The sequence below is a fragment of the Galbitalea sp. SE-J8 genome (assembly GCF_030345695.1).
Taxonomy (GTDB): domain Bacteria; phylum Actinomycetota; class Actinomycetes; order Actinomycetales; family Microbacteriaceae; genus JAUASV01.
Genome location: NZ_JAUASV010000006.1, coordinates 56,960 through 113,033 on the forward strand (window position 1 = coordinate 56,960; position 56,074 = coordinate 113,033).

The following is a 56,074-nucleotide window of genomic DNA, read 5'->3' on the forward strand; positions in this document are numbered from 1 at the left end:
TTACGGAGCACGGCACGGCGCCGGAGAGCCTGCAGGTCACCGCCGCGGTCACGTTCGAGCCCGGCAAGGGCATCACCGGCAGCCACCTGCTCGTGAGCGCGAAGGTCCCCGGGCTCGACGACGCCGCGTTCCAGGCGCTCGCGGAGGACGCGAAGAAGAACTGCCCGGTGTCGCAGGCGCTCGCCGGCATCCCGATCACCCTGGAGGCGTCGCTCGCCTGAGCGGCGGCGACCGTGCACGTTCTCGTCGCCGGCGCGTCCGGGTTCGTCGGCACGGCGCTCCTCGATGCGCTGACCGCCGCGGGTCACACGCTTACGACGCTCACCCGAGCGGCGCCCTCACGTCCGCAGCAGCACCGCTGGGACCCCGCGACGGGCGCGCTCGATCCGCGGCTGATCGACGCGGCCGACGCGGTCGTCAACCTCGCGGGCGCCCCGATCGCACGGATGCCGTGGACGCCGCGCTACCGGCGCGAGATCCTGCACTCCCGCGTGCACGCGACGACGACCCTGACCCGCGCCATGGCGCGCGCCGCGGCACCGCCGACCGTGCTCGTCAACGCGTCGGCGGTCGGGTTCTACGGCGACCGGCCCGGCGAGCGGCTCACCGAGGACAGCCCGCGCGGCGAGGGTTTCCTCGCCGACGTGGTCGACCGCTGGGAGCGCGCCGCGCACGGCGCGCCCGACGGCGTGCGGGTGGTGACGGCGCGCACGGGCGTCGTCGTCGGGCGCGGCGGCGCGTTCGGCCCGCTCGAGCTGCTCACCCGGTTCGGCCTCGCGGGCCGGCTCGGCCCCGGCACCCAGCACTGGCCGTGGATCGCGCTCGCCGACGAGGCTCGCGCGCTCGTGCACCTGGTCGCCTCCGACCTGGCCGGGCCGGTGAACCTCGAGGGCCCGACGCCCGCGACGGCGTCCGACGCGACCGACGCGCTCGCGCGCGCGATGCACCGGTGGCATCCGTGGGTCGTGCCGTCCGCGCTGCTGCGCGCCGCGCTCGGCGGGGCCGCGCACGAGCTGCTGCTGAGCGACCAGCGGGCGGTGCCCGAGCGGCTGCTCGCCGACGGGTTCGTGTTCGAGCACTCGACGATCGAGAGCGCGATCAGCGCGACGTGGGGTCCGTCCGCGACAGTCTGAGCGCCTCGCGGGTCGCCCAGCGGGCGCGCCGGCGATCGCCGCTCGCGTCGTACGCGAGACCGAGCCGGTACCACGCGCGCCAGGAGTCCGGATGCTGTTCCGCGTCGTCGCGGAAAGCGCCGAACGCCGCATCCGCCGCCTCGCGCTCGGGGCGGCCGCTCGCGCGCGCGGGCAGCGCCGCGGGCAGTCCGCCCTCGGCGTCGAGCCGGCGCGCGAGGCGCTCGGTGCGGATGCCGAAGCGCAGCTCGGCGACGAGCGCCCAGAGGCCGAGGAGCGGCAGCACGAGCAGCGCGACCCCGATGCCGACCGCGACCGGCGTGCCGACGCGGAGGAACACGGTGCCGTAGTAGATCGCGAACACCAGGTAGAGCAGCAGGAGCAGCGCCATGACGAGCGCCGCCCCGCGCGACCGGTTCACGTCCGGAGGTCGATGAGCTTGTCGAGCCCGACGACGATGCCCCGCACGGTCGGCGCGGCGCGCACGGCGACGAGGATGCCCGCCTCGTACGCGTCCGACGAGAGGGTCTCGTGCGAGATCGTCAGGGTCTCGCCGGTGCCGCCGAACAGCACGTCCTGCTTGGCGACGACCCCGGCCATCCGCAGGCTGTGGATCGGGATGCTCCACACCTGCTCGCCGCGGGCGCGCTGGTCGATGTGCGGTGCCGCGACCGGCCCGATGCCGCTGCGCGCCTCGCCGATGAGCTCCGCGGTGCGCACCGCCGTGCCCGACGGCGAGTCGACCTTGCCGGCGTGGTGCGCCTCGACGATCTCGATCGAGTCGAAGTACCGCGACGCGAGGGCGGCGAAGCTCGTGGCGAGCACGCTGCCGATCGAGAAGTTGGGGATGACGAGCACCGCGGATGCCGGCTCCTCGCCGAGCAGCGGAGCGAGCGCCGCCACCCGGTCGCGGCTCCATCCCGAGGTGCCGACGACGATCGGGATGCGCTCGGCGATCGCGCGCTCGACGACGCCCTGCGAGACGTGCGACACCGTGACGTCGACGACGACATCCGCCCCCGCGATCGCGTCGAGGCTGTCGCCGGAGCCGATGAGCGCGTGCGTCTCGAGGTCCTCCGCGGCCTCGATGATGCGGGTGACGAGCCGCCCCATCCGACCGTTCGCGCCGACGACGGCTACCCGTGCTGCCATGGGCTCCATCGTAGGGTGCCGGGCCTAGGCTGGTCCCCATGGTGGAGTTCCGTGCCCGGCCGGCCGACAGCGCCGAGGTGCTGGAGCTGCTCACCGAGTACTTCCACAGCCGCGAGATCACGTTCGCGCGCGGCAGCTACCGGGTCGTCTTCCCGGATCCGACGATGTTCGTGCCTCCGGCGGGCGTCTTCCTCGTCGTCGACGACACGGATGCCGGCACTCGCAGGCCGAGCGTGGGATGCGGCGGCGTGCGCCGCATCGCCGACGCGCCCGACGGCGCCGTGCGATTCGAGATCAAGCACCTCTTCATGCGCGAGTCGACCCGCGGGCGCGGGCTCGGCCGCGCCCTGCTCGCCGAGCTCGAACGTCGCGCGATCGGCTTCGGCGCCCGCGAGATCGTGCTCGACACGAACGCGACGCTCGTCGCCGCCGGGTCGCTCTACCGCTCGAGCGGCTACGCGGACATCGAGCCGTACAACGACAACCCGAACGCGACGCACTGGTTCGCGAAGCGGTTGGAGCGGGCTACGCGCGCCGCTGAGGCTCCGCCTCGAGGTAGGCCTTGAGTGCGTCGACGATGTGCTGCGAGCCGTCGGCGGTCTCCTGGCCGTAGGCTCCGGTGTGCAGGAGCGTGACCGTGCAGCCGTCCCCGTCTGGCTCGACCTCCCACGTCCTGCCTGTGATCTGAAGCGCGTCCCCGCGGACGTAGTCGACCGGCGAGCCGACTTCCCACGTCGTGCGGATCTCTGAGTCGAAGTACCAGCGCTTCGTCCTCGCCGGCGAGGTGATGGCGGCCCAGGTCAGCTCGGGCGAAGCGGCGATGCGCACGCGGAACACGCGGTTCTCGGTCATGGCTCGGTTCCTTCCAGTTCTCGTTTCAATGCGGTCAGCCCGGACGCGGCGCGCGCACCGAAGTCGTCGATCCACCGCTCGGCGAGCTGCACTATCGGCACTGCGTTGAGGTAGCAGCGCCGTTGTCGCCCCGTCTTGCGGGTGACGACGAGCCCAGCGGCCTCGAGGATCCGGATGTGCTTGAGCACGACGTGGCGGCCGAGGGGCGCGACGCGGTCGGTGAGCGCTGCGATCGGCTGCCCGTCCTCGTCGCGGAGGGCGTCAAGCAGCCGTCGCCGCGTGGGGTCGGCGATTGCCGCGATGACGGCGTCGGTGCTCACGGCGACAGAATAGGTGACTGATGAGTCACCTGTCAATCGCCACGGCCACGCCGCGACTCCGTCACGCGCTCCTCGACCACCGAGCCCGTCAGTAGGGCTGCTCGACCGGCAGCCCGGTGCGCAGCTCGGGCGGCAGGTGGCCGAGGTCGTTGAAGGTGAGCAGGGCGGACGGCTTCGCGCTGCGCACCCGGATGATCGTGAGCGCGGCGTTCGCGACGTTGAGCCCCAGCCAGCGCCAGGCCGGCGCGCCGAGCACCTCGCGCACGAACCAGCCGATCACGAAGTTGTGCGTGATGAGCAGCTCGTGGCGGTCCCCCGCGGCCGGCGCGAAGAACTCGGCCACGGCATCCGCCATCTGCGCCTCCCCCGCCTCGATCTCAGCGGGCGTGATGCCGCCGAAGAACGGGTCGAACGCGTGCGGCATGCCGGACGTCGGGCCGGAGGGATAGCAGTCGAACAGCAGCGCGGACGGCTGGGAGGTGAGCGCCGGCATCCGCTCGGTCATGATGCGCGCGGTCTCCGCGGCGCGCTGCAGCGGCGAGTGCCACGCCGCGTCGAACGGCACCCCGCCGAGCCGGTGCGCGAGCGCCTGCACCTGCCGCACGCCGCGCGGCGAGAGCGGCCCGTCGGGCAGGCCGTACTCGGCGTCCTGCTGCTCGCCGTGCCGCACCAGGTAGAGATATCGGGACATCGTCGTTCCTCCGTACTCGGGCTCCGCACCGGTGGGGTCCCGGGCGGGAAGCCTCAGACCGCCGGCACCGCCAGAACACCCGCATCGACGCTACCGACGGCGGCGAGGGCGAGCGGACGCGACACGAGGTCGGCGGCGAGTTCACGGACGCCGTCCGGCGTCACCCGGGCGAGCCGTCGCAGCGACTCGTCGAGGTCGAGGAACTCGCCGACGGTGATCTCGGCCCGGCCGAGCCGCGTCATCCGGGTGTCCGAGTCCTCGAGGGCGAGGGCGGATGCCCCGCCCAGCTGGCCGAGAGCGCGCGCGACCTCCTCATCCGTCACCCCGTCGCTCGCGAGCGCGCGGAACTGCTCGAGCATGAGGTCGACGACCTGCGGCGCCTTCGCGGGCGAGCAGCCCGCGTACATCCCGACGAGCCCGGCGTCGCTGTACGACGGCGTGAACGAGTACACCGAGTACGCGAGACCGCGCTTCTCGCGCACCTCCTGGAACAGCCGGCTCGACATGCCGCCGCCGAGGATCGAGCTCAGCACGGCGAGCGTCGGACGGTCGTCGTCGAGGGCGGTGAGCCCCGTGGTGCCGAGGATGAGGTTGACCTGCTCGAGCGGGCGCTCCACGATCACCGGCGCGGATGCCGCGGCGAGCACCGGCGGAAGCGCTATCCGGCGCGCCACCGGAGCGGCGTCGAGCGAGAGGTCCCAGCCCGCGAGCACGAGCGCGGCCTGGATGCGCGCGACCAGCTCGTCGTGGTCGACGGCGCCCGCGACGGTCACGACGAGGTCCTGCGGACGGTAGTTCGCCCGGTAGTGCCCGAGCACGGCATCCCGGCTCACGGCGGCGATCGCCTCCGGGCTCCCGCCGATCGGGCGGCCGAGCGGGTGGTCGCCGAGCACGGCCTCGAAGAACCGCTCGCTCGCCACATCCGCCGGGTCGTCGTCGGCCATCGCGAGCTCCTCGAGGATGACCCCCCGCTCCGTCTCGAACTCCAGCGGGTCGAGCAGCGACGAGACCACCATGTCGGTGAGCACGTCGACGGCCATCGGCAGATCCTGATCGCGCACCTTCGCGTAGTAGCAGGTGTACTCCTTCGCGGTCATCGCGTTGTGCTCGCCGCCGACCGCGTCGAAGCTCACCGCGATGTCGAGCGCGGAGCGTGCGGGGGTGCCCTTGAACAGCAGGTGCTCGAGGAAGTGCGTGGACCCGTAGGTCTCCGGCTGCTCGTCGCGCGAGCCGACCGCGACCCAGATGCCCGCGGTCGCGCTCGCCGCCCCGGGCACGCGTTCGGTGAGCACGCGCACGCCGCTGGGCAGCACGCTGCGGCGCACGAGAGTGCCCCCGGATGCGGTGATCCGCAGATCGGCCTGGTCGAGGGGCAGGGGCACGGCACCGTTCATCGCACCCGAGCCTAGGCGGTCCGGCCCCTGGCGACCGCGCGGGGGCGCGTCGCGATGCTTTCCGAGTGGCCCTCCTTTTGGGGAGATGAGGACAGACAACTCTGTCTGTCCGCAGTGCTAACGTCATGGGCGACACGAGATTCTGGGTGGCACCCGTAAGCCACCCGGAGCCGCGAAACCCGATGAGCGGCATCGCGCCCGGACCCGGCCCCCAATAGGGTCCGGGCGCGGTCGTGTCCTCGGACCAGCTATCCCAGGAGCAGCCGATGACCCTCGCCGACCCGATCAGCACCGACCCGATCAGCACCGACCCGATCAGCACCGACCCGATCAGTGCCGACCGAAGCATCGCCGCGCAGCGCTCGCCGTGGGCGAAGGTGCGCATCCTCGAGACCGCGAACGTGCTGTTCTACGAGGACGGCATCCGCACCGTCGGCGTCGACCGGCTGATCAGCGCGTCGTCGGTCACGAAGGCGACCTTCTACAAGCACTACGGCTCGAAGGACCGCCTCATCCTCGACTACATCGACGGCCGGCACCGGGCGATGGTCAGCCTCGTGTCGTCGACCGTCGAGCTCGCGTCCGGCCCCGAGGACGCGCTGCGCTCCCTGCTCGCCGTGCTCACGACCGACATCGGCGCCCCGCGCTTCCGCGGCTGCGCGTTCCTCAACGCCGCGGCCGAGTTCCCCGATCCGGCGCACGAGGTGCGCCGCCGCGTGCAGTCCCACCGCGACTGGCTGACGGATGTGCTGGTCGGCCTCGTCGGCGACCTCGGCCACCGGATGCCGGGCGACGCGGCCGACGAGCTCATCCTCGCGATGGACGGCGCGCAGTCCGGTGGCTACGCGGGCGACCCGACCGCGGCATCCGCGGCGCTCTCGCGCGTGTTCGAGCACGTCGTCGCGGCCGCGAAGGCCTGACGGCCGACCGGGGCTCCCGGCGGAGCGGTCAGACCGCGCTGATCCGGTCCAGCTCGGCCACCTGCGCGCGCGTCAGCTGCACGGTCGGCGCCTGCAGGAGCGCGGCGACCTGCGAGGGCTGGCTCGCCGACGCGACCGGCGCCACGACGTAGGGCTTGCTCAGCAGCCAGGCGAGGGCGACGGATGCCACCGGCACCTCGTGCGCGGCCGCGATGTGGTCGAGGGACGCGAGCACGCGCATCCCGCGCTTGGTCAGGTAGCGGGCGACCTCCGTGCCGCGGGTGCCCTCGTCGAGGTCGGCCCGGGAGCGGTACTTGCCGGTGAGGAACCCGCTCGCGAGGGCGAAGCGCGGCATCACGCCGAGCTCCTGCGAGCGCGCCACCCGAGCCAGGTCGCCCTCGTACTCGGCGCGGTGCATGAGGTTGTAGCGGTTCTGCAGCGCGATCATCGGCGCGACGCCGAGCTGGCCGCACGCGATCCGCGCCTCGATGAGCCGGTCGCCGGTGTGGTCCGAGCCGCCGAAGTAACGCACCTTGCCGGCGCCGATGAGCGCGTCCACGGCGAGCAGCGTCTCGTCGAACGGCACCTCGGAGTCGTCGACGTGCAGGTAGAGCAGATCGATGCGGTCCGTGCGGAGCCGCTCGAGCGACGCGTTCACGGCGCGCGTGATGGCGCGCGCGCCGAGGCCCGGGTGGTCGACGCTCTTGCCGATCTTCGTGGCGACCACGAGGTCGTCCCGGTTGCCGCGGGAGCGCATCCAGCTGCCGATCATGAACTCACTGCGCCCCGAGGCGTAGGAGTCCGCGGTGTCGATGAAGTTGCCGCCGCCCGCCGCGTAGACGTCGAGGATCGCCTCCGTCGTCGGCCCGTCGGTGGTCCAGCCGAACACGTTGCCGCTCATCGCGAGCGGGAAGACCGTGAGGTCGCTCGAGCCCACGCGCCGCAGGCGGGTCCGCGTGGTCGCGGCTACCGCCGGTCCGTCGGGCACGGGCGTCCTCATCTCGCGGTGCGGATCGGCTCGGATCACCGATCGTTCCCGGAAATATAGCGCTCGACCCGAACGGATCGGTACGGCTCGCGCATCGTTATCGAACCGTGCGGATGAGCGGCCGGTGGGAGCCGCATCCGCTCTTCGGCCGCGCTCTGGCGGCGCGGGTGATCGCGTGCGAGGGTGGCAGGGATCCCGAACGGAGAAGGAGTCCCCCATGGCGAACGACCCGTACTTGAACCTGCCCGAGGTGCCGAGCTTCACGCTCACCAGCCCGGACGTCGTCGACGGCGCCGCGCTGCCGTCGTGGGCCCGGGGCGGCGACGCCGGCGGCGAGGACCGCTCCCCCGCCCTGGCCTGGTCGGGGGCGCCCGCCGAGACGCGCGGCTACGCCCTCACGGTCTACGACCCCGACGCGCCGACCGGCAGCGGGTTCTGGCACTGGGCCGTCTTCGGCATCCCGGGCGACACGAGCGCGCTGCCCGCCGGAGCCGGCGACCCGGATGCGGGGCTGCTGCCCGCGGGCACGGTCACGCTGCCGAACGAGATGCGCACGGAGCGCTACATCGGCGCCGCGCCGCCCGCGGGCCACGGCGTGCACCGGTATTTCTTCACGCTCAGCGCGCTCGACACCGCGGAGCTCTCGGTGCCGCCGGGTGCGACGCCCGCGGTGCTCGGGTTCCTGATGCGGGAGAGCATCGTCGCGCGGGCACACCTCGTCGCGACCTCGGTCACCCCCTAGCGGCACCCGGGCACGGCGCACCCGGCGCCACGGATGACGACGGCCCGCCCCGCGCGATGCGGGACGGGCCGTCGGATGGTGCGGCGAGGGCTCAGCCCTCGGCGGGGGCCTCCGGGCCCTCCGAGGCGGCAGCGGAGCTGTCGGTGTCGGCGGCCACGGCCTCCTCGATCACCGGCGCGAGCGAGAGCTTGCCGCGGTCGTCGACCTTGGTGATCTCGACCTGGATCTTCTGGCCGACGCCGAGCACGTCCTCGACGTTCTCGACGCGCTTGCCGCCGGCGAGCTTGCGCACCTCGCTGATGTGCAGAAGGCCGTCCTTGCCGGGGGTGAGCGACACGAACGCGCCGAAGGTCGCGAGCTTCACGACGGTGCCGAGGAACCGCTCGCCGACCTCGGGGTTCGAGGGGTTCGCGATCGCGTTGACCTGCGCACGCGCGGCCTCGGCCGACGGGCCGTCGACGGCGCCGATGTAGACGGTGCCGTCCTCCTCGATGGAGATGTCGGCGCCGGTCTCGTCCTGGATGCCGTTGATCGTCTTGCCCTTCGGGCCGATCAGCTCGCCGATCTTGTCGACGGGGATCTGCACGCTGATGACGCGCGGCGCGGTCGGCGCCATCTCGTCCGGGCCGTCGATCGCCTGGTTGATGACCGCGAGGATGGCCGTGCGGGCCTCCTTCGCCTGCTTGAGCGCGCCGTCGAGCACGCTCGAGGGGAGGCCCGCGAGCTTCGTGTCGAGCTGGATCGCGGTCACGTACTCGGAGGTGCCGGCGACCTTGAAGTCCATGTCGCCGAGCGCGTCCTCCGCACCGAGGATGTCGGTGAGGGCGGCGTAGCGGGTCTGGCCGTCGATCTCGTCGGAGACGAGGCCCATGGCGATGCCCGCGACGGGGGCGCGCAGCGGCACGCCCGCGTTGAGCAGCGACAGCGTCGAGGCGCAGACGGAGCCCATCGAGGTCGAGCCGTTGGAGCCGAGCGCCTCGGACACCTGGCGGATCGCGTACGGGAACTCCTCGCGCGTCGGCAGCACGGGCGCGAGCGCGCGCTCCGCGAGGAAGCCGTGCCCGATCTCGCGACGCTTCGGCGACCCGACCCGGCCGGTCTCACCGGTCGAGTAGGGCGGGAAGTTGTAGTGGTGCACGTAGCGCTTCTTGGTGATCGGGCTCAGCGAGTCGATCTGCTGCTCCATCTTGAGCATGTTGAGCGTCGTGACGCCGAGGATCTGCGTCTCGCCGCGCTGGAAGATGGCCGAGCCGTGCACGCGCGGGATGACCTCCACCTCGGCGTCGAGGGCACGGATGTCGGTCAGGCCACGGCCGTCGATGCGGATGCCGTCGGTGAGGATGCGACCGCGCACGATGAGCTTGGTGACCGACTTGTAGGCCGCGCTGACCTCGCCGTTCGCCTCGGCCGGGAGCGAGCCTTCGGCGACCTTCTCGGCGACCGCGGCCTTCACGCGCGCCTTGAGGGCGTCATCCGCGTTCTGGCGCTCGATCTTGTCGGCGATCGTGTAGACGCCCTTGAGCTCGTCGTAGGCGAGGCCCGCGACGACGTCGTAGGTCTGCTTCGCGTACGGCGGGAACAGCGGGTAGTCCGCGATCGGCTTGGCGGCCTGGGTCGCGAGCGACTCCTGCGCCTCGACGAGCGCCTTGAGGAACGGCTTGGCCGCCTCGAGGCCCTGCGCGACGATGCCCTCGTCAGGCTTCGTGGCGCCCGCCTTGATCAGGTCGTAGCTCGCCTCGGTGGCCTCGGCCTCGACCATCATGATCGCGATGTCCTCGGTGCCGTCGGCGAGCGTGACCTTGCGGCCCGCGACCGTGAGGTCGAAGACGGCCTCGGAGAGCTGGCTGAACCTCGGGAACGCGACCCACTGGTCGGGCTCCGTGCCGAAGCCGGGGATGAGCGCGAGGCGCACGCCGGCGACGGGGCCGTAGAACGGCAGTCCCGAGATCTGCGTCGACGCGGATGCCGCGTTGATCGCGAGCGCGTCGTAGAACTCGTCGGGTGCGATCGAGAGCACCGTGATGACGATCTGCACCTCGTTGCGCAGGCCCTCGACGAACGTCGGGCGCAGCGGCCGGTCGATGAGACGGCAGACCAGGATCGCCTCGGTCGACGGGCGACCCTCGCGACGGAAGAACGAGCCGGGGATCTTGCCGGCCGCGTACGACCGCTCCTCGACGTCGACGGTGAGCGGGAAGAAGTCGAAGCCCTCCCGTGGGCTCTTGCCGGCGCTCGTCGCGCTGAGGATCATCGTCTCCTCATCGAGGTAGGCCGCGACGGCCCCCTGCGCCTGCTGCGCGAGCCGGCCGGTCTCGAACCGGACGGTGCGCGTGCCGAACCGACCGTTGTCGATGGTCGCCTCGGCGAACTTGATTTCTGGACCCTCCACAGGGTTCTCCTCTTTGTTTTCGGTCGGTTCCCGTGTGGAACCGACGCTCGAGGAGCAGGAGACAAGCAGTCAGACGCATGGGTACGCGCACGGCACCGTGTCGGTGGCGTCGCGCCTGGTCAACAGTAGAAGTCCTCCGACCGCGCTGCGCTCCCGTCGGGAACGGCGCTTCGGAAAGCCACCACCGTGGACCAGCATCGTGCCGACCTGCTCCGGGTGTTGCCGGCCCAGTCTACCGGAGAACCCTTCTTCGCTGGTTGAGGGGCGCGCGGCGGCGGCGGCAGCGTCTCGAGACCTCGTTCGCCCGGGACGGTTTCGAGACGCGTCCTCGCTGCGCTCGGGCGCTCCTCAACCAGCGGAATACGGCACGAGGGACGGTTTCGAGACGCGTCCTCGCTGCGCTCGGGCGCTCCTCAACCAGCGGAACGCGGCTCGAGGATGCTGCGCACCACCGTGCAGGCGTGCTCCGGATCGGAGCCCGCGTGGATGCCCGTCGCCGCCCGCCGGAGCAGCGCGCCGAGCGCGTCGCGATCGCGCCGGGTGAGTCCCGGGAACAGCTCCGCCTCGGCGGTCGCCACCTGCGCGTCGAGAGCGGCGAGGCAGTCGCGGCCCGCGGCCGTGAGGGTGAGACGGCGCACGCGACGATCGGCGGCATCCGTTCGGCGTTCGACGACGCCCGCGTCGACGAGGTCGTCGAGCACGTAGGTGAGCACGGTGCGGTCGATGCCGAGATGCCCGGCGAGACCGGCCTGGGTCGGCGGCTCGGAGGCGGCGCGGAGCGTCTCGAGGATCTGGTAGCCGCGCCCGGCGTGCGGCACCGAGTCGAGGGCGCCCGAGACGCGCTGCTGCCAGGCGCGGAAGACGACACCGATCGACCAGCCCAGCGTGGGCTCGACCGCTGCGGCGGCGGGCGCATCCGTCATGGGATCAGGTTAGCGGAATGCGTTGTCGAGCAGATAGGTTGTCGCACAGACGATCTGCCGCCGGAGGAGCTCAGCCATGGATTACGGTCACGCCGTCGCGTTCGGCGTCTTCATCACCCCGACGAACGCCGCGCCCCGCGCACCCGTCGCGCTCGCGCGGCTCGCCGAGCAGGTCGGGCTCGACCTCGTCACGTTCCAGGACCACCCGTATCAGCCGGCGTTCCACGACACCTGGACGCTCATGAGCTACATCGCGGCGCAGACCGAGCGCATCCGCATCGCCCCGAACGTGCTCAACCTGCCGCTGCGCCAGCCCGCCGTGCTCGCCCGCTCCGCTGCGAGCCTCGACCTGCTCTCCGGCGGACGGCTCGACCTCGGGCTCGGCGCGGGCGCGTTCTGGGACGCCATCGAGGCGATGGGCGCCGAGCGCCTCACGCCCGGGCAGGCCGTCACGGCGCTCGAGGAGGGCATCGACATCATCCGCGGCATCTGGGACACGGATGCGCGCGGCGGCGTGCGCGTCGACGGTCGCTACCACCGCGCCACCGGCGCCAAGCGCGGGCCGCGGCCGGCGCATCCGATTCCGATCTGGCTCGGGGCGTACAAGCCGCGGATGCTCGCGCTGACCGGGCGCCGCGCCGACGGCTGGCTGCCGTCGTACGCCTACCTGCAGCCCGGCCGGCTCGCCGACGGCAACGCGGCGATCGACGAGGCGGCGGCATCCGTCGGGCGCGACCCGCGCGAGATCCGCCGGCTGCTCAACGTCGCCCCCGCGTCCGGCACCGCGGGCTGGGTGGAGCAGCTCGCGACCCTCGCGCTCGAGGACGGCGAGAGCGTGTTCATCGTCGCGACCGACGACCCCGACGTCATGCGGCTCGTCGGCGACGAGGTCGCCCCCGCGGTGCGCGAGCTCGTGGCCGCCGAGCGGGCGCGCACCGGCACCGGCACCGCGCCCGTGCGCAGCGCCGCCGCGCTCGCCGCGCGGCGCGCCGGCATCGCCTACGACGACGTGCCCGCGGGACTCGCGGCCGTCGAGCCCGGCGACTTCCGCTTCGGCGCGGTGCGCTCGAACTACCTCCGCGGCGGCGACCCCGGCATCGTGCTCGAACCGGCCGACGCCGCGCAGGTGCGGGAGGCGCTCGCGTTCGCGCGCCGGCATCCGTCGCTCCCCCTCGGCGTGCGCAGCGGCGGCCACGGCGTGAGCGGCCGGAGCACGAACGACGGCGGCATCGTCGTCGACCTGCGCCGCCTCGACGCGATCGACGTGCTCGACGAGCGCGCGCGGCGCGTGCGCGTCGGCGCCGGGGCGCGCTGGACGGATGTCGCGGCGGCCCTCGGAGCGCACGGCTGGGCGCTCTCGAGCGGCGACTACGGCGGCGTCGGCGTCGGCGGGCTCGCGACCGCGGGCGGCATCGGCTGGCTCGCCCGCGAGCACGGCCTCACGATCGACCACGTCGTCGCCGCGGAGCTCGTGCTCGCCGACGGCACCGTCACGCGCGTCGACGCGGACTCCGATCCCGAGCTGTTCTGGGGCATCCGCGGCGCGGGCGCGGCGCTCGGCATCGTCACGTCGTTCGAGTTCGTCGTCGATGCGGTCGGGGACATCGCGTTCGCGCAGTTCGCGTTCGACGCCTCGGATGCGGCGGGCTTCCTCGAGCGGTTCGGCACGGCCGTCGAGGCGGCACCCCGCATCCTCACGCCGAACCTCTTCATCGGCGGACGCCGTCCCGGTCAGCCGCGCGTGGCCCAGGTGCTCTCGCTCGTCGACTCGGACGACCCGGACGAGATCGTCGCTGCCCTGCAGCCGCTCGCCGACATCGCCCCGCTGCTGCAGCAGGACGTGCGCCTGCAACGCTACGCCGACGTCATGGGCAACGCATCGACCGAACCGCACCGCGGGCGCGGCGAGCCCGTGTCGCGCTCGCTCCTCGTCGACCGCCTCTCGCCGGGTTTCGCCGCCGACGCGGCCGTGCTGCTCGACTCGGGCGCGACGCACTGGTTCCAGGTGCGCGCGGTGGGCGGCGCGGTCGCGGATGTCGCGGCCGACGCGACGCCGTACGCCGACCGGAGCGCGAACTTCTCGGTGATCGCGATGGGTTCCGATGACGCCGAGCTCGACGCGGCGTGGGCGCCGCTCGCCCGACACGCGACCGGTGCCTACATCTCGTTCGAGTCGAAGCTCGACGCCGAGCGGCTCACGCTCGCGTTCCCGACCGCCACGGCGCGCCGCCTGCGCGTGCTCAAGGCCCGCGTCGACCCCGACAACGTGTTCCGGGACAACATCGACCTCGCGCTGCTCCGGCCCTGACCCTCAGCCCGCTGAGACGACGCATCTCGTCGTCACGAGCGCCCCGTCACGACGATCCGCGTCGACTCGCGGGCGTTTCGCGCGCGGCGCGCCCGCAACGCAGCCGGGGTCGTGACGATGAGCGCCGCCACGACGCCGATCGCAGCTCCCGCGCTGTTCGCGATCACGTCCCGCGGGTCGGGCACGCGCGTGGGCAGGAACAGCTGCGTGAACTCGATCGTGAAGGTCGCCGCGATGCCCGCGAGCACGGCCATGATCCAGGCCCGGCGGCCGACGAGCAGCAGGAAGAACACCCCGACCGGCACGAACATCGCGACGTTAGCGAGGAACTCGACGCGCGAATAGGTGAGCCAGTCGAGTGACGGATGCCGGGCGAGCTCGGCGATGATCCGGTTCAGCACCGCGCTCTGCTGCGCGTCGAGCGGCTGCGGCCCGAGCGTGACCCATGCCACGACGCCGAGATAGACGACCGTCAGCGCGGTGAGCACGGGATGCCGACGGAACATGCGTCCAGCGTGCCAGCGTTAGCTGGGAGGCCACGCCAGGCACGCGGGAGGCACGCGGGAGCACGCGGGAGGCACAGCCGCGTCATGCCCGGCGGATCATCCGCGGCGTCGCCCAGAGCGCGAGCGCGAGCACGAGCACGGCGAACACGAGCAGCACCGGCACGAGCGGGAACCAGACGAGGGCGACGCCGATGAGCAGGGTCGGCACGGCCAGGCCGACGTAGCTGATGAGGAAGATCGCCGCGAGCACCTCGCCCCGCCGGCCCGCGGGCGCGAGCGCGCCGCCGACGCCGAGCGACGAACGGAACAGCACCCCGACGCCCGCCCCGGCCACGATCCCTCCGATGAGGAACAGCGGCAGGAACGCGATGACCACGCTCGCCGTGAACAGCACGATGCCGACGACGAGCATCACGAGCGCGAGGATCAGCTGACGCCGGAGCGGCATCCGCACCGTCGCGACCTGGGCGAGGGCCGCGGCCGCGAAGAACAGGAACGGCACGCCGCCGGCGATCCAGCGCGCGGTGAGGCCCATGCTCACCGCGAGCACGGTCGGGGTGAGCGACATGAACAACCCGAAGATCGAGAAGCCGCCGAACGCCCCGGCGCCCGCCGCCCAGAAGGTCGCACGACCCGCCGCGGGCACGGCGACGCGCTGCGGGCGGTACGCGCGGCGCTCCTCGCCGCGCTCGACGGTCTCGGGCACGCCCGCGACGAACAGCACCCCGAGCACGAGCAGAACGGCGAAGACGACGAACGGCGTGACGAGCGGTGCGGGGGCGAACGTGGCGATGAGCCCGGCGATGAGCGGCCCGAGGCTCAGACCGCCGATGTTGGCCAGGCTCGAGACGACCCCGGCGCGGCTCGGGCCGGCACCGGGGCGGGCGACCGCGTGCAGCTCGCTCAGGTGCGCCGTGGCCGTCGCGGTCAGGATGCCGATGCCGACGCCCGAGACGAATCGCGCGACGATGAGACCGGGCACCTGCGGCCAGATCAGGAAGATCGCCGCCGCGAGCAGTTCGACCGCGAGCGCGACGAGGATGACGCGACGACGGCCCAGCCAGTCGCTCACGTGACCGGCCAGGTACAGGCTGATCGCCACCCCGACCGCGTAGGCGGCGAACACGATCGTCACCACGTAGGTGGGGAAGCCGTCGCGCGCCTGGTAGAGCGCGTACAGCGGTGTCGGGATCGTCGAGAACGCCATGGCGGTCGTGAAGGCGAGCGCGATCACGACGAATCCGCGCGCGTGACTCAGTCGCCCGACGGGTGAGGAGCTCGCCGTTGCTGGGGTGGATGCGGTCGCGGCCATGCTCCGATGGTGGCGCGCCCTTCGCATCGTGTCCAACGAACGTCGTCGATCGAATCCATCGGTATCCTCGATGGATGGAGACGCGACTGCTCGAGTACTTCCTCGCCGTCGCCGAGGAGCTCAGCTTCACGCGGGCGGCTGCCCGCAGCCACGTCGTGCAGTCGACGATCTCGGCCGGCGTGCGCGCCCTCGAGGCGGAGCTCGGCGTCGAGCTGTTCGAGCGCGCGGGTCGGCGCGTCGCCCTCACCCCGGCCGGGGAGGCTCTCGTGCCCCCGGCCCGCGAGCTCATCGATACGGTCGACGGGCTGCACCGCGCCGTGACGGGCGACGTGCGCGGACAGCTGCGCGTGGGCATCTTCGCGAACCTCGACCTGCTCGACATGCCGGCCGCGCTCGCCGAGTTCCGCACCCGGCATCCGCACGTCGACCTGCAACTGGGTGCGTCGCCGACCGGCTCCACGGGGCTCGCCGAGGACGTGCGCCGCGGTCGCGTCGACATCGCGTTCATGGGCCTGCCGGCGACGGATCTCGCGGGGCTCGAGACCACGCCGCTGTTCCACGCGACGGTGACCGCGATCCTGCCCCGCGGGCATCCGCTCGCAGCGCGGTCGAGCGTGCGGCTGGCGGACGTCGCCGACGAGCCGTTCGTCGACACGGCGAGCGGGTTCGCCAATCGCGTCGTCGTCGAACGCGCGCTCGCCGCGCAGCGGCTCGCCCGACGGGTCGCCACCGAGGTCGCATCCGTCAGCGACATCGTGCCGTTCGTCGCAGCCGGCTTCGGCGTCGCGCTCGCCCCGCTCGCGATCGTGACGCTCGACGAGCGCGTCGTCGCGGTGCCCGTGACGCCGAGGCTCGACTGGCCGCTGAGTCTCGTCACCCGCCCGCGTCCCAGCGCGGCGGCCGTCGCGCTGCGCGACCTCATCTCCAGCCGCTTCGCCGATCGGGCCGCGGCGCGGCCTCCTGCACTACGGTCAAGGCATGGATGACGACGCGCGGCCCGCTGCCGAGGATGACGTGAAGCGCAAGTTCCGCGAGGCGCTCGAGCGCAAGAAGCGGTCGCAGACGGAGCGCGCGGCGCACCTCGACGGCGACTCGTCCGTGCACCACACGGCGGCACGCGCCGGCGGCAAGCGCGAGTTCCGCCGCAAGAGCAGCTGAGCCCCGCCCGCCGGGCGAGCCGGAACGCCTACTCTCCGGACAGGCCGCCGAGCAGGTGCCCGAAGGAGCGGCCCTCGCCGAGGTAGCTGTCCGGGTCGAACGGATCCGACTCCACCGCGCGCGGCAGGCGCGCGATCGCCTCCGCGAACTCGCGCGCGCCGCGCTCGACGCGGGCGCCGAGCGGTGCGACCCCGTCGGCCGTCGCGCCCCAGTCCGACGACGCCGCGAACACGCCGGTCGAGACCGGTGCCGCGTGCAGGTAGGCGAACAGCGGGCGGATGGCGTAGTCGATCGCGAGCGAGTGCCGGGCCGTGCCCGCGTTCGCCCCGATCAGCACGGGCTTGCCGGTGAGCGCGTCGGGGTCGAGCACGTCGATGAACGACTTGAACAGGCCCGAGTAGCTCGTCGAGAAGATCGGCGTCACGGCGATGATGCCGTCGGCGGAGTACACGCTGTTGAGCGCGCTCTCGAGCGCCGGCGGGGCGAACCCGGTGAGCAGGTTGTTCGTGATGTCGTGCGCGAGGTCGCGCAGCTCGATCACGTCGGCGCTCACCTCGATGCCGAGCTCGGCCAGCCGGGCGCCGGTCGCCGCCGTGAGGCGGTCGGCGAGCATCCGCGTCGACGACGGGTTCGAGAGACCCGCCGAGATCACGGCGACGCGGCGAGCGGAGGATGCGGTGGTCATCGCGATCACTCCCCCGCCGTCGCGTCGGCCCCGACGGATGCCGGCGCGTCCTGGTAGGGCGAGCCGATCGTGAGGTTGTTGCCGCCGACCGCGCCCGGGCGGAACTCGCGCGCGGGACCGTCGCCGTACACCGCGGTGACGCGAGCCGCGTGCGTGGGCCCGGCAGGGACATCCGCGGGCCGGTTCGTGGCGAACTCGCGACGCAGCGCGGGCACGACCTCGCCGCCGAGCAGGTCGAGCTGCTCCAGCACGGTCTTCACGGGCAGGCCGGCGTGGTCGACGAGGAACAGCTGGCGCTGGTAGTCGCCGTAATGGTCGCGCATCGCCGCGTAGCGATCGATGACCTGCTGCGGCGAGCCCACGGTGAGAGGCGTCATCTCGGTGAAGTCCTCCATCGACGGGCCGTGGCCGTAGACCGGGGCGTTGTCGAAGTACGGGCGGAACTCGTTCACCGCATCCTGCGAGTTGGCGCGCATGAACGCCTGACCGCCGAGGCCGACGATGGCCTGCTCGGGAGTGCCGTGACCGTAGTGCGCGTAGCGCTGGCGGTACAGCCCGATCAGGCGCATGTAGTGCTCCTTCGGCCAGAAGATGTTGTTCGCGAAGAAGCCGTCGCCGTAGTACGCGGCCTGCTCGGCGATCTCGGGGCTGCGGATGCTGCCGTGCCAGACGAACGGGGCCACTCCGTCGAGGGGTCGCGGCGTCGCCGTGAAGCCGTGCAGCGGGGTGCGGTACTGGCCCTCCCAGTCGACGACGTCCTCGCTCCACAGCTTGCGCAGCAGCGCGTAGTTCTCGATCGTGAGCGGGAGCCCCTCGCGGATGTCCTTGCCGAACCACGGGTAGACGGGGCCGGTGTTGCCGCGGCCCATGACGAGGTCGACGCGCCCGCCCGTGAGGTGCTGCAGCATGCCAAAGTCCTCGGCGATCTTCACCGGGTCGTTCGTGGTGATGAGCGTCGTCGCCGTGGACAGGATGATGCGCTCGGTCTGGGCGCCGATGTACGCGAGCGTCGTGGTCGGGCTCGACGAGAAGAACGGCGGGTTGTGGTGCTCGCCGAGCGCGAAGACGTCGAGCCCGACCTCCTCGGCGTGCCTCGCTACGCGCACGATGTCGCGGATGCGCTCCGACTCGCTCGGCGTGTGGCGCGTCGTCGGGTCCTCGGTGATGTCGCTCACCGAGAAGATGCCGAACTGCACGCCGCTCTCCGTGGCCGGTGCCGTCGTCTCGCTCATGGGGTCCTCTTCCCTCTCGCTCGCAAGTCTATGCAAATGCATACAACACTGGCCAGGGGGAGATATTCCCGGGCCCGGATCAGCCGAGCGCGAGGGTGCGGCGCGCGGCATCCTCGAGCGCCACGCCGTAGTGCGGACCGTGACCGGCCGCGTGCACGGCGAGCGGATGCAGCTGGTGCACCGGCACCCGCTCGCGCCACCGGGCGCGCAGCGGTCGCACCGCCTCGTACCCGGCGATCACCGTCTCGAGATACGGACAGCCGAACAGCGCGAGCATCGCGAGGTCCGTCTCACCGTGACCGCCGTGCGCCGCCGGGTCGATGAGCACGACGCCGTCGGGAGCCCAGAGGACGTTGCCGTTCCACAGGTCGCCGTGGATACGCGCGGGCGGGGCGTCGTCGTCGAACGCCCCGCTCGCGACGAGCGCGCACGCCTCGCGCACGAGCCCGGCGTCGCGCAGGCTTCCCGCGCGCACGGCGATGTCGAGGAACGGCTCGACCCGGCCGCTCGCGTAGAACTCTCCCCACCGCGCGGCCGTCGTGCGCGGCATCTCCCGGCTGCCGATGAAGATCGGGCCGTCGCCCGGCGCCCAGCCGAACCCCGGCGCACCGGCCCCGTGGGTGCGGGCGAGCGCCGCGCCGAAGGCGCGGGCCGCGGCCGGGGTCGCGCGGCCCTCGGTCACGCGCTCGAGCTCGATCGCGTCCGGGGCCGCGCTCTCGACCCGGGCGATGCGGCATCCGCCGCACTCCTCCGCCTCGGCGAGCCACGCGAGCCCGGCCGCCTCGGCCTCGAAGAACCCCGCGGGCGCGCTCGCTGAGCGTTTGACGAACCCCATGCGCACCAGTCTCTAGCGTCATGGTGTGCGCATCGACCTCATCCGCGGCGACATCACGGCCTTCACGGCCGACGCCATCGTCAACGCCGCGAACCACACGCTGCTCGGCGGCGGGGGCGTGGACGGCGCGATCCACCGTGCGGGCGGTCCCGAGATCCTGGCCGAGTGCCGGCACCTGCGCGAGACGACCCTGCCCGACGGCCTGCCCACCGGCGACGCCGTCGCGACCATCGCCGGCCGGCTCCCGGCGCGCTGGGTGATCCACACGGTCGGCCCGGTCTGGGCGAAGGCCACCGACCACTCCGGCCTGCTCGCGAGCTGCTACCGGCGCTGCCTCGCGGTCGCCGACGAGCTCAGCGCGCGCACGATCGCGTTCCCCGCGGTGAGCGCCGGCGTGTACGGCTGGCCGATGGACGACGCGGCGCGAATCGCCGTCTCGACCGTCGCGGCCGCGAACACGGATGTCGAGCTCGCGACGTTCGTGCTGTTCAGCGCGGACGCGCTCGCGGCGTTCGAGGCCGCACCGGGGCGGGCTACGGAACGGCCCTGACCGCGCCGTCCCCCCGGCCGACGGGGCGCGGCGGGCGTTCAGCGGGTGAGGCCGAGCAGCAGCACGACGCGCCACCCGCGACGGGTGCGCGTGAGCTTCACGGGCAGGCGGGAGTCCTCGCCGGAGCGCTCGAGCCGGGCGACCGCCTCGAGCACGACGGACTCGAGTCCGCGCGGCACGTAGCCGACCACGCCGGACATGCTGCGATCGGAGAAGATCCGCACGGCGACGGGGGCATCGGTGCGCTCCTCCTCGATCGTCCGCTTGCCGACGAACGCGCGCGGCTCGCCGAGCGTCGCGATGCGCGCGATCTCCTCCTGCGCGGGGTCGCTGCCCGCGAGCGTCATCGTCACGCGCCGGTTGGCGGGGACGAGGTCGTACCGGTAGTCGCGCAGGCTGCCCGCGCCGGCATCCGTTCTCGGGTAGTCGGTCTCGGACACGCTCGCGACTCTACGGGCGCGTGCGCCAGCGGACGGAGGACCTGCCCGCGGACGGAGGACCCGGGCAGCGCGGGCCGGGGGGGCGGCGGCGTTCGGAGCGCACGGCTGGGAGTGCTCCGCTCGGTCTACCCGCGAAGGAGTGGGGGTTGATACCCTCGTCGCACATCGCCGCGGGGACGGCGATGGCACCACCGCACCACGCGAATGCACGGGGGTTCCTCATGACCGTCACCTTCGACCAGTTCCTGCAGATGTTCCCGGACGACGGGTTCACGGCGCGACGCGGCGCACACCGGGCGTTCAGCACGCCCGAGTCGATCGCGCACGAGAGCACTGCCGCGCGGGAGTTCTTCGACTGGTGGTCGGACGCCGGTCAGCCCGCGCTCAAGGGCGCGAGCACGCCCCCGACGCTGTCGCACCCGACGACGCTGCCGCACCCGCAGCCGCAGCCACTCGCGCACCCGACGGCACCGCGGGTCCCGACCGCAACGTCCCAGCCGACTTCGCTACCGCAGGCGACGGATGCGGCAGACGTCGTCGAGCACGACGGTGCCCGGAACGCGACCGCGCCGCACTCCCGCGAGCTCGTCGGCGCCGGTGCCCCGATCCCGTCCGGCGTCCGGGACGCGAGCGCGGGGTCCGCGGAGCCGAAGCTCACCGGTTGGGGCCGGCTCAAGCACGAGCTCACGCGCAAGCGCTGAGCCCCGCGAACCAGCCCGCACTCCAGCCCCTGCACGCGCACTGGAGCGCCGGGCGCGCGCCCGCACCAACGCCACGACGCCCGCCGCCTCCGAGGCGACGGGCGTCGTGCCAAGATCGGCGGCCGAGTTATCGGCGCAGTCCGAGGCGCTCGATGAGCGAGCGGTAGCGGTTGATGTCGATGTCCTGGAGGTAGCCCAGGAGACGACGACGCTGACCCACCAGGAGGAGCAGCCCACGACGCGAGTGGTGGTCGTGCTTGTGCTCCTTGAGGTGCTCGGTGAGGTCCTTGATGCGAGCGGTCAGGAGTGCGACCTGCACCTCGGGGCTCCCCGTGTCACCGGGAGCGGTGGCGTACTCGTCGATGATGGCCTTCTTGGCGTCTGGTGCCAGCGGCATGCAGAACCCCTTTCCCTCGTTGCGCGGTGCCCGGCGCCTGCTGCGCGAGCTCTCTTTATCCGCGGCCGTTCGAACGGCAACCGCAACAGCCTACCAGAGCGGATGCGCGGGGCGCGGCTACGCGCGCTTCGGCGCGCGCGGGAGGGTGAGGAGGGTCGTCACCGCGACGGCGACGAGCAGGATCGAGCCGATGTGCAGCAGCACGAGCGTCGAGGTCGCGGGCAGCACGAAGAACGCGACACCGGCCGCGATCGACACGATGCCGCTCAGGAAGCCGAACCAGCGCGGCTGCACGACCCCGCGCAGGCCGAGCATGAAGTCGGTGACGCCATCGAGGATCCAGGCGGTGCCGATCACGAACGCGAGGATGAGGATCGACTCGTACGGCCGGGACAGCGTGACGACGCCCGCGATGACGATGAACAGCCCGAGCACCGCGCTCAGCCAGCGCATCGCCGCTCCGGCGCCGACCGACACGATCGCGAGCAGGATGCGGAACAGCCCGATCGCGACGAGCGACGCGCCGAAGATGACGGCGATCGTCGCGACGGCCGCGACCGGGAAGACGAAGCCCACGATGCCGAGCACGAGCCCGACGATCGCGAGCGCGATGATCTGACCGCGGTGCACGCGGCGCAGCCACGCGAGGTCGACCACGACGGGCCGATCGGTCGACGGGGTTCCGGGTTCGGGGGTGCTCACGCGCTCAGTCTGGCATCCGGGTCGCGCGACGCGCGAGAGCGCGCTGCGCGAGGGCTGTCCGGGAGAGCCGGCGCACGATCCCGGCGACGAGCAGACCCTGGCCGACGGCGTAGAGCACCATGATGATCGCGTCGACCTGCCAGACCGACCCGGCGAACCCGGGCAGGAAGAGCTTGAGCGCGAGCAGGGTGTCGCTCGCCAGGAACACGGCGCCGCCCGCCGCGATGACCCGGCCGGCCCCGGATGCGACGATCGCGAGCGTGCCGAGCGCGAGCCCGTAGACGACGATGGGCGCGGCGAGCGCGCCGACATACGGCAGCAGCACGATGAGGAGTGCCGCGTACCAGGCCGGGTAGACGAGCGCCCAGGCCCGCGGCCGCGACACCCCGGCCCAGCGCCCGATGACGACCGTGTAGCCGACGAGGGCGAGCAGGAACGCTGCGAGCCCGACGACGAATCCGTCTCCGGGCATGCCGACCAGGACATCCCCCGCCCAGGACAGCGCGAGGGCGAGCGCGAGCGCCAGACGCGCGCGGGCACCCGGGTGCGAGCCGCGCAGCAGCCGGCCGGCAGCGAGCGCGAGCGCCGGCATGAGGAGCGCCTTGGTGCCGAGCGAGGCGTTCGCGATCGGGATCCGCGACACGAGGACGACCACGTGCAGCACCGCGAGGGCGATGAACGGCGCGAACGCACGGACATGAGTTCGTGTCGACATGGCCACACCCTACCGGGGCGACGTGGGAGACCCCTCCACAGTCGCGCTCCGACGTCACCCTCGTACGGTTCAATGGGTCGCACATCACGAGAGCCGTGACGCACGCGAGCCCGAGGAGGCGGCCATGGGCATCGTGCTCGACGTCATCCTGCTCGTCGCGCTCGTCGGCTACGTCGTCTCCGGAGCGCGCAAGGGATTCGCGCACGGCATCGGCTCCATCGCCGGCGTCATCGCGGGCGGCGTCGCCGGCTACTTCCTCGTGCCGTTCCTCGGCTCCCTGATCCCGGACGCGTTCTGGCGACTGCTCGGCACGATCGCCGTGTTCGTCGGGCTCGTGGCCGTCGGGCACGCGATCGGGGCCGCCGCCGGCGACGCGATCGGACGACGGATGCGCGACACCCCGCTCCGAGTCGTCGACCGCGTGCTCGGCGCCCTCGCGGGCGGCGTCGTCGCCGCGCTCGTGATGTCGTTCCTCGCCGCGAGCGTCGCCCCGCTCGGGGTGCCGGTGCTCTCGACCGCGGTCGGCCAGTCCACGGTGCTGCGCGCGATCACGACCTACACGCCGGAACCGGTCTCGGCGTTCCTCGCGCGCGTGCGCTCGGGCGTCGTGCGCGACACGATCCCGAGCATCGTCGGCACGCTCGGCGGCGTCGAGGCGGGTCCGGCACCGGATGCCGACACCGGCACGGCGGCGCTGCGCACGGCCGCCGCATCCGTCGTCCGCGTCACGGGGACCGCGAGCGCCTGCGCTCAGACGCAGGCCGGCACGGGATTCGTCGTGGCGCCCGGCCGGGTCATCACGAACGCGCACGTCGTGGCCGGTGTGCCCGACCCCGTCGTGCAGGTCGGCGACGGCAGCGCGTTCGCGGCATCCGTGGTCTCCTTCGACCCCGAGGGCGACCTCGCGGTGCTCGCCGTGCCGCACCTCGACGTCGACCCGCTGCCGCTCGCGCCGAAGCTCGACGTCGGCGACGACGCCGTGTACGACGGCTACCCGTACGGCGGTCCGTTCGTCACGGGCCCGGCGCGCGTCATCGCGGTGGGCGAGGAACGGGTCGACGACATCTACGGCGACGAGACCGTCGCGCGGGACGTCTACACGCTCGCGGCCGACATCGAGCAGGGCGACTCCGGCGGCCCGCTGCTCACGACCGACGGCCGGGTCGCGGGGGTCGTCTTCGCGAAGAGCGCGAGCTCGAGCGGCATCGGATACGCAATGACGGTCGACGAGCTCGCCCCGGTCGTCGCCGACGCCGCGGGATACCAGCGAGCCGTCGATCCCGGGCGCTGCCAGCGCGGCTGACCCGCGCCCCCGCTCAGCGAGTGCCCGCGATCAGCGAGTGCCCGCGATCAGCGCGCGCCCGCGATCAGCGCGGCCACGGTGACGGCGAGGCCGGCGAGGCCGATCGCGGCGGTCAGTGCCAGGACGCGCGACGCGCGACGGGGAGCGCCCCGGTCGTCGAGCGCTCGGGCGCTCGGTCCAGCATCCGGACCGATGGGCGCAGTGCCGGACCGCACGCTGACGACGTCGGCGGCCGGCGGCCGGGCCCCGTGCTCGGCGGCGAGCACGGCCGCGAGCGATGAGGCGGCCGCGGCGAGAGCGTCGATGGTGGCCGTGTCGAGCTCCGTGGAACGGGCACGCAGCGTCTCGGCGATGGCGGTCTCGGCGATGACCCGCACATCCCGCTGGCCAGCCGCGACCACGAGCTCGCGCGGCGAGCGGATCGCGACGAGCGCGGACAGACGCACCGGTCGGCCCGTCGACGCACGCAGGGCCGCCTCGAGCCGGCCGAGCTCGTGCTCGACACCCCGAACGTACGGATGCGGCACGCCGTCGGCCCGCACGTCGCGACCCGAGGCCCACACGCGTTCGCCGCGGTGGTCGGCGACGAGCACGAGAACGGCCCCGCCCGGCCCCACGACGAGGTCGATCGCCTCGCCGGTCGCGAGCGCGCCCACACCGGTCACGACCCGCCAGCCGCCTCCGAGCCGACCGCCGGAGTGCGGGAGGCGCGGGACGGCGGAGGGCGGTGCAGCAGACATGGTCGATCTCGTGGTCGTGGCGGTGGGGTCGCTCCACTCTCGCGGCGCGATGCCCGGCGCGACAGCCCCATAGCGGGGCTCCCTCGCTCGGGGGCGGCCCCGTTCAGGGGTTGCCGGGCCGGCGGCGCCCGGTCCGGGGGTCAGCGCCGCTCAGTCCAGCAGGATCCCGGCCGGAAGCGGCTCGGTGGCGGTCACGAGGTGCAGGCGCTGCGTGGCCCGCGTCATCGCGACGTAGAGCGAGGCCGCGCCGCGCGGTGCGGAGTCGACGAGCGCCACGGGATCGACGACGACGGAGGTGTCGAACTCGAGGCCCTTCGCCTCGGTGGGCGAGAGCACGGCGATGTCGCGGTCGAGACCAGCAGCGTCCCGGCCGACAGCGCCCGGGAAACGCGCCTGCAGCGCCGCGACGAGCTCGCCGACGAGAGACGGCGGAGCGATGACACCGATCGTGCCCTCGGTCGAGATCGCGCGGTCGGCGGCGACCGCGCGCACGGCGCCGCTCGTCAGGTCGGGGCCGATCTCGACGGCGATCGGCCACTCCCCCTCGCGCACGCTCGTCGAGCGCGTCACCGTGACGCCGTGCGCCTCGGCCATCGCCTCGGCCGAGCGCGCGATGCGCGCCGGAGTGCGGTAGTTCACCGTGAGCTCCTCGATGCGCCAGTCGTCGGTCACGCCGCGCAGCGCCGTCGCCCAGTTCGGTGCGGCCGTCGCCGCGGAGGCCTGCGCGATGTCGCCGACGATCGTGAACGACCGGCTCGGCACACGGCGGGTGAGCACGCGCCACTGCATCGGCGAGAGCTCCTGCGCCTCGTCGACCACGACGTGGCCGTACGCCCAGGTGCGGTCGGCGGCGGCGCGCTCGGCGGTCGAGAGCCGCGCCGCGCTCTCCTCGAACCCGCTCGCGAGCCGTTCGGCGTCGACGAGTCCCTCCACCCCCATGTTGCGGATCGCGGCCTCGGCGTTCTCGACGTCGCGGCGACGCTGTGCCTCGCGCTCGCGCTGCTGGGCGTCGCTCGTGGCATCCGCCTCTCCGAGCAGTTCGGCGGCCTCGTCGAGCAGCGGCACGTCCGAGATCGTCGGCCGGGAGCCGCGTTCGCGACGCAGCAGGGCGCGCTTCTCGTCGGACCAGCGCGGCGTGAGGCTCGCGAGCCAGTTCGGGCGCGCGTAGAGGTCGTCGAGCAGCTTCTGGGGCGTGAGCGGCAGCCACGCGGTGTTCAGCACGACGCGCACGTCGTACGCCTGGCGCACGTCCTCGCGCAGATAGCCGAGGTCGCTGTCCTCGATCGTGGTGCCGTGCGAGCGCAGCTGGTCGGCGAGCAGTCGCGTGATCGCCGAGAGCGCCGCGCGGTTGAACGTCGAGCGCGCGAGGTTGTGCGGGGCGCGGGTGTCCCAGGCGCGCTGCATCGCGGAACGGATGACGTGCGGCTCGATCGCGAGCCGCTCGCCCTCGATCTCGACGACCTGCGCGGCATCCGGGACGACCTGGCGCGATCGCACCGCGCGTCGCAGCAGGTCGGCCATCTCGGTCGATCCCTTGAGCGCGGCGGTCGCGGGAGCGTCATCCGTCGTCGCCTCGACGCCCGGGAACAGCCCGCCGACGCTCGACAGCACGACGCCCGTCTCGCCGAGGCTCGGCAGCACAGACTCGATGTACGTGAGGAACGAACGGCTCGGGCCGACGATGAGCACGCCGCTGCGCTCGAGGCGCTCGCGGTGCGTGTAGAGCAGGTACGCGGCGCGGTGCAGGGCGACGGCGGTCTTGCCGGTGCCCGGTCCGCCCTGCACGACGAGGGCGCCGTGCAGCTCGGAACGGATGATGCGGTCCTGTTCGGCCTGGATCGTCGCGACGATGTCGCCCATGCGTCCGGTGCGGCGCTCCGTGAGGCTCGCGAACAGGGCCGCCTCGCCCTGCAGGGTGTCGCGCTCGCTGTCGAGCAGGTCGGCGTCGAAGATCTCGTCGTCGATGCGCGAGATGCGGCGGCCCTTGCCCTGCAGGTGCCGGCGGGCGCGCACGCCGAGCGGCTGCGCGGCGGTCGCCTGGTAGAACGGGCGCGCCTGCGGCACGCGCCAGTCGAGCAGGAGCGGTTGCTGCCGTTCGTCGCGCAAGCCGATGCGGCCGATGTAGTGGCGCACGGGCGGGGTGGGCGAGCCGGCCGGGGCGGTCGCGCCCCCGGGGGTCTCGGGTGCGAGCTCGATGCGCCCGAATGCGACGCGCTCTCCGACGGCGTTGAGCTGCGCGATCCGGTCCTCGTAGAGACGCGCGAACGCGTCGCGCTCGGTGCGGTTCTGGTGGGTGCCGCCGCCGCCCTGGGCCTGCACGCGGCGCAACTCGCCCGCGGCCTCCTCGCGCAGCACGTCGAGCCGGGCGTAGAGACCGTCGACGTAGCGCTGCTCGAGCGCCAGCTCGGAGTCGACGGGCCGCTCCCCCGGCGCCTCGGCCGCCGTCGCGCCGTTCGTTCGCGCCACTCGCTCGCCTCCCGGTTCACCGGTCGGATGCCCGGGAAGCATCCGAAAACCGGGTTATCGAGTGTACGCGTCGGTGACGGCCGGAGTCGAAACGGGGGATTGCGCTCGCGGCGCTGCGGGTGCACGCTAGGAGGCCAGAACACACTCATCGCCCAGGTCCGAGCCGCAGGCATCGCCGCGCCGCTGGGCGATGAGTGTTTAACGGCCCGACATGACCGGTGTGAGGACGTTCTGCGCGTGTGAGGACGGCGCGGTCCGTCCTCACACGCGCAGAACGTCCTCACGCTGGAGGCAACCGGCGCGCCCAGGCGGTGCGTGCCTCCCGTGCGGCGACCGAGAGGGCCGCTCGTGGGGCGAACAGCTCGAACAGGTGGAAGCCGCCCGGCCAGACGTGGAGTTCGGCGTCGCCGCCCGCCGCCCAGATTCCGCTGGCGTAGGCGACCATCTCATCCCGGAACACCTCGGCGGACCCCACCTCGAGGTACGTCGGCGGCAACCCGGCCAGCTCTGTGGCGCGACTCGGCGATTCGTAGGGCGTGACGGCATCCGTTCCGCGTCGGTCGCCCAGGAGCGCCGACCAGCCCATCTCGTTGCTATGACGATCCCACACACCGATGCCGTCGATCTGGCGGCTCGACGCGGTGTCGTTGCGCTCGTCGAGCATGGCGTACATCAGGATCTGCGCCGCCAGTGCGGGGCCGCCACGGTCGCGCGCCATCAGGGTGAGCCCGGCCGCGAGCCCCCCGCCCGCGCTCGCGCCCACCGTGACGAGCCGGTCGGGGTCGAACCCGAGCTCCTCGGCGTGGTCGGCGGTCCAGAGGAGGGCGGCGAAGGCGTCCTCCAGGGCGGCCGGAGCGGGGTTCTCGGGTGCGAGGCGGTACTCGACGGTCACGATCACGGCGTCGAGCGAGTCGACCCACGGCGTGATGGTCGCGATGCCCGTGAATCGGTCGCCGAAGATCATTCCGCCGACGTGCGTGAACAGGAACCCGGGCCCGCCGCGCTTCTGGCCGGCGCCGCGGAAGATCGAGATGAGCACGTCCGGAGCGCCCTCCGGGCCGGGGATCACCCGCTCCTCGTGCGTCATCCGCCCGTCGGCGAGCAGCTGGTCGAGGGTTGCGGTGCCGGGGTCGGCGCGCAGCGCGGGCAGATCGGCCAGCGTGAGCGACGGCGACAGCGAGCGGCCGATGATCTCGAGGACGGGCTTCAGCTCGGTGTCGAACGGCGGGGCGGAGTGGGGGTGGGTTGTCATGCTGACCTCCGAGGTCGGCTATTGGGGGGTCCGAATCGGGGAAACGGGCATGTCGTCGCGACCGGGTCGGCCGCGACGACATGCCGAGCCGTCACCGAGTGGCGACCGCCGCCTTGACGATCACGTCGACGACCTTGGCGGGGTGCGACACGAGCGACAGATGCGACGAGGCGATCTTCGTGACATGGGAGTGGGCGCGAGCGGCCATGGTGAGCTGCTGTGCCGGCGGGATGACCTTGTCCTGCAGGCCGACCAGGTCCCACGACGGGATGGTCTTCCAGGCCGGTGTGCCGGAGGGCTCGCCCACGGTCAGCAGCGAGGCCGGGCTCTGCGACGCGGCGAGCACGCGGGCGCGGCTGCGAGGGAGATCGCCCGCCATGGCCTTCACGAAGACGCTCGGCAGCAGGTACGTGTCGTAGATGCCGTCGGGCGCACCCGGGTACGGAACGAGGGAGAAGACCGACGTCGGGTCGGTGGATGCCGGGGCCAGCGCCGACGCAGGGCCGGCGAGCTCCGCCACGGTCTCACCCGCGGCCGGGATGAAGGCGTCGTCGTAGACGAGCGCCTTGACGTTGCGGTTCCCGGTCGCCGCGTTCGTGATGACCGCGCCCCCGTAGGAGTGCCCGACCAAGACGATCGAGCCGGGGATGGTGGCCAGGTACGCCTTGAGATAGGCGCTGTCCTCACTGAGTCCGCGCAGCGGATTCGGCGCCACGTTCACGGTGTAGCCGCGGCTCTGCAGCCGCCCGACGACGCCGCTCCAGCTGGAGCCGTCCGCCCACGCGCCGTGCACGAGCACGACGGTCGGCTTGGATGCGGGCTGGTGCGCGGTGCTGCTCCCCGCCGCGAACGCGATCGTGGACGGGACGAGGACGGCGAGGGCTACGGCGGCCGCCGCGACCATGCCGAGCCGAGTGCCCAGCGCTCGTCGACGCGAGGGCGGCCCGCTCTCATCCGTCATCGGGGTGCGAGCGGGGGTTCTGCGGATGGTCATGTGCGTGCCTTCGTTCTGGGCCCATCGAGGTGGACCGGATGGTGGATGTCGCCGTCGATCCGGCTGTGCATCCCGTGACAGTGCCGACCGTAAGCGCCCGCCGGACGGGCGGAGTCGGCCCGGCGGAACATCACCTGGCGGGCGGACCGTTCTCACCCATTCGGGTGAGCGATCGCGCGGCTACTCGCCGATCTCGGCGACCGCGAGGCTCAGTTGCACTCGCGAGGTCACCCCGAGCTTGTGGAACACGGAGCGAAGGTGGGTGGCGATGGTGTTGGGCGACAGCACGAGCACCTGCGCCGCGGACCGGTTCGTGTGGCCGGCCGCGATCAGGCGCGCCACCCGCTGCTCGCTGCTCGTCAGCGACTCCCAGCCGTCGGCGGGTCGCGGGCTCGCCGCCGCCCACCGTCGGCGGCGTACGCCGGCGCCCTGCAGCAGCGCTTGCACGCCGCGGGCCTCGCCGTGCGCGCCCAACGAGGTGTACAGGTCCCACGCGTCATCCAGCGCCGCCACGCCCGCGTCGTGGTGCTGCTCACGAAGCAGGGCCTGCCCGAGCAGGGTGGTGATCTGAGCCCTGGTCATCAGGCGCGGGCTCGATCGAGACACCTCGAGCGCGCCGACGAGAGCCTCAGTGCTCCCGGTCGTCAGTCCGACAGCGCACTGGGCGAGCGCGGCGTTCGTGGCGACACCGGGATTGCGACGGCGCAGCGCCTCGGTCAAGGATGCGATGTCCCGAGCGAGGTCGAGGTCGCCGGCCCGCATGGCGATCTGCAGCCCCGGCAGCAGCCAGCCCGGCTGCCACAGCCAGCGATGACGGATGCCGTGGGCCGGCCACAGCACGGATCGGGTCGCCGCGAGCGCCTCATCATCCCTGCCCTCCGCGTGACTCAACCAGGCCTCGACGACCGTCAGCAGCAGCTCCTTGCTCACATCGACGGCGATGTGGGCCGTCGCCTGCACGAGCTGTGCGCGAGCCGTGACGAGGTCCCCGCGCATCTGCGCCACACGGCACAGCAGGGCTCTCGCCTCGCTGTGGAACGTGTACTGCCTCAGCTCGTCGCCGGAGCGCAGGAGGGACTGCGCGTGGATCTCCGTGTCCTCGAGGCGGCCGAGCATGAAGCTCTGCCACATGAGGCCGAAGCTCACGTCCGGCGGATAGGAGGATCGGCCCGCGGCGTTCGCGCGCGCCTCTGCCTCCGCGAGAATGGCCGCGCTCTCGTCGAGCCGGTCGAGCAGCTGCAGGCAGAGCACCTCGTCGTGCAGGTAGTCCATTCCGGCCACGACGCGCATGCGACGGTAGAACGCCAGAGCCGCGTCCGCGGAGCCCTCGTTCCGGGCCATCTCGCCCAGCGCCTGCAGCGCCGTGGTCTGGGCGGCGGCATCCTGGCTTCGCTCGCCGGCGGCCAGGGCCTCTTCGGCATCCGCCACGGCGATCTGCGGCTCTCTGCTCCACGAGAGAGCTCGGAGCGCCAGGAGGCGCGCTCGTGTGCCGTCGGAAAGGTGCGCGAGCCGCTGCGCGGCGTCGACGCGCTCCTGCATCTCGATCAACTCGCCGCGAGCCCACAGGGAGTGCGCGACGACGATCTGCACCCGGGCGGCCAGCTCGTCGTCGAGGTCGCCGGCGAGGAGCCGCTCCGCGAGTGCGCGCGCGTCCCGGCCGCGATCGGCGGCGTTCAGCAGCGCGAGCGCCTCCAGCCCGCACTCGCCCCATCCGTCGGCCGCCGGAGAGGAGAGCGAGAACGCGCGTTGCGCCAGGTCGGCGGCCGTCTCGGGCGCCGTCTCCGAGGTCGCCCTCGCTGCCCGGCGAAGGATGTCGATCGCCGCGGTGTCGCCCGGCGCCGCGCTGCGCATGACATGCCCGGCGGCGTCCAGCTCGGTCCGCCCGGTGTGCAGGAAGTGCTCGGCGGCCGCGCGATGCTGCGCGCGGCGGACGGACGGCAGCAGATCCGCGTAGACCGCCTGGCGGAGCAGATCGTGCCGGAACACCAGCAGGTCGCCCGTGTCATCCAGGATGCCGGCTCGCACGACCGGCTCCAGCCAGGGGAGCACGCTGCCGGTCTGCGGTCCGCCGAGCAGGGCGGCGGCGTCGGCGATGAGGAACGACCGCCCGAGCACCGCACCGATGCGGACGAGCTGCACGCTCGGAGCCGGCAGGGTCTCCAAGCGGGCGCGTACGCCGAGCACGAGCGAGTCCGGCAGCCCCGAACGGTCGGCGGCACTCGCGGCAGGATCGCCCGGTCCGGCGTCGGGGACCCGCGTCGCCAGGCCGTCCAGCAGGGCGACCGCGAGGAACGGCACGCCGTCGGCCCCGGCGAGGAGCCCCTGCACGCGCGTGTCGATCACGTCGCCGAGGCGATCGACGGCGAGCTGCTCGATGGCGGCGGGGGTCAGCGCGCGCAGCGGGATACGGGCGACGGCCACGTCGCGAGACGCCGACCGGGCGAGCTCGTCCGTGCCTGCCGTCGGGCGGGTGGCGATGAGCCACACGATCGGCGAACCGGCCAACCGGCCGGGAAGCACGCGCAGCGCGAACAGGCTCGCGTGGTCCGCCCACTGCACGTCGTCGATGCAGATCAGGGTCGGTTGTCTGGCGGCCTCCGCCTCGAGCGCGTCGACGATCGCATCCGTGAGCCAGAGCGGATGACGCTGCACGGCGGCGAGGGCGCCGAACGCCCGGTGGGAGAGCAGCGGTGCCGGGCCGGACCGCAGCGCCAGGAGCACGGCGGCCATCTGGGCGATCTGGTCGGACTCCTCGGCGCGCCCGATCCCGATGCGGTAGCCGAGATCGCCCGCGTGCCCGCAGATCTCCCGCAGCAGCGCCGTCTTGCCGATCCCGCCTTCTCCGGACACCAGCAGCACAGCGCCCTGTCCGGTGTCGGCCGTCCGGCGCAGCACGGTGAGCGCGGCCGTCAGCTCGTCGGCTCTGCCCCGCACCGGACGGGGAGGGCGATCCATGTGCGAATCCTGATCGCTCGTCGGTCGGTTCTCAAGGGGGTCCCGAGGTCGCCCAGGCGCCGTGCGTGTCCCGTGTGAGGACGTTCTGCGCGTGTGAGGACGGCCTGGGCCGTCCTCACACGCGCAGAACGTCCTCACACGGGCGGGCGACGCCACGGGCGGCACGGGCACCACGGGCGGCACGAGCGGCGGCGGGGTCAGCCGCGCCGCAGGGCCTCCTGCAGCACCGCGCGCTCGGAGACGATCGACGCGAGCAGCGCCTGCTCGTCGACCTCGGCGCCCACGGCATCCCGACCCGTGACGATGCGCTGGCGCGTGAAGGCGAGCCGCGTCGCATCCCTCGTGTAGCGCCGCATCACCGAGCCGAGGCCGCGCGCGCGAGCCCAGGCCCGCGCCTGGCGGCGGCCCGAGCCGGTCGCGAGCGAGGTCACCTCGCCCGGACTGAACCAGCCGGCGGCCGCGTACTCGCTGAGCCGCCGGTAGGTGAGCCGCGCCTCCTGCGTGCGCAGGTAGACCACGAGCAGCACCCCGCCCACGAAGATCGGGATCTGCACGACCGCGTAATAGCCGAAGAACGACGGCACGACGTAGAGCGCACCGTTCCACAGCGCGTGGAGCGCGATCGCGGGAATCAGCCCGACGACGAAGGCCACCAGGCCGAGCCCGACACGTCCGCGCTGCGCCGCGAGACCGAGCGCGAGGCCCGTCATCGCCGTGAAGATCACGTGCGCGAACGGCGACATCAGCCCCCGCACGAAGAAGACGTAGAGCAGGTCGGAGCCGACACCGCCGTCGAGCACCTCCGAGCCGAAGTAGACGATGTTCTCGGTGAACGCGAATCCGCCCGCGACCCACGCCGCGTAGACGACCCCGTCGACGGGCGAGTCGAGGTGCCGGCGCGCGACGAGGAACACGAGCAGCACGCCGAGGCCCTTGCCGACCTCCTCGATCACCGGGGCGCCCACGACGGAACCGACGAGGTCGGCGACGTCGCTCGCACCGGTCGCCGCGAGCAGCGCGCTGTCGACGCCGCCCTCGACGACGAGCGCGATGAGCACCGCGACGCCCGCGCCCCAGAGCACGCAGAACACCAGGATGCCGCGCGGCTCGGGCTCCCAGCGGTCGATCCAGCTCACCCCGGCCAGCACGATCGCGAGCGGGATGAGCGCGAGCACTCCCCCGACGCCCGCGGCGACGGGACCGAGCAGCGACACGACGAGAGCGCCGGTGAGCAGCAGCACGAGCGCGAGCACGCTGATCGCGACGGCGCCGAACGCAACGAGCGACCGCCGCCGCGGGCGCACGGCGGGCTGACCGAGCCCGGACTGCACCTGGTCGACGACGTGCCCGGGCGCGGCGACCGGCAGGATGCGCGGCGGACCCCCGAACGGCGTGCTCATGCGGCGACTGTAGCGGGACGCGGCATCCGTCGGTCCGCTCCGTCCGCGGTCAGCCCTGCTGGTCCCGCAGGATCTGCAGGGCTCGCGTCACCCGGTCGCCGAGCCCAGCGGTGCGCCGGCGGGCCGTCTTCTCCCGCTCGTCGAGCAGGCACACGGCGTCGGCGCGGCGCACCTGGTTGACCGCGTGCTGCGCGACCTTGGCGCCGAGCGCGAGCCGCGACGCGAGCAGCGCGAACAGGAAACTGAGCGCCGTGGCCACGAGAGCCACGATCGCGGTGAGCGGCTCGGCGTCCACGATCGCCGCGGCGCCGACCACGAGCGCGAGCACCGCGGGGGCCAGCCGCCACGGGTTCGCCCGCCACAGGTACGCGTTCGCGGTCTTCCAGCGCACGCGGCCGACGGCGCCGAGTCCGGCCGCGGGCACCACGGCGAGCTCGGCGGCCATCGCGTCGAGCCGCGCACGGATCGCCCGCAGGCCGGAGCGATCGCGCAGGCCGAAACGGATGCGGCGGTGCCGCTCGTCGATGCGCGCGAGCTGGGCGCGGAACGCGTCCACCTGCTCGCTCGTGAGCTGACGCTCCGGATGCTCGGCGAGGTTCGCCCGCAGCACCGCGTAGCTCGCCGACCCGCCGCGCAGCGCGAGGGCGAGCACGCCGAGCGCCCCGAACACGGCGACGAGCACCGCGCCCACGAACACGAGCACGCCCACGAACGCCTCGCCCTCGTCGAGCGCGAGGTGCACGGACACGTCCACACCCGTTCCGACCAGGATGACGAGCACGACCGCCGCGATGAGCGCCCAGCCGTTCTCGGTCACCGCCCGCCCGGTCTCCGTCGCGCGCGGGCCGCGGTCCGCGGCCGTCGCGACGCCGATGACGGATGTGACCGCCCCGGCGCCGAGGACGAACAGGACCACGACCCACGCCACGGTTCCCCACGTCACGACGTCGGCGAGCCAGAGCATGCCGCGACCCTACCGCGCGGAGATACGGGACTCAGCCGCAGCCCGTCGAGGGGCGCCCGGGCGGAGCGAGCACACGGCTCGGCCGTCGCGCAGCGGTGGTCTCGAGACGCGACCTCGCTGCGCTCGGGTGCTCCTCGACCAACGGGAGGGCGCTCGGGCGCACCTCGACCAACGGGGGCGGTCGTCGCGCAGCGGTGGTCTCGAGACGCAACCTCGCTGCGCTCGGGCGCTCCTCGACCAGCGGGACGGGGGGGCGGGCGACGCGTTACGCCGCGGGGAGCAGGAGCACCGGGCCCGCGCCCGACGCGACGTCGTCGCGGGCCTTGTCGGCATCCGCGATCCCGTAGCTCGTGACCGTGAGGTCGTCGAACACGCCACGGCGCACCGCCTGGAACACGTCGACGGCCGCCTGCTGGCCGACGCCGTGGCCGCCGCGCCAGCGGCGAGCGGCCTCGAAGTCGGCGGGGGTGACCACGACATCCGCCGCGGCGGGGCCGTCGACGAGGATCGCGCCGAGGTCGCTCGCCCACGCGCGCACGAAATCGTCGGCGCCCGAGGGGTCCTCGTGCACGAAGAGCGTGTTGCCACGCCCGACCGGACGCTGGAAGCGCAGCACGGCGCGGGCCACGAGGCCGAGCGGCAGGAACGCCGCCGCCTTCTCCAGCGCGACGTCCTTCGGGAAGCCGATCAGGTCGCGCTCGGGCAGCAGCGGGTTGAGCCCGCCGTTGCCGGACGTGACGCGGTACGACACCCGGTCCCCGGGCGCGAACCCGCCGGCCTCGGGCCCGACCGCCTCGACGAGCCCCGCGGCCTGCACCCCCAGAGCGCTCATCCCGAGCGCTTGGACGCGCACACGCACCTGACCCTTGGCGGGACGAGGAACGAGAGAACGGGAACGGGGCATGCCTGCTACTCCTGGGGTGGGTGCCGATGCCGACAATCGTCGGCGACCTCCGTCTCAACCGCACGCGAGACCGGGTTATTCCCGGTCAGCGCGCGCTTCGGCGCTCAGTACGCCTTGCCGGGATTGAGGATGCCGAGCGGGTCGAACAGCGCCTTGATGCCGCGCTGCAGCTGCTGCTGGTCGTCGCCGAGCTCGTCGCCGATCCAGCGCTTCTTGAGCAGGCCGACGCCGTGCTCGCCCGTGAGCGTGCCGCCGAGTGCGAGCGCCGCGACGAACATCTCGTCCGCGGCGCGCCAGACGTGCTCGGGCACGCCGTCCGGGTCCAACGGGTCGGGCGTGAACACGAAGTTCGGGTGCAGATTGCCGTCGCCCGCGTGCGCGATCGTCGGTATCTCGAGGCCGAACCGGCGCTCGATGTCGGCGATGCGCGCGAACATCTCGGGCAGCGCGCTGCGCGGCACGCAGACGTCCTCGATGAGCACGCGGCCGCGGCGCTCCATCGCGCCGTGGAACGAGCGGCGCACCCGGAACAGCCCCTCGCTCTCGTCCGGGTCCGTCGTGAGCTCCGCCTCGCCGCCGAGGGAGCGGATGACGGCGAGCGAGTCGTCCGCATCCGCCGCGGCACCCGGTCCGTCGTGGTGCACGAGCAGGAACGCGGCCTCGCGCGCCGGCTGACCGAGATACGCCGCGATCACAGCGACCGAGCGGGCGTCGAGCACCTCCATGATCGCGGGCACGAGACCCGAGGCCGAGATGACGGATGCGGCGCGCGCCGCCCGCTCGACGTCCGGGAAATACGCGGCGATCGTCGCGATCCCGCCCCGCGGGAGCGGGCGCAGCCGCACCGTCGCGCGCGCGATGACGCCGAGCGTGCCCTCCGAGCCGACCAGCAGCGCCGTGAGATCGAGGCCCGCGACGCCCTTGACGGTGCGCCGCCCGAGATCGAGCACGCGGCCGTCGGCGAGCACGACCGTGAGGCCGAGCACGGCGTCGCGCGTCACGCCGTATTTCGCGCACAGCAGCCCGCCCGCGTTCGTCGCGATGTTGCCGCCGACCGTCGAGATCGCGCGGCTCGCCGGATCGGGTGCGAACCACAGCCCGTGCGGGGCGAGCAGCGCGTTCAGGTCGCCGTTGATGATGCCGGGCTCGACGACGGCGTACTCGTCGTCGACGTTCAGCTCGACGAGCGCCGTCATGCGCGCCGTCGAGAGCACGAGCTCGCCCGCTCCCGCGACGGCCCCGCCCGCGAGTCCCGTGCCGGCGCCGCGCGTGACGACGGGCGTGCGCGTCTGCGTCGCGATCCGCATCGTCGCGACGATGTCGTCGATCTCGCGCGCGTTCACGACGGCCAGCGGGCGGTCCGGCGCCGCGTGCCCGGACTTGTCGGCGCGCGCGGCGTCGAGCTCGGCGGCATCCGTCGACACCGCGTCGCCCAGCCGCGCCCGCAGCAGGTCGAGCACGGTCGCCATCGTGTCGGTCACGCGTCCAGCGTAGGCATCCGCGCGCGCTCTCCTCCCGCGGGGCGGCAATGTCCGAGAACCGCGAACGGATGCCGGCGGCCGGTGCGAGAGTGGAGCGCGTGACTGACGCCCTCTTCGCCGAGCGCTACCGCGCCCTCTCGTCGCGCGACGCCCGCTTCGACGGGCAGTTCATCGCGGGCGTGACCTCGACGGGCATCTACTGCCGGCCGAGCTGCCCGGCCATGACGCCGAAGCCCGGCAACGTGCGGTTCTTCCGCACCGCGGCCGCCGCCCACGAGGCCGGGCTGCGCGCGTGCAAGCGCTGCATCCCCGACGCCGTGCCGGGCTCCCCCGAGTGGAACGTGCGCGACGACGTCGCCTCGCGCGCCATGCGGCTCATCGCCGACGGCGTCGTCGAGCGCGAGGGCGTGCCCGGGCTCGCCGCGCAGCTCGGCTATTCGTCGCGCCAGCTCGGGCGCATCCTGCACGCGGAGCTCGGTGCCGGGCCACTCGCGCTCGCGCGCGCTCATCGCGCGTCGACGGCGCGCGAGCTGCTCGTGTCGTCCGACCTCACGGTCGCCGACATCGCGTTCGCGGCGGGGTTCGCGAGCGTGCGGCAGTTCAACGAGACGATGCGGGCGGTGTACGAGCTCACGCCGACGCAGATCCGGGCGCGCGCGCCGCGCCGTGACGCGCGGCCGGGCGCGACGGACGCGGGCGCGACGGATGCGGGGGCCGCGGATCCGGGCGCGACGGATGCGACCGGCGTCGTCTCGCTGCGCCTGCCCGCCCGCGCGCCGTTCGACGGTGCGGGCGTGCTCGCCTACCTCGGCTCGCACGCGGCCGCCGGCGTCGAGCACCTCGACGCGGACGGCGTGTTCTCCCGCGCCCTCCGGCTGCCCGGCGGCGTCGCCGAGGTGCGGATCTCGCTCGAGACGGATGCCGTGCGCGTGCGCGCCGCGCTGCCGTCGCTCGCGGATCTCGCCCCGCTCGTGTCCCGCATCCGTCGGCTGTTCGACCTCGACGCGGACTCCGCGGCCATCGATGCGGTACTCGGCGCCGACCCCGTGCTCGCGCCGCTCGTCGCCGCGCGACCGGGCATGCGGCTGCCCGGGAGCGTCGACCCGTTCGAGACGCTGCTGCGCACGATGCTCGGCCAGCAGATCTCGATCGCCGCGGCCAACACCGTCTCGGGCCGCGTCGCGCGCGAGGCGTCCGGCGATCCGCGCGTGCTGCCGACGGCCGCCGAGCTCGCCGAGCGCGGTCCCGCCGTGCTGCGCGGACCCGCCCGGCGCGTCGCCGCGATCCTCGCCGTCGCCGGGCGCGCCGCCGACGGCACGCTCCGTCTCGACGTCGCGCGCTCGCACGACGAGCTGCGTGCCGACCTCGAGGCGCAGCCGGGCATCGGGCCGTGGACGGCCGGGTACGTCGCGATGCGCGTGCTCGGCTCCCCCGACGTGCTGCTCGCGGGCGATCTCGTGCTGCGCGCGAACGCCGAACGACTCGGCCTGCCCGCCGACCCGCGCCGACTCTCGGAGATCGGTGAGCGCTGGGCGCCGTGGCGCAGCTACGCGGGCATGCACGTCTGGCGCGCCCCTACTCTGGTGCCGTGACGGATGACGCCCCCAGCTCCCTCCAGGACGAGGGCGAGACCGAGGACGAGCGCCTCGACCGCAACTGGAACGAGATGCTGCAGGAGCTGCGCGTCACGCAGACGGGCACGCAGATCCTCACCGGCTTCCTGCTGACGCTGCCGTTCCAGCAGCGCTTCACCGACCTGAGCGCCGTGCAGGTCGACATCTACCTCGTGCTCGTGGTCGTCGCGGGCATCACGACGGCGCTCGGGCTCGCGCCGGTGAGCCTGCACCGGCAGCTGTTCCGCCGGGGCGCGAAGGCGCAGATCGTGCGGCTCACGAACCTGTTCGTGAAGGCGACGCTCGCGGGTGTCGCGGCCGTGCTCACGGGCACTGTGCTGCTCATCTTCGACGTCGTGTGGTCGCTGCCTGCCGCGATCGGCATCGCGGCCGGCGTGCTCGCGCTCACCCTGATCGTCTGGCTGCTGTTCCCGGCCCTCGTGCGACCGCGGCCGCGCCGGTGAGCCTCGGCCGCATCCCGAGCACGAAGGGGCTCGCGGGGGACGCCTGGCGCTACGCCGCACGCCGCACGGTGCACGGGTTCGTGCGGCACCGCGGTCTCGACGCCGCCGCGGCGCTCACGTTCTTCGCGGCGCTCGCCCTGTTCCCCGGCGCGCTCGTCGTCGTGTCGGGGTTCGCGATCGCGAGCGGGGGCAGCGCGGCGGGCGTCGACCGCATCCTCGACGTGCTCTCCGACGTGCTGCCGCCGACGAGCGTCGAGGCGGCGCGGTCGCCGATCGAGTCGTTCCTCACCATCCCGAACCCGGGTGTCGCGCTCGGCATCGGGCTGCTCGGCGGCATCTGGACCGTGTCGAGCTATGCGACGGCGTTCGGCCGCGCGATGAACTCGGTGTACGAGGTCGAGGAGGGCCGCCCGTTCTGGTGGTTCCGGGCGCGGATGATGCTCGTCGCCGTGCTGCTCGTCATCGGCGGGACGGTCATCGTGGTCATCCTGCTCGGCACCCCGTCGGTGGCACGTGCGATCGGCGGGGCCGCGGGCATCCCGCAGCCGTGGATCTGGCTGTGGCTCATCGGCAAGTGGCCGGTGCTCGTCGCTCTCGCGTTCACGCTCGTCGGCGTGCTGTACTACGCGACGCCGAACGTGAAGCACCTGCGGCTGCGCTGGGTGTCGTGGGGAGCTCTGTTCGCGATCGTGGTGTGGGGTCTCGCGACGGTCGGCTTCGGCGTCTACGTCGTCACGGTCGACAGCTACAACCGCGTGTACGGCTGGGTCGGCGGGGCGGTCATCGCGCTGCTCTGGCTGTACATCACGAACTACGTGCTCGTGCTCGGCGCGGAGGCGGATGCCGAGATCGTCCGCATCCGTCAGCTCACCGCCGGCATACCCGCCGAGACGGCGATCCAGCTGCCGCTGCGCGACACCCGCCGCAACCTGATGATCGCTCGGCAGCGCGCGTGGGACGAGCGCGAGGGCCGCGCCCTCCGCGAGCACGCGACGCACCCCGATCCCGCGCCCCCCTCCGACCCCGTGTGAGGACGTTCTGCGCGTGTGAGGACGCCGCGGACCGTCCTCACACGCGCAGAACGTCCTCACACGGGGTCAGGAGGCTCCACGGCGCTTCGACGCGCCGCGGCTCTTCTCCACGCTCCGGCGCAGCGCCTCCATGAGGTCGAGCACCTCGCCGCCGCCGTCGTCCGCGTCCGCAGCTCGGCCGAACGTCGCATCCGTGTCGATCGCGTCACCCTGCTCGAGCTTCGCCTCGACGAGCGTGCGCAGCTCCTCCTGGTACTCGTCGGTGAACCGCCCCGGGTCGAAATCGCTCTCGTAGCTCTTCACGAGCGCCATCGACATCTCGAGCTCCTTGGCCGTCACGCGCACGCCCGAGTCGACCGCGAAGTCGGCGGTGCGCACCTCGTCCTCCCAGAGCAGCCCCTGCAGCACGAGCACGTCGTCGCGCACGCGCAGCGCGCCGAGCCGGGACTTCTGCCGCAGCGAGAACTGCACGATCGCCGTGCGCTCCGTCTTCTCCAGCGTCTCGCGGAGCAGCGCGTACGCCTTCGCGCTCTTCGAGTCGGGCTGCAGGTAGTAACTCTTCTCGAACATCAGCGGGTCGACCTGCTCGCTCGGCACGAACTCCACGACCTCGATCTCCCGGCTCTTCTCGCTCGGCAGCGACGCGAAGTCGTCCTCGGTGAGCACGACCGTCCTGCCGCCCTCCTCGTAGGCCTTGTCGATGTTCGCGAACGGCACCACCTCGCCGTCGATCTCGCAGACCCGCTGATAGCGGATGCGCCCGCCGTCCCTGTCGTGCACCTGGTGCAGCGCGACGTCGTGACTCTCCGTCGCGGAGTACAGCTTCACCGGCACGTTGACGAGTCCGAACGTCACGGCGCCGCTCCAGATGGCCCTCATGGCACCAGTGAAGCGGTCGGATGCGGCGCGCACCAGTCCTGACCGGCACCTTCCCATCGCCCGCGGTCCTCGGCGCCGCGCCCGCCACGGGCCAGGATGTCGTCATGGCCCGTGGCGGGAAGAGCAGCGAACAGTGGGTGACGGTCGGCGCCCACCGGCTCAAGATCACGAACCTCGACAAGGTCATCTACCCGGAGACGGGCACCACGAAGGGCGAGGTGCTCGACTACTACGCGCGGATCGCGCCCGTGCTCATCCCCCACGCGCGCGACCGCCCGGCCACGCGCAAGCGCTGGGTCAACGGCGTAGGAACGGATGACGCGCCCGGCGAGGTGTTCTTCCAGAAGAACCTCGACCCGTCGTCGACGCCCGACTTCGTGACGCACCGCGTCATCCGTCACACCAGCTCGGCGAACGACTACCCGCTCGTGAACAACCGGGCGACGCTCGTCTGGCTCGCCCAGATCGCGGCGCTCGAGATCCACGTGCCGCAGTGGCGATTCGGACGGGACGGCGAGCCCAAGAACCCCGACCGGTTCGTCATCGACCTCGACCCGGGTCCGGGGGTGAGCCTGACCGAGGTCGCCGAGGTCGCCCGCTGGGCGAGGGCGCTGCTCGAGGGCATGGGGCTCGCGCCCCTGCCGGTCACGAGCGGAAGCAAGGGCATCCACCTGTACGCGCGCCTCGACGGCCGGCAGAGCTCGAAGCAGGTCACCGCGGTCGCCCACGAGCTGGCCCGCGCCCTCGAGGCCGACCACCCCGACGAGGTCGTGAGCGACATGAAGAAGACGCTGCGCGACGGCAAGGTGCTCGTCGACTGGAGCCAGAACAACGGCAACAAGACGACGATCGCGCCGTACTCGCTGCGCGGCCGGTCGCATCCCACCGTGGCCGCGCCGCGCACCTGGCGCGAGCTCGCGTCGAAGAGCCTGCGCCAGCTCGGTTTCGCCGAGGTGCTTGAACGGGTCGAGGCGAGGGGCGACGTGCTCGACCCCCTTCGGCACGGCGACGCGCACGGCGACGCGCACGGCGACACGCACGGCGACACGCACGCGGCGGAGCACGGCGCGGAGCGCGCGGCCGAGGGCGATCGCGACCGCCTCGCGACCTACCGCTCGATGCGCGACGCCGCGAAGACTCCCGAGCCGGTGCCGGCCGGGGCGCCGACGCCCGGCGACGGGAACAGCTTCGTCATCCAGGAGCACCACGCGCGCCGCCTGCACTGGGACTTCCGGCTCGAGCGCGACGGCGTGCTCGTGAGCTGGGCGCTGCCGAAGGGCGTGCCGACCGAGACCGGGAAGAACCACCTCGCCGTGCACACCGAGGACCACCCGCTCGAGTACGGCGGATTCGCGGGCGACATCCCCGGCGGCGAGTACGGCGCAGGGCACGTCGACATCTGGGACGCCGGCAGCTACCGGCTCGAGAAGTGGCGCGAGGGCAAGGAGGTCATCGTGACGCTGGACGGCGACCGCCTGCGCGGCGTGCGCCTCGCCCTCATCCACACCGGCCGCGGCGACGCCGACGCCAAGAACTGGCTCATCCACCTGATGAAGGATCAGCCGCCTCCCGACGCGCGAACGGATGCCGCCCCGCCTCCGGCGCGCCCGCGCAGCACCCGCGCGCTGCCGAAGCCGCAGCTCGCGACCCTCGGCTCGACGTCCGACCTCGCCCGGCACGAGGAGGACTACGCGTTCGAGATGAAGTGGGACGGCTTCCGCGCGATCGCCGAGGTGTCGCGGGGCGCGATCCGGGTGATGAGCCGCAACGACCTCGACCTGACCGCGACGTTCCCGGAGCTCTCCGATCTGCTGCGGGCCGTGACCGTCGACGTCGTGCTCGACGGCGAGATCGTCGCGCTCGACCGCTCGGGCCGTCCGGATTTCGGCCGACTGCAGCAGCGCGCGGGCCTGACCCGAGCGGCGGACGTGGAGCGCGCGCGCCGGGAGGTGGCCGTGCAGTACCTCGTCTTCGACATCCTGGAGCGCGACGGCGAGCCGCTCGGGCAGCGGCCGTGGCGGGAGCGGCGCCGCATTCTCGAGCAGACCGTGCGCTCGACGGGCGCCGTGCAGGTGCCGCCGGTGTTCGACGGCGCTCTCGACGCCGCGGTCACCTCGAGCCGCGGCCTCGGCCTCGAGGGGTTGGTCGCGAAACGGCGCTCGGGCGCCTATGCCGCGGGCCGGCGCAGCCGCGACTGGATCAAGATCAAGCACAACCGCACCCAGGAGGTCGTCGTCGCGGGCTGGCGGCCCGGCAACGGGTCGCGGGCGGGTCGGATCGGGTCGTTGCTCGTCGGCGTGCCGGAAGGCGACGGCATCCGTTACGTCGGACGGGTGGGCACCGGCTTCCGCGAGCGCGACCTCGACGAGATGCTCGCGCGCTTCGAACGGATGTCGCGGGCGACCAGCCCACTCGACGGCGTGCCGTCGGCCGACGCGCGCGACGCGCACTGGGTCCGCCCCGAGCTCGTCGGCGAGGTCGAGTTCGCCGAGTGGACCTCGGGTGGGCGGCTGCGGCAGCCGCGCTGGCGCGGCTGGCGCATCGACAAGGCACCCGCGGAGGTGCGCGTCAAGAGCTGAACACCGGGGCGGAAGCTGGGGAGCGTCCGCCGAACCGGCGCGCTCACCGCGCGGGGGCCCTACGCTTGGGCGATGGCTCGCAAACTCGTCCTCCTCGGAATCGGCCTCGGTGCCGGATACCTGCTCGGCACGCGCGCCGGGCGTGAGCAGTTCGACCGCCTCGTCGCGGTCGCCCGCGGCGTCTGGGACGACCCGCGCGTGGCGAAGGCCCGCGCGGACGTCGAGAGCTACGCCCGCACGCAGGCGCCGATCGTGAAGGAGCGCGCGGAGGCGATCGCGCGCGACCTGCCGGCGAAGGTCACCGACGGCGCGCAGAAGGCCGCCGAGGCCGTCGCCACGGCGGCCGGTCGCGGCACGGTCGTGGCGAAGGACGTCGCCGGACGCACCACGATCATCGCGAAGGACGCCGCCGCGAAGGTGACGGATGCCGCGCACGGCGCCGTCTCCACCGTGACCGGCAAGCCGAAGAGCGTCACGCCGTAGCACGGCCGGTCGACGAGACCGCGAGTGGTCTCACCGGACGTCGGGGTGGTCTCGAGACGCGAGCGACTCCGTCGCGCGCTCCTCGACCAGCGGACGTCGGGACCCCGTCGCGCGCTCCTCGACCAGCGGACGTCGGGACCCCGTCGCGCGCTCCTCGACCAGCGGACGTCGGGGTGGTCTCGGGCGACTACTCCGTCGAGGGCAGCGCACCCGGCATCGGGGGCAGGGTGATGGCCGACGTGATCGGCGCCGTGAGGCGCTCCGGGGCGAGCACGCGCTCGACGTCCTCTCGGCGCATGAGCCCGGACTGCACGACGAGGTCGGCGATCGACGCGTGCGTGAGCAGCGCCTCGTGCGCGAGCGTCGCCGAGGCCGCGTAGCCGATGTACGGCGTGAGCGCGGTGACGACGCCGACCGACATCTCGACCTGCGCCGCGAGCCGCGACTCGTTCGCGGTGATGCCGTCGATGCAGTTCACCCGGAGCGTGCGCTCGGCGTTCGTCAGCCACGCGATCGACTGCAGGATCGAGTGCGCGATCACGGGCTCGAACGCGTTGAGCTGCAGCTGGCCCGCCTCCGCGGCCGCGGTGACCGTGGCATCCGCTCCGATGACGCTGAACGCGACCTGGTTCACCACCTCGGGGATCACCGGGTTGACCTTGCCGGGCATGATCGACGACCCCGCCTGCCGCGCCGGCAGGTTGATCTCCCCGAGCCCCGCCTGGGGCCCGGACGAGAGCAGCCGCAGGTCGTTGCAGATCTTCGACAGCTTCACGGCCGCGCGCTTGAGCGTGCCCGACGCGGTCATGAAGATGCCCGCGTCGCTCGTGGCCTCGATGAGGTCGGGCGCGGTCTCCATCTCGATGCCGGTGACCTCGACGAGGTGGCGGCGCACGGCATCCGCGTATCGCGCGTCCGCGGTGATGCCCGTGCCGATCGCGGTCGCGCCGAGGTTGATCTCGTTGAGCCACGGGATGACCTCGCCGAGCCGGTCGTGGTCCTCGGCGATGGTGTGCGCGAACCCGCGGAACTCCTGTCCGAGCGTCATCGGCACGGCATCCTGCAGCTGCGTGCGCCCGATCTTGAGCACGCGCGCGAACTCGTCGCCCTTCGCGAGGAACGCCCGCTCGAGCTCGCGGTGCTCGGCGAGCAGCCGCTGCAGCCCGAACACCATGGCGAGCTTGATCGCCGTCGGGTACACGTCGTTCGTCGACTGGCTGCGGTTGACGTCGTCGATCGGATGCAGGTGCGCGTACTCCCCGCGGCCGTGGCCGAGCAGTTCGAGGCCGCGGTTCGCGATGACCTCGTTCGTGTTCATGTTCGTGCTCGTGCCGGCGCCGCCCTGGATCACGCCGACCACGAACTGGTCGTGCCAGGCGCCGTCGACGATCTCGCGGCACACCCGCTCGATGATCTCCGCCTTCTCGGCCGAGATCGTGCCGAGCTCGGCGTTCGCGCGCGCGGCGGCGAGCTTCACGAAGGCGAGCGCACGGATGAGGTCCGGATAGTTCGCGATCGCCCGCCGGGTGATGGGGAAGTTCTCGAGCGCACGGGCCGTGTGCACGCCCCAGTACGCGTCGGCGGGGATCGCGAGCTCCCCGATCGAATCGGTCTCCAGGCGGGTGCGCTCGGCGGTGGACGTCACGCCTCGCACGTTACGCTCCGGCGCCCGGCGATGCGCTCCGTCGGGCGCCGGTTTCCGCCGGATTCCCGGCGCGGGACGCCCCTCGAACTCGGTGTGCGCAGAAAAGCTGCGTATCGCTAGGCTCGTGCGTATCCAACGACCGCTGAGCCGGGCAACGATCGTCGAATGGGGGCTGCGCATGTCGGAGAACGTCGTCGCGCCCGGCTGGTACCCGGACCCCCTCGGTCTGCCGCAGCAGCGCTGGTGGAACGGATCGGGCTGGACCGAGCAGGTCAACGCGCCCCAGCCGCCCGGAGCGCCCACGACCGTCGCCTACGCCGAGCCCGAGCCCGACGTCATCGTCATCAACGTCGTCAACCGGTCCGCGTCGGCGGCCGCACCGTCGACGCCGCAGCCGCACCGCGGCGCGCACGTCGCCGACCCGAGGCTCGAGATCGAGGCGCCGTCCGCTCCCGCGCCGACCGGCGGCGCGCACGTCGCCGCGCCCCGGCTCGAGATCGAGCCGCCCATCGCCCAGGGCGGTGCGCACGTCGCCCCGCCGTGTCGGGAGATCGATCCGCCCGCGGCGCCGCTGTTCCCGCCGCCGGCGCCGCACCCCGCCGCGACCGCGGGGCGTCCCACCGCGCCGGCCGCGCCATCCGTGTCGTTCGAGGCGCTGTTCGGTGCGCCGCCGCCGGCCGCCTCGACCCGCGTGATCCCCGAGCAGGCGGCGCCCGGATCGCTCGACGGCCTGCCGGGACCGCGACGCGACCAGCGCTTCCCGTTCGCCTGAGCGCCGCGCGCGGGCGCACCGTGTGACGTGAACGGGGGGCGGACGCGCGGCGATCCGCAGGTTTCCGCGGATCGCGACGCTCGATATGATCGCCAGAAGGCTCTGAGCATTCCGTGCGAGCCCAGGGGGAGATCACGTGTCGCAGGACGACCTTTTCGGTGCGCCGGCCGGCTGGTATCCGGATCCGCTCGGCCTGCCGCAGCTGCGCTGGTGGAACAACCACGCCTGGACGGAGCAGACCGCGGCCGCCCGCCAGCCGATGGTCGTCCAGGACACGAAGTTCGCCTGGGCCGACGACGAGCCCGAGGCCGCGCCGGCCACCGACAGCGCCGGTGCCGCCACCCTGACGGATGACGCCGCCGCGACCGCCGAGTCGCTGCGCCAGCTCGAGTCGCCATTCGGCGACGCGGATCCGGCCGACCCGTTTGCCGCCGCGCCGACGGCGCCCGCCGCGTCCAACGAGCCGGCGAACCCCTACGCCGAGTCGGCGAAGTGGTGGGAGACTCGCGGCACGGACACGCGCCGTGCCGCCTCGGCCGCGAGCGCCGCGGCATCCGCTCCCGCCGAGCCGGTCGCGAACCCGTTCATGCAGCCCGTGTCGACGCCGGCACCGGCCGCCGCGGAGACCAACAGCTCGTTCTCGACGCTGTTCGACCAGTCGACGCCGGCCGCGCCCGCGTCGACGTTCGCGGCCAACGCCGACTCGCTGCAGGCGCTGTTCGGTGCTCCCGTCGCCCCGCGCTCGCGGGCGCGCACCCCGATCGTCTCGAGCGACCTGTTCGAGGCGGCCGGCACGACCGTCGCCGCCGCGAAGAGCGTCAACACGATCCCCGGCTGGGTGCTCGCCGCGTTGCCCGTGCTGCAGCTGCTCGTCGGGGTGCTGCTCATCAACGCCCTCGGCGAGGGCATCAACGTCGTCGTCTACGACGGCGTGTTCGTGCTCGCCTACCTGGCGGGGCCGGCCCTCGCGTTCGTCGACCGTCGCCTGCTCCTGCAGGCCGGCTTCGAGCGTCCCGCGCACTGGGCCTGGGCGTTCCTGACGCCGTTCGTCTACCTGCTGCTCCGCGCGCGGGCCACGCTGCGCGAGTCCGGCCACGGTGTCGGCCCGGCGCTCGTCTGGCTCGGGCTCGCGGTGCTCCAGCTCGTGTCCGTGGTCGCCGTCCCCGGTCAGCTCATCGCCGCGGCGCCGGCGGTGTTCGCCGACCAGATCGAGCAGTCGGTCGAGTCGACCGCGGCATCCGTCGCCGGCGCGCAGCTCACGCTCGAGTGCCCGCCCACCCCGCCGGTGCTCATCGGCGAGGAGATCGAGTGCACGTCCGTGACGCCCGGCGGCGCCACGTACAAGGTGGTCGTCGCGCTCACCCGCTCGAACGGCTGGATCGGCTGGCAGGTCATCGACTGGGGCAAGTTCACGCTCTGACCGCGATCGCCTCCGCGCGCGCTCTTCCCGCGCGTCGGGGTCGAGGTTTAGTATGATCCCGGGCGCTCCGGTCGCCTGATCGAACTTTCCAGCACCCGACGACGAAAGCGGCGCTACCCGTGTCCGATCCGCGGAGCATCCCGACCCCTCCGGCCGGGTGGTACCCCGATCCCCAGGGGCTGCCCCAGCAGCGCTGGTGGACGGGCGATCGCTGGACGGCGGATGTCGTGAGCTCCGCCCCCGCGGCGCCCGGCTACGCCTCCGCTCCCCCGCCGACCGTGCACCGCCCGGCCGCGCCCGAGCGCCCGCTCTTCGCCCTTCCCGCGACCTCGGATCCGCAGCAGTTCCCGACCCGGCGCGAACTGCGCGAACGGATGGCCCGCGCCGCCCAGACCTCGTTCGAGCCCCACTCCCAGGCGCCGTTCGCGATGCCCTCGGCGACCGTCGATGCGGGCGCCGACGCGGTCGCTTCCGGCGAGGCGCCGGTCGCACCCGTGTCCGCGGTGCCCGCCGCCTCCGTGCCCGCCGCATCGGGACGCCGCGCGGCGACCGCGCCGGTGTGGATCGGACAGAGCGCCGCGATCGCGACGCCCGAGGCCCTGGCGGCGGCGCCGGCACCCGCGGCCGCAGCCGCCCCCGTCGCGCCCGCGGCGACACCCGCGGCCGTCGCGGCCGCGCCGGCCTCGACGATCCCGTCGGCGCCCGAGCAGCTCGTGCCGGTCGGCTACGAGAACTTCGTGCCGTTCTCGGCTCCGAAGAGCACCCCGTTCCTCCCGCCGGCGACCGCCGCTCAGACCGCGGCGAGCGTCACGCCGACCGAGACCGCGCCGCCGCTGTCCGTCACCCCGGCGAGGGCCACCGCAACGACGGATGCCGCGCCGCTCCCCGCCGGATCGGCCCAGCCGGAATCCGCACAGCCGGAATCCGCGCAGCCGGCATCCGCGCGGCCGGCGGCGGCCCCCGCGTCCGAGTCGCCGACCTGGCCGTTCGCCGAGCCGGACAACGAGGTGCCGTACCGGCCGTTCGGCATGATCCCCAAGGTCTCCGCGGGCACGGCCGAGCCGCCGGAGCGCGTGCTCACGGCATCCGCCTGGCTCATCGCGGCGCTGCCCGTGCTCATCGCGGGCGCGGCCGTCGCAGCGGACAGCTATCTGGCCGCGTACTACACGGCGTTCATGGCGGGCGGGCTCGTCGCCATCGGCGCGCTCGTCGGCATCTGGTCGGCCGTGCGGGACGCTCGCGAGCTGCGCACGCTCGGGTTCCAGCACCCGGCGGCCCCCGCGTGGATCCTGCTGACGCCGCTCGGCTACTTCATCGCGCGATCGCGGGCGACGAAGCGCGAGGCGTCGAAGCGCGCGCTCGGCCCGCTCGTGCTGTGGGCGGTCGGCATCGCGGTCATCGCCGCGGCGATCGTGCTGCAGCCGGCGCTCGCGCTCAGCGTCGTGACGCCGCCGCTCTCGCTCTGATCCGCGCCGCCCCGCGGGACGCACCCGCACTGGCCGCACGCGCGCCGGACGCGGAGACGGGTGGACGACGGCGTCCACCGGCTTCTGCGGGTTACGACCTGTCGTCCCCCACGACGCGTCGGCCCAGCCTGTGGTCGCCGTCGTCCGCACCCGGTCCCCCGACCGGGCACTACCCACGTTAGAGCGCGCGCGCCCGGCGTCGCTCCCCCCAAGTCGCGGGGCGTGAGCGCGACCGAACGGATGCCGGGTCAGCCGCGGATGGCGTCGCGCAGCAGCGCCATGAGCGCCTCGAGCTGCACGTTCGACTCCGCCACGACCTCGTCGTCCGAGCCGTCGAGGGCGCGCGCCGCGAGCCCCGCCTTCGCGTCGATGAGCTCCGCGATCTTCGCGTCGATCGTGTGCGCGGCGATGATGCGCCACGCCGTCACGGGCGTCTCCTGGCCGATGCGGTGCACGCGGTCGATCGCCTGCGTCTGCTCGGCGCTCGTCCAGCTGAGCTCGGCGAGCACGACGTTGGAGGCGACCTGCAGGTTGAGGCCGACGCCGGCCGCGGTGAGCGAGGCCACCACGACCTGCACCTCCGGGTCGTTCGTGAACGCGTCGATCGCCTCCTGGCGCGCCCGGGGGCTCTGCTCGCCGCGGATCGACACGCTGCGCACGCCGGCGCGCGCGAAGGCCTCCTCGGCCGCATCCATGACGTCGATGTGCTTCGCGAAGAACACCACCTTGCCGACGCTGCGGGCGAGCTGGATGGTGTAGTCGGCGGCGAGGCCGGCCTTCGCCTGGCCGATCTTGCGCACCATCGTGAACACGTTGTCGCCCGACTTCGCGCCCTTCGACTCCTCGAGCTCGGCGTGCGCCACGACCCGCACCAGGTCGTCGACGCTCGCGTCGGGCTTGAGGGCGCGCACGCGCCTGTACGTCTCGAGCAGGCGGGCGGTGAGGGCGCGCTCCGCCGCGCGCACGCTGCGGCCCAGCTCGTCGTCGAGCTCGACGGGCAGGTCCGCGATGCGGCGCGCCGGGATGTCGGCCGCGACATCCTCCTTCTTGCGGCGCACGATTCCCATCTCGACGACGGCCGCGCGGGCCGCGGCGAAGAAGCCGGGATCCGTCGGCACGAGCTCGGTCTCCTCGAGCCTCGTCATGAGCGCGGGCAGCGGCTTCTTGTCGTCGATCCAGCCGAGGAACTGCCAGATCGCGCGGAAGTCGTCGATGTCGTTGATGAGCGGCGTGCCGGTGAGCGCGATGAACAGCGCCCGCGGCTGCGCGGAACGGATGGCGCGGCTAAGCGCGAGCACGTGCTTGCTGCGCTCGCTCTTCAGGTTCTTGATGAAGTGCGCCTCGTCGACCACCATGCCCTTGAAGCCGAACCGGCTGAGCCAGCCGACGTGCCGGTCGAGGATCTCGTAGTTGACGATGACGACGTCGCTGTACGCGTCGATCGTCTCGCCGTCGCCCATCACGACCGTCGCCCGGCGACCCGGCGTCCACTTCTCGACCTCGCGCGCCCAGTTCGTCTTGACGACGTTGGGCACGACGACGAGCAGCGGGTACGAGTTCGTGACGGATGCCGCGATGAGGGACTGCGCCGTCTTGCCGAGACCCGGCTCGTCGGCGAGCAGGAAGGTGCGGTGCCCGCTGCGGGCCTCCTCGACGAAGCGCGCCTGGTGGCGCATGAGCTCGACCCCGCCCGGCGTGGTGAGGCTGACGGCCTCGGGCAGCCGCATGGTCGCGGCCCCGCCGCCGGCGCCGTACTCGAAGGAGCGGAACAGCGGCTCGATGAGCTCCCAGTTGCCGAGGCGCCCGCTCACCGGCGCCGGCGCCTGGAAGGCGGTGAAGTCGGGGGCCAGGAACGGGTTCGCCATCTGCATGCGGCGCACGGCGTCGGGCACGACCTGCTTCTCGACGCTCTTGTCGACCGGCACGACCTCGGTCGCGATGACGAGCTCGTCGGGACTCAGCTCGACACCCGCGGCGAGCAGCAGGTCGCGGCGCAGCGCCCTCGCGGCCGCGGTCACGGGCGCATCGTCCGCGAGCATCGAGATGAGGCTCGTGTCCCGGGCTGCGGTCTTCGCGAGGATGCCGGCGAGACCGTCCAGGCGCTTCTGCTCGTTGCCGCGCTCCGCATCCGTCAGCGACGCGTCGTTCTTGACCCGGGCGCGCTCCTCGCGCAGCAGCAGCGTCGCCACCTGGAACCGCGCGCGGTTCGCGGGCTTGAGCGGACCGCGCTGCACGGCGGTCTCGACCTCGCGGGCGGTGCGCGCGAGCACGGGAATGACCCCGCCCTCGTCGTGCTGACGGCGGCGCGCGCTCGTGCGCGTGGAGGCTCCGGCACCGCTCATGCGGCGAGAACCACGTCGGGCCTGGTCGGCCATACCTCTCCTCTTCGGTCGGCGCGATCGCCGACCGGGGTGCGTACTCGGGTGTGCCGACGTGGACGCGGACCACGCCGGACGATGGACTCGCGAGCCAGACCCCCGACGGGGAACCTTCGGGGTGGAGCGAATCCGTTACCCATGCTACCGCGCCCCGGGGCGGTTCGCGCGCACGACCCGGTCATGACATTCGTCACGGCAGAACCGTGACGATCGTGTGCGCCACAGCGCGGCGGGTCGGCGTTGGATGGCAGCATGACCACCACCTCCCTCCCCCCGGCGCGCGAGCGAGCCGCAACCGGCGTGCCGGCGGCGCCCGTCGCGGCGCGCGGGCTGCACAAGCGATACGGCCGGGTGCACGCCGTCAACGGCATCGACCTCTCGATCGAGCCCGGCGAGATCGTCGCCTTCCTCGGGCCGAACGGCGCGGGCAAGACCACCACGATCGACATGCTCCTCGGCCTCGCCAAGCCCGACGAGGGCAGCATCGACATCTACGGCATGAGCCCTCGCCAGGCGATCGCGCGCGGCCTGGTGTCCGCCGTGATGCAGACCGGCGGGCTGCTGCAGGACATCACGGTGCGCGAGACCGTGCAGCTCACCGCGACCCTGTTCGCCAGCGCGCGACCGGTCGACGAGGTGCTCGCCCGGGCCGGCATCCTCGAGATCGGCGACCGCATCGTCAAGAAGTGCTCGGGCGGCCAGCAGCAGCGCCTGCGGTTCGCGATGGCGCTGCTCTCCGACCCGGGGCTGCTCATCCTCGACGAGCCGACCACGGGCATGGACGTGGAGGGCCGGCGCGAGTTCTGGTCGGCGATCCGGGCGGATGCCGAGCGCGGCCGCACCGTCATCTTCGCCACGCACTACCTCGACGAGGCCGACGCCTACGCCGATCGCATCGTGCTGGTGCGCCACGGCGAGATCGTCGCGGACGGCAGCGCCGCCGAGATCAAGGCGCTCGCCGCCGGCCGCGTCGTGCGGGCATCCGTCGCGGGTGTCGACGAGCGCACGCTGCGCGCACTGCCCGGTGTCGACTCCGTGGACGTGCGGGGCGACCGGGTGCTCGTGCGCACGAAGGACTCGGATGCCGTCGCGCGCTACCTGCTCACCGCGACCGACGCGCGGGACCTCGAGATCACCTCCCACAACCTGGAGGAGGCGTTCGTCGCGCTCACCTCCGACCCCGACCGGCGAACCGACGACGAAGGGCCCTCCGCATGAGCACCATCGCCCCCGCTCCCGAGCGCAGCGTCCCCGCGCTCGGCGGCTTCAACCTCACGTTCCTCGGCATCGAGTTCCGTCGCCGGATGCGCAACCGCCGCACCCTGGTCTTCACGCTCGTGCTGCCGGTCGCCCTGTTCCTGCTCGTCGGCATGCCCTACCGCGACCAGCCGCTCACGGCCACCCCGATCGCGCAGGGCGGGCAGAGCGTCGCCGCGTACATCCTCATCTCGATGGCCGTGTACGGCGCCATGGTGGCATCCACCTCGGCGGGCGGCGCGGTCGCCGTCGAGCGCGCGACGGGCTGGAGCCGCCAGCTGCGGCTGACGCCGCTGAACCCGGTCGCCTACATCGCGATCAAGGTGCTGTCGGCCCTCGTGCTCGGCCTCATCTCCGTGCTCGCGACGTTCGCCGCCGGCCTCGCCGTGGGGGTGCGGATGTCGCTGGCGGTCTGGATCCTGTCCGGCCTGACCGCGTGGCTCGGCTCGCTCGTGTTCACCGCCCTCGGCCTGTTCATCGGCTACCTCGTGCCCTCGGAGAACGTCATGCAGTTCCTCGGGCCGATCCTCGCCGTCCTCGCCCTGTTCGGCGGCCTGTTCACACCGCTGAACCAGTTCCCCGAGCTCGTGCAGGACATCGCCCGGTGGACCCCCGTGTACGGGCTCGGCGAGATCGCGCGGGCGCCGCTGACCGGCGAGGCCTTCGACGGCTTCGCCGTGCTCAACATCCTGGCCTGGCTCGTCATCTTCTCGGTGGGCGCGGCGCTCGTGTTCCGGCGCGACACGAAACGGGTCTGAGCATCGAAGGTATCCTCGCTCGCGTGGACGATCGGCAGCGCTTCCGGGGCATCGGCCCCGGCTCGCCGTCGCCGGGCGTCCGCGCGAGCCTGGTCAGCGTCGGGGCGCGCAAGTGGTACTTCGGCGCGCTGATCGGTCTGTCCTGGACCGTCAACATCGCCGTCGACGTCGTGCCGCACCTCGACCGCGCCGAGGTGGGCGTGTTCCTCGCGACCGTGATCGCGTTCGCGGTGCTGTTCGCCGTGATCCCGCCGATCAACTGGGCGCTGCCGTCCCGCATCCGGCTGCTGCTGCCGACCGGGCTGCTCGCGTTCTCGTTCGTGTTCTGGCCGCTCATGGGCCCGCACCTCTACTCGTTCTGGGTGTACGTCGGCGTGTGCGCGGCGATGAGCCTGGTCGGCTTCGGCGCGATGCTCGGATACGTGGCGGCGGTCACCGCCCTCACGATCGGGTTCGGCTGGCTGGCCGGGCTCGCCGGCGACGCGCTGTTCTACTACCCGGCGACGACCGCATCCGTGTCGCTCATGATGGCCGCGTTCGCGCGCGTGCTCGGCAGCATGAACCAGCTGCGCGCGACGCAGGCCGAGATGGCCCGGCTCGCGGTCGAGCAGGAGCGCACCCGGGTCGCGCGGGACATGCACGACATCCTCGGGCACTCGCTCACGGTGATCACCGTGAAGGCGGAGCTCGCCGGGCGGCTCGTCGAGTCCGACCCGCGCGGCGCCGCGCGCGAGATCGCCGAGGTCGAGGCGCTCGCCCGCGGGGCGCTCGCCGACGTGCGCACCACCGTGGCGGGCTACCGCGGGGTCAGCATCGCCTCGGAGCTGGCCAACGCCCGGCAGGCGCTCGAGGCCGCGGGCATCGAGCCCGACCTGCCCGGCACGGTGGACGCGGTCCCGGCCGAGCGGCGCGAGCTGTTCGGCTGGGTCGTGCGCGAGGGCGTCACGAACGTCGTGCGCCACTCGCGGGCGCGGCACTGCACCGTGCAGCTCGGGCCGGACTTCGTCGAGGTCGTGGACGACGGCCGCGGCGCGAGCGGGCAGCGCACCGGAACGGGCCTCGCCGGTCTCGACGAGCGCGCCACGGCGGCCGGCGCGCGAATGACGGCCGGCGCCCTGCCCGACGGCGGCTACCGGCTGCGGGTGAGCACGTGATCCGGCTGCTCGTGGCCGACGACCAGGCGCTCGTGCGCGGCGCGCTCGTCGCGCTGCTCTCGCTCGAGTCCGACATCGAGGTCGTCGCCGAGACCGGCCGGGGCGACGAGGTGGTGGATGCCGCGCTCGCGTCGCAGCCGGACGTCGCCCTGCTCGACGTGGAGATGCCCGGGCTCGACGGCATCGCGGCGGCGGCCGCACTCCAGCGGGCGCTGCCGGACTGCCGCGTGCTCATGGTCACCACGTTCGGCCGCCCGGGCTACCTGCGGCGCGCGATGCTCGCCGGCGCGTCGGGGTTCGTCGTCAAGGACACCCCCGCCCGTCAGCTCGCGGACGCCGTGCGCCGGGTCGCGCGGGGACTGCGGGTGGTCGATCCGGCGCTCGCCGCCGAGTCCCTCACGGCCGGCGACTCACCGCTCACCGAGCGCGAGGCGGACGTGCTGTCCGTGGCGCGCACGGGAGGCTCGGTCGCCGACATCGCCCGGTCGCTGCACATCTCCGAGGGCACCGTGCGCAACTACCTCTCGAGCGCGATCGGCAAGACGAACGCGCGCAACCGCGCGGATGCCGTGCTCATCGCGGAGTCGAACGGCTGGCTGTAGCGGCGACACCGTCACTCGACGTTCACGTGCAGTTTTGCGACACGCAATGTTTCGTGCATGTTACGGATCGGG

At 73.1% G+C, this 56,074-nt stretch carries 53 protein-coding genes (1 of these 53 only partly in view); 23 read left to right on the forward strand and 30 right to left on the reverse strand.

The genetic code is table 11. From position 1 onward, the window contains the following. Positions 1-221: the 3' portion of an OsmC family peroxiredoxin gene (locus QT381_RS06085; protein ID WP_289247906.1), read on the forward strand. It extends 205 nt beyond the left edge of the window; the window shows 221 of its 426 coding nt (coding positions 206-426); its start codon lies beyond the left edge, outside the window; its stop codon occupies positions 219-221. 12 nt (positions 222-233) lie between these two features. Then, positions 234-1,133 (forward strand): TIGR01777 family oxidoreductase, encoded by a 900-nt coding sequence (locus QT381_RS06090; RefSeq protein ID WP_289247907.1) that lies wholly within the window; start codon positions 234-236, stop codon positions 1,131-1,133. Here the strand turns inward: QT381_RS06090 and QT381_RS06095 are convergent. Together QT381_RS06095 and dapB are read right to left on the reverse strand one after the other, a co-directional pair. Then, a complete protein-coding gene (locus QT381_RS06095; RefSeq protein WP_289247995.1) occupies positions 1,099-1,521 on the reverse strand; it encodes a hypothetical protein in 423 nt (140 codons plus the stop codon). The two genes, QT381_RS06090 and QT381_RS06095, sit on opposite strands and share 35 nt — an antisense overlap. Positions 1,522-1,547: 26 nt before the next feature. After that, positions 1,548-2,282, reverse strand: coding sequence for a 4-hydroxy-tetrahydrodipicolinate reductase (gene dapB, locus QT381_RS06100; protein WP_353889756.1), 735 nt, complete (start codon positions 2,280-2,282; stop codon positions 1,548-1,550). 38 nt (positions 2,283-2,320) lie between these two features. On the opposite strand from dapB, the gene QT381_RS06105 reads away from it, so the two are divergent. Next, positions 2,321-2,848, forward strand: coding sequence for a GNAT family N-acetyltransferase (locus tag QT381_RS06105; protein WP_289247908.1), 528 nt, complete (start codon positions 2,321-2,323; stop codon positions 2,846-2,848). Here QT381_RS06105 and QT381_RS06110 read toward each other — a convergent pair. From QT381_RS06110 to QT381_RS06125, 4 genes are all read right to left on the reverse strand, one after another. Then, a complete protein-coding gene (locus QT381_RS06110; protein WP_289247909.1) occupies positions 2,808-3,134 on the reverse strand; it encodes an SRPBCC domain-containing protein in 327 nt (108 codons plus the stop codon). The genes QT381_RS06105 and QT381_RS06110 overlap by 41 nt on opposite strands. Next, positions 3,131-3,454: an ArsR/SmtB family transcription factor gene (locus tag QT381_RS06115; RefSeq protein ID WP_289247910.1), complete on the reverse strand. Its 324-nt coding sequence runs from the start codon at positions 3,452-3,454 to the stop codon at positions 3,131-3,133. Before QT381_RS06115 ends, QT381_RS06110 begins: the two co-directional genes overlap by 4 nt. Positions 3,455-3,542: 88 nt before the next feature. After that, the gene (locus QT381_RS06120) at positions 3,543-4,145 is read right to left on the reverse strand and encodes a histidine phosphatase family protein (RefSeq protein ID WP_289247912.1); all 603 of its coding nucleotides are present in this window, start codon (positions 4,143-4,145) and stop codon (positions 3,543-3,545) included. Positions 4,146-4,198: 53 nt separating this feature from the next. After that, complete coding sequence (locus tag QT381_RS06125; protein WP_289247913.1) at positions 4,199-5,539, reverse strand: M16 family metallopeptidase; 1,341 nt, start codon at positions 5,537-5,539, stop codon at positions 4,199-4,201. A 266-nt stretch (positions 5,540-5,805) separates the two neighbouring features. On the opposite strand from QT381_RS06125, the gene QT381_RS06130 reads away from it, so the two are divergent. After that, positions 5,806-6,459 carry a TetR/AcrR family transcriptional regulator gene (locus QT381_RS06130; protein WP_289247915.1) on the forward strand — a complete coding sequence of 218 codons (654 nt, stop codon included), beginning with the start codon at positions 5,806-5,808 and terminating at the stop codon, positions 6,457-6,459. A gap of 28 nt (positions 6,460-6,487) precedes the next feature. Here the strand turns inward: QT381_RS06130 and QT381_RS06135 are convergent, their stop codons facing one another. Next, positions 6,488-7,447, reverse strand: a complete 960-nt coding sequence (locus QT381_RS06135) for an aldo/keto reductase (protein ID WP_289247916.1) — start codon at positions 7,445-7,447, stop codon at positions 6,488-6,490. 217 nt (positions 7,448-7,664) lie between these two features. Between QT381_RS06135 and QT381_RS06140 the strand changes: the two genes are divergently transcribed. Further along, a complete protein-coding gene (locus QT381_RS06140; RefSeq protein ID WP_289247917.1) occupies positions 7,665-8,189 on the forward strand; it encodes a YbhB/YbcL family Raf kinase inhibitor-like protein in 525 nt (174 codons plus the stop codon). Between the two features lie 91 nt (positions 8,190-8,280). Here QT381_RS06140 and QT381_RS06145 read toward each other — a convergent pair whose 3' ends face one another. Next, positions 8,281-10,578 (reverse strand): polyribonucleotide nucleotidyltransferase, encoded by a 2,298-nt coding sequence (locus QT381_RS06145; protein ID WP_289247918.1) that lies wholly within the window; start codon positions 10,576-10,578, stop codon positions 8,281-8,283. Positions 10,579-10,991: 413 nt separating this feature from the next. Next, on the reverse strand, positions 10,992-11,501 hold the full coding sequence (locus QT381_RS06150; protein WP_289247919.1) for a MarR family winged helix-turn-helix transcriptional regulator: 510 nt from the start codon (positions 11,499-11,501) through the stop codon (positions 10,992-10,994). 76 nt (positions 11,502-11,577) lie between these two features. On the opposite strand from QT381_RS06150, the gene QT381_RS06155 reads away from it, so the two are divergent. After that, the gene (locus QT381_RS06155) at positions 11,578-13,809 is read left to right on the forward strand and encodes an LLM class flavin-dependent oxidoreductase (protein WP_289247920.1); all 2,232 of its coding nucleotides are present in this window, start codon (positions 11,578-11,580) and stop codon (positions 13,807-13,809) included. Between the two features lie 32 nt (positions 13,810-13,841). Here the strand turns inward: QT381_RS06155 and QT381_RS06160 are convergent, their stop codons facing one another. Beyond that, positions 13,842-14,315, reverse strand: coding sequence for a VanZ family protein (locus QT381_RS06160; RefSeq protein WP_289247921.1), 474 nt, complete (start codon positions 14,313-14,315; stop codon positions 13,842-13,844). A gap of 82 nt (positions 14,316-14,397) precedes the next feature. Beyond that, positions 14,398-15,549, reverse strand: coding sequence for an MFS transporter (locus QT381_RS06165; RefSeq protein WP_289247922.1), 1,152 nt, complete (start codon positions 15,547-15,549; stop codon positions 14,398-14,400). 152 nt (positions 15,550-15,701) lie between these two features. Between QT381_RS06165 and QT381_RS06170 the strand changes: the two genes are divergently transcribed. Then, a complete protein-coding gene (locus QT381_RS06170) occupies positions 15,702-16,613 on the forward strand; it encodes a LysR family transcriptional regulator (RefSeq protein ID WP_289247923.1) in 912 nt (303 codons plus the stop codon). Next, positions 16,606-16,785, forward strand: a complete 180-nt coding sequence (locus QT381_RS06175) for a DUF5302 domain-containing protein (protein ID WP_289247924.1) — start codon at positions 16,606-16,608, stop codon at positions 16,783-16,785. Before QT381_RS06170 ends, QT381_RS06175 begins: the two co-directional genes overlap by 8 nt. Positions 16,786-16,813: 28 nt before the next feature. Here the strand turns inward: QT381_RS06175 and QT381_RS06180 are convergent, their stop codons facing one another. The 3 genes from QT381_RS06180 to QT381_RS06190 all read right to left on the reverse strand — a co-directional run bounded on the left by QT381_RS06180 (position 16,814) and on the right by QT381_RS06190 (position 19,537). Next, a complete protein-coding gene (locus tag QT381_RS06180; RefSeq protein WP_289247925.1) occupies positions 16,814-17,470 on the reverse strand; it encodes an FMN reductase in 657 nt (218 codons plus the stop codon). 5 nt (positions 17,471-17,475) lie between these two features. Continuing rightward, entirely contained in the window at positions 17,476-18,702 is a 1,227-nt protein-coding gene (locus QT381_RS06185) for an LLM class flavin-dependent oxidoreductase (RefSeq protein ID WP_289247926.1), read from the reverse strand. Positions 18,703-18,781: 79 nt separating this feature from the next. Then, positions 18,782-19,537 (reverse strand): fructosamine kinase family protein, encoded by a 756-nt coding sequence (locus QT381_RS06190; RefSeq protein WP_289247927.1) that lies wholly within the window; start codon positions 19,535-19,537, stop codon positions 18,782-18,784. Positions 19,538-19,562: 25 nt separating this feature from the next. Between QT381_RS06190 and QT381_RS06195 the strand changes: the two genes are divergently transcribed. Then, positions 19,563-20,087: an O-acetyl-ADP-ribose deacetylase gene (locus QT381_RS06195; RefSeq protein WP_289247928.1), complete on the forward strand. Its 525-nt coding sequence runs from the start codon at positions 19,563-19,565 to the stop codon at positions 20,085-20,087. Positions 20,088-20,125: 38 nt separating this feature from the next. Here QT381_RS06195 and QT381_RS06200 read toward each other — a convergent pair whose 3' ends face one another. Next, positions 20,126-20,527, reverse strand: a complete 402-nt coding sequence (locus QT381_RS06200) for a hypothetical protein (protein ID WP_289247929.1) — start codon at positions 20,525-20,527, stop codon at positions 20,126-20,128. A gap of 221 nt (positions 20,528-20,748) precedes the next feature. Between QT381_RS06200 and QT381_RS06205 the strand changes: the two genes are divergently transcribed. Further along, positions 20,749-21,228 (forward strand): hypothetical protein, encoded by a 480-nt coding sequence (locus QT381_RS06205; protein WP_289247930.1) that lies wholly within the window; start codon positions 20,749-20,751, stop codon positions 21,226-21,228. A gap of 127 nt (positions 21,229-21,355) precedes the next feature. Here the strand turns inward: QT381_RS06205 and rpsO are convergent, their stop codons facing one another. The 3 genes from rpsO to QT381_RS06220 all read right to left on the reverse strand — a co-directional run bounded on the left by rpsO (position 21,356) and on the right by QT381_RS06220 (position 23,042). Next, a complete protein-coding gene (rpsO, locus tag QT381_RS06210) occupies positions 21,356-21,625 on the reverse strand; it encodes a 30S ribosomal protein S15 (RefSeq protein WP_289247931.1) in 270 nt (89 codons plus the stop codon). A 117-nt stretch (positions 21,626-21,742) separates the two neighbouring features. Next, entirely contained in the window at positions 21,743-22,327 is a 585-nt protein-coding gene (locus tag QT381_RS06215; protein ID WP_289247932.1) for an HdeD family acid-resistance protein, read from the reverse strand. A gap of 4 nt (positions 22,328-22,331) precedes the next feature. Beyond that, a complete protein-coding gene (locus tag QT381_RS06220; RefSeq protein ID WP_289247933.1) occupies positions 22,332-23,042 on the reverse strand; it encodes a lysoplasmalogenase family protein in 711 nt (236 codons plus the stop codon). A 124-nt stretch (positions 23,043-23,166) separates the two neighbouring features. Here QT381_RS06220 and QT381_RS06225 point away from each other — a divergent pair, with 124 nt between their 5' ends. Further along, positions 23,167-24,345, forward strand: a complete 1,179-nt coding sequence (locus QT381_RS06225; protein ID WP_289247934.1) for a MarP family serine protease — start codon at positions 23,167-23,169, stop codon at positions 24,343-24,345. Positions 24,346-24,392: 47 nt separating this feature from the next. Here QT381_RS06225 and QT381_RS06230 read toward each other — a convergent pair whose 3' ends face one another. The 9 genes from QT381_RS06230 to QT381_RS06270 form a co-directional block, all read right to left on the reverse strand. Further along, positions 24,393-25,010: a hypothetical protein gene (locus QT381_RS06230; protein ID WP_289247935.1), complete on the reverse strand. Its 618-nt coding sequence runs from the start codon at positions 25,008-25,010 to the stop codon at positions 24,393-24,395. 225 nt (positions 25,011-25,235) lie between these two features. Continuing rightward, positions 25,236-27,593 (reverse strand): HelD family protein, encoded by a 2,358-nt coding sequence (locus QT381_RS06235; protein WP_502877461.1) that lies wholly within the window; start codon positions 27,591-27,593, stop codon positions 25,236-25,238. A 238-nt stretch (positions 27,594-27,831) separates the two neighbouring features. Beyond that, positions 27,832-28,803, reverse strand: coding sequence for an alpha/beta hydrolase (locus QT381_RS06240; protein WP_289247937.1), 972 nt, complete (start codon positions 28,801-28,803; stop codon positions 27,832-27,834). A gap of 91 nt (positions 28,804-28,894) precedes the next feature. Then, the gene (locus QT381_RS06245) at positions 28,895-29,797 is read right to left on the reverse strand and encodes an alpha/beta fold hydrolase (protein WP_289247938.1); all 903 of its coding nucleotides are present in this window, start codon (positions 29,795-29,797) and stop codon (positions 28,895-28,897) included. 180 nt (positions 29,798-29,977) lie between these two features. Next, positions 29,978-32,752, reverse strand: coding sequence for a helix-turn-helix transcriptional regulator (locus QT381_RS06250; RefSeq protein WP_289247939.1), 2,775 nt, complete (start codon positions 32,750-32,752; stop codon positions 29,978-29,980). 197 nt (positions 32,753-32,949) lie between these two features. After that, positions 32,950-34,152, reverse strand: coding sequence for a PrsW family intramembrane metalloprotease (locus QT381_RS06255; RefSeq protein ID WP_289247940.1), 1,203 nt, complete (start codon positions 34,150-34,152; stop codon positions 32,950-32,952). A 49-nt stretch (positions 34,153-34,201) separates the two neighbouring features. Then, complete coding sequence (locus QT381_RS06260) at positions 34,202-35,116, reverse strand: SUR7/PalI family protein (RefSeq protein WP_289247941.1); 915 nt, start codon at positions 35,114-35,116, stop codon at positions 34,202-34,204. 265 nt (positions 35,117-35,381) lie between these two features. Beyond that, complete coding sequence (locus QT381_RS06265) at positions 35,382-35,948, reverse strand: MDR/zinc-dependent alcohol dehydrogenase-like family protein (protein WP_289247942.1); 567 nt, start codon at positions 35,946-35,948, stop codon at positions 35,382-35,384. Positions 35,949-36,124: 176 nt separating this feature from the next. Continuing rightward, positions 36,125-37,489 (reverse strand): FAD-binding oxidoreductase, encoded by a 1,365-nt coding sequence (locus tag QT381_RS06270; protein WP_289247996.1) that lies wholly within the window; start codon positions 37,487-37,489, stop codon positions 36,125-36,127. A gap of 110 nt (positions 37,490-37,599) precedes the next feature. Here QT381_RS06270 and QT381_RS06275 point away from each other — a divergent pair, with 110 nt between their 5' ends. The 3 genes from QT381_RS06275 to QT381_RS06285 are packed head-to-tail and all read left to right on the forward strand — an operon-like array spanning position 37,600 to position 40,609. Beyond that, the gene (locus tag QT381_RS06275) at positions 37,600-39,093 is read left to right on the forward strand and encodes an AlkA N-terminal domain-containing protein (protein ID WP_289247943.1); all 1,494 of its coding nucleotides are present in this window, start codon (positions 37,600-37,602) and stop codon (positions 39,091-39,093) included. Beyond that, positions 39,090-39,578 carry a DUF6328 family protein gene (locus QT381_RS06280; RefSeq protein ID WP_289247944.1) on the forward strand — a complete coding sequence of 163 codons (489 nt, stop codon included), beginning with the start codon at positions 39,090-39,092 and terminating at the stop codon, positions 39,576-39,578. The genes QT381_RS06275 and QT381_RS06280 overlap by 4 nt, the downstream gene beginning before the upstream one ends. Beyond that, positions 39,575-40,609, forward strand: coding sequence for a YihY/virulence factor BrkB family protein (locus QT381_RS06285; protein WP_289247945.1), 1,035 nt, complete (start codon positions 39,575-39,577; stop codon positions 40,607-40,609). The genes QT381_RS06280 and QT381_RS06285 overlap by 4 nt, the downstream gene beginning before the upstream one ends. A gap of 66 nt (positions 40,610-40,675) precedes the next feature. On the opposite strand, the gene ku is transcribed toward QT381_RS06285, so the two are convergent. Next, positions 40,676-41,488 carry a non-homologous end joining protein Ku gene (gene ku, locus QT381_RS06290; RefSeq protein WP_289247946.1) on the reverse strand — a complete coding sequence of 271 codons (813 nt, stop codon included), beginning with the start codon at positions 41,486-41,488 and terminating at the stop codon, positions 40,676-40,678. 104 nt (positions 41,489-41,592) lie between these two features. Here ku and QT381_RS06295 point away from each other — a divergent pair, with 104 nt between their 5' ends. Both QT381_RS06295 and QT381_RS06300 read left to right on the forward strand, forming a co-directional pair. Beyond that, complete coding sequence (locus QT381_RS06295; protein WP_289247947.1) at positions 41,593-44,067, forward strand: ATP-dependent DNA ligase; 2,475 nt, start codon at positions 41,593-41,595, stop codon at positions 44,065-44,067. A gap of 72 nt (positions 44,068-44,139) precedes the next feature. After that, entirely contained in the window at positions 44,140-44,550 is a 411-nt protein-coding gene (locus tag QT381_RS06300; RefSeq protein WP_289247948.1) for a hypothetical protein, read from the forward strand. A gap of 187 nt (positions 44,551-44,737) precedes the next feature. Here the strand turns inward: QT381_RS06300 and QT381_RS06305 are convergent, their stop codons facing one another. Next, positions 44,738-46,195 carry an aspartate ammonia-lyase gene (locus QT381_RS06305; protein ID WP_289247949.1) on the reverse strand — a complete coding sequence of 486 codons (1,458 nt, stop codon included), beginning with the start codon at positions 46,193-46,195 and terminating at the stop codon, positions 44,738-44,740. Between the two features lie 178 nt (positions 46,196-46,373). Between QT381_RS06305 and QT381_RS06310 the strand changes: the two genes are divergently transcribed. The 3 genes from QT381_RS06310 to QT381_RS06320 all read left to right on the forward strand — a co-directional run bounded on the left by QT381_RS06310 (position 46,374) and on the right by QT381_RS06320 (position 49,853). After that, the gene (locus tag QT381_RS06310; protein WP_289247950.1) at positions 46,374-46,967 is read left to right on the forward strand and encodes a DUF2510 domain-containing protein; all 594 of its coding nucleotides are present in this window, start codon (positions 46,374-46,376) and stop codon (positions 46,965-46,967) included. Between the two features lie 136 nt (positions 46,968-47,103). Then, positions 47,104-48,387, forward strand: coding sequence for a DUF2510 domain-containing protein (locus QT381_RS06315; protein WP_289247951.1), 1,284 nt, complete (start codon positions 47,104-47,106; stop codon positions 48,385-48,387). A gap of 119 nt (positions 48,388-48,506) precedes the next feature. Next, complete coding sequence (locus QT381_RS06320; RefSeq protein ID WP_289247952.1) at positions 48,507-49,853, forward strand: DUF2510 domain-containing protein; 1,347 nt, start codon at positions 48,507-48,509, stop codon at positions 49,851-49,853. A gap of 248 nt (positions 49,854-50,101) precedes the next feature. On the opposite strand, the gene QT381_RS06325 is transcribed toward QT381_RS06320, so the two are convergent. Next, positions 50,102-52,195, reverse strand: a complete 2,094-nt coding sequence (locus QT381_RS06325) for a DEAD/DEAH box helicase (RefSeq protein WP_289247953.1) — start codon at positions 52,193-52,195, stop codon at positions 50,102-50,104. A 288-nt stretch (positions 52,196-52,483) separates the two neighbouring features. Between QT381_RS06325 and QT381_RS06330 the strand changes: the two genes are divergently transcribed. Genes QT381_RS06330 through QT381_RS06345 form a run of 4 tightly spaced genes read left to right on the forward strand, consistent with a single transcriptional unit; the run spans position 52,484 to position 56,002 of the window. Then, the gene (locus QT381_RS06330) at positions 52,484-53,449 is read left to right on the forward strand and encodes an ABC transporter ATP-binding protein (protein WP_289247954.1); all 966 of its coding nucleotides are present in this window, start codon (positions 52,484-52,486) and stop codon (positions 53,447-53,449) included. Beyond that, positions 53,446-54,246 (forward strand): ABC transporter permease, encoded by an 801-nt coding sequence (locus QT381_RS06335; protein WP_289247955.1) that lies wholly within the window; start codon positions 53,446-53,448, stop codon positions 54,244-54,246. Before QT381_RS06330 ends, QT381_RS06335 begins: the two co-directional genes overlap by 4 nt. Before the next feature lie 23 nt (positions 54,247-54,269). Continuing rightward, the gene (locus QT381_RS06340; protein WP_289247956.1) at positions 54,270-55,400 is read left to right on the forward strand and encodes a sensor histidine kinase; all 1,131 of its coding nucleotides are present in this window, start codon (positions 54,270-54,272) and stop codon (positions 55,398-55,400) included. Further along, positions 55,397-56,002 (forward strand): response regulator transcription factor, encoded by a 606-nt coding sequence (locus QT381_RS06345; RefSeq protein ID WP_289247958.1) that lies wholly within the window; start codon positions 55,397-55,399, stop codon positions 56,000-56,002. Before QT381_RS06340 ends, QT381_RS06345 begins: the two co-directional genes overlap by 4 nt. Positions 56,003-56,074 lie beyond the last annotated feature (72 nt).

Bases quoted from the DNA above. Each gene is read 5' to 3' on its own strand.
- QT381_RS06300 (WP_289247948.1), top strand. From the start codon at position 44,140: ATGGCTCGCAAACTCGTCCTCCTCGGAATCGGCCTCGGTGCCGGATAC.
- QT381_RS06240 (WP_289247937.1), bottom strand. From the start codon at position 28,803: ATGACAACCCACCCCCACTCCGCCCCGCCGTTCGACACCGAGCTGAAG.
- QT381_RS06295 (WP_289247947.1), top strand. From the start codon at position 41,593: ATGGCCCGTGGCGGGAAGAGCAGCGAACAGTGGGTGACGGTCGGCGCC.
- QT381_RS06160 (WP_289247921.1), bottom strand. From the start codon at position 14,315: ATGTTCCGTCGGCATCCCGTGCTCACCGCGCTGACGGTCGTCTATCTC.
- QT381_RS06095 (WP_289247995.1), bottom strand. From the start codon at position 1,521: ATGGCGCTGCTCCTGCTGCTCTACCTGGTGTTCGCGATCTACTACGGC.
- QT381_RS06330 (WP_289247954.1), top strand. From the start codon at position 52,484: ATGACCACCACCTCCCTCCCCCCGGCGCGCGAGCGAGCCGCAACCGGC.
- dapB (WP_353889756.1), bottom strand. From the start codon at position 2,282: ATGGCAGCACGGGTAGCCGTCGTCGGCGCGAACGGTCGGATGGGGCGG.
- QT381_RS06105 (WP_289247908.1), top strand. From the start codon at position 2,321: ATGGTGGAGTTCCGTGCCCGGCCGGCCGACAGCGCCGAGGTGCTGGAG.
- QT381_RS06175 (WP_289247924.1), top strand. From the start codon at position 16,606: ATGGATGACGACGCGCGGCCCGCTGCCGAGGATGACGTGAAGCGCAAG.
- QT381_RS06335 (WP_289247955.1), top strand. From the start codon at position 53,446: ATGAGCACCATCGCCCCCGCTCCCGAGCGCAGCGTCCCCGCGCTCGGC.
- QT381_RS06255 (WP_289247940.1), bottom strand. From the start codon at position 34,152: ATGAGCACGCCGTTCGGGGGTCCGCCGCGCATCCTGCCGGTCGCCGCG.
- QT381_RS06310 (WP_289247950.1), top strand. From the start codon at position 46,374: ATGTCGGAGAACGTCGTCGCGCCCGGCTGGTACCCGGACCCCCTCGGT.
- QT381_RS06265 (WP_289247942.1), bottom strand. From the start codon at position 35,948: ATGAGCGCTCTGGGGGTGCAGGCCGCGGGGCTCGTCGAGGCGGTCGGG.
- QT381_RS06190 (WP_289247927.1), bottom strand. From the start codon at position 19,537: ATGGGGTTCGTCAAACGCTCAGCGAGCGCGCCCGCGGGGTTCTTCGAG.
- QT381_RS06170 (WP_289247923.1), top strand. From the start codon at position 15,702: ATGGAGACGCGACTGCTCGAGTACTTCCTCGCCGTCGCCGAGGAGCTC.
- QT381_RS06225 (WP_289247934.1), top strand. From the start codon at position 23,167: ATGGGCATCGTGCTCGACGTCATCCTGCTCGTCGCGCTCGTCGGCTAC.
- QT381_RS06110 (WP_289247909.1), bottom strand. From the start codon at position 3,134: ATGACCGAGAACCGCGTGTTCCGCGTGCGCATCGCCGCTTCGCCCGAG.
- QT381_RS06260 (WP_289247941.1), bottom strand. From the start codon at position 35,116: ATGCTCTGGCTCGCCGACGTCGTGACGTGGGGAACCGTGGCGTGGGTC.
- QT381_RS06220 (WP_289247933.1), bottom strand. From the start codon at position 23,042: ATGTCGACACGAACTCATGTCCGTGCGTTCGCGCCGTTCATCGCCCTC.
- QT381_RS06155 (WP_289247920.1), top strand. From the start codon at position 11,578: ATGGATTACGGTCACGCCGTCGCGTTCGGCGTCTTCATCACCCCGACG.
- QT381_RS06125 (WP_289247913.1), bottom strand. From the start codon at position 5,539: ATGAACGGTGCCGTGCCCCTGCCCCTCGACCAGGCCGATCTGCGGATC.
- QT381_RS06325 (WP_289247953.1), bottom strand. From the start codon at position 52,195: ATGAGCGGTGCCGGAGCCTCCACGCGCACGAGCGCGCGCCGCCGTCAG.
- QT381_RS06140 (WP_289247917.1), top strand. From the start codon at position 7,665: ATGGCGAACGACCCGTACTTGAACCTGCCCGAGGTGCCGAGCTTCACG.
- QT381_RS06270 (WP_289247996.1), bottom strand. From the start codon at position 37,489: ATGGCGACCGTGCTCGACCTGCTGCGGGCGCGGCTGGGCGACGCGGTG.
- QT381_RS06130 (WP_289247915.1), top strand. From the start codon at position 5,806: ATGACCCTCGCCGACCCGATCAGCACCGACCCGATCAGCACCGACCCG.
- QT381_RS06150 (WP_289247919.1), bottom strand. From the start codon at position 11,501: ATGACGGATGCGCCCGCCGCCGCAGCGGTCGAGCCCACGCTGGGCTGG.
- ku (WP_289247946.1), bottom strand. From the start codon at position 41,488: ATGAGGGCCATCTGGAGCGGCGCCGTGACGTTCGGACTCGTCAACGTG.
- QT381_RS06205 (WP_289247930.1), top strand. From the start codon at position 20,749: ATGACCGTCACCTTCGACCAGTTCCTGCAGATGTTCCCGGACGACGGG.
- rpsO (WP_289247931.1), bottom strand. From the start codon at position 21,625: ATGCCGCTGGCACCAGACGCCAAGAAGGCCATCATCGACGAGTACGCC.
- QT381_RS06120 (WP_289247912.1), bottom strand. From the start codon at position 4,145: ATGTCCCGATATCTCTACCTGGTGCGGCACGGCGAGCAGCAGGACGCC.
- QT381_RS06180 (WP_289247925.1), bottom strand. From the start codon at position 17,470: ATGACCACCGCATCCTCCGCTCGCCGCGTCGCCGTGATCTCGGCGGGT.
- QT381_RS06185 (WP_289247926.1), bottom strand. From the start codon at position 18,702: ATGAGCGAGACGACGGCACCGGCCACGGAGAGCGGCGTGCAGTTCGGC.
- QT381_RS06235 (WP_502877461.1), bottom strand. From the start codon at position 27,593: ATGCTTCCCGGGCATCCGACCGGTGAACCGGGAGGCGAGCGAGTGGCG.
- QT381_RS06250 (WP_289247939.1), bottom strand. From the start codon at position 32,752: ATGGATCGCCCTCCCCGTCCGGTGCGGGGCAGAGCCGACGAGCTGACG.
- QT381_RS06245 (WP_289247938.1), bottom strand. From the start codon at position 29,797: ATGACCATCCGCAGAACCCCCGCTCGCACCCCGATGACGGATGAGAGC.